Below are 43,670 nucleotides of genomic sequence, written 5' to 3'. Positions count from 1 at the left end.
AAACGACCCGAACGCGGGGAGGAAAAATAGGCCCGCGGCTTTACCACCCATATCAGGCGAAAACGATACGAACACAAGGATAACGACAGGTAGAAACAGCGGCGGCACCCAAAGGTGCCGCCAGAAGGTCAGCCGAGTGAGACAAGCTCGGCGTCGCTGGGGTAATAACCCTGCTCCGGCTCGATACCGGGCGGGTAGAGCGCTAGCAGCTCGGCCACCTTGTTGCGGCTGCCGCCGTTGCGGCTGATGGTGCGCTTGACCAGGATCTCGTCCAGGCGGGCACCACGGTAGAGCTCGCGGGTCAGCTCTATGTCGTGGTTGCTGATGAGCACGGGCACCCCCTTGCGGGCCGCCGTGTGACGGGCCAGCCGCGCCAGTATGGCCTGATCATCCAGCGTGAAGCCACCTGCGGAATAGGTAGTGAAGCTCGCCGTAGTGGAGAGCGGCGCATAGGGGGGATCGCAGTAGATCACCCAGTCCGGTTCGGCGCGCTTGATGGCATCGGCGTAGCTTTCGCAGATGAAGGTCGCCTTCTGCGCCTTCTCGGCAAAAGCCCACAGCTCTTTCTCCGGGAAGTAGGGCTTCTTGTAGGAACCGAATGGCACGTTGAAGCCGCCCTTCTTGTTATAGCGACACAAACCATTGAAACCGTGACGGTTGAGAAACAGGAACAACAGCGCCCGCTCGAAGGTGGTCTCGGTCTGGTTGAACTGGGTACGCAGCCGATAGTAGGCAGCCTTGTGGTTGTGTTCAGCCACAAACAACTTGCGCGCCTCGGCGATGAATCGGTCAGGCGTCAGCTTGAGATGGTTGTAAAGGCAGATCAGATCCGGATTGATGTCGTTGAGCACATAGGCGTCGTAGTCGGTGTTGAGAAAGACAGACCCGGCCCCGACGAAGGGCTCCAGCAACACACGCCCGGCCGGCAAGCGCTCGGCAATATCTTCAACCAGGGAGTATTTTCCCCCGGCCCATTTTAAAAAAGCGCGTGTTTTTTTCATGGAAATCCGGTGTTAAGAAGGCATCGACCAAAAAAGGGGGACGATTCTACCCCCTTACCGGGCGCAATGGCTATTGCTTCAACTCTTTTTGTACCTGAGCAAACGACTTGGGCCAGGGCTGACCCTTGAGCAGGGCGGGCGAGAGCTTGCGAATGGCGGCCTTGGCCTGGGCGGCGTTGGCATAATCCCCTTGCAGTACCACGTACCAGGGGCTGCCACGGAACTGGGTTTTGTAAACCCAGATATTGCCGGCCAGCGCATGCTCGGCTACGAACTTGTCGACGGCCTTGGTGTTGCTCGCCCCCATCAGCTGGACGCTGTAATGATTCCTGGGCTTCTTGTTCAGGGTCGCCGCCGGCGTCAACGCCACCTTGGGTGAGGGTGCCACCACGGGTTCAACCACGGCTGGCTTGGCTGCCGGTGTGGTTGCAACCGAGGAGCTCTGGGTCTTGGGCGCAGTGGTCGGCTTGGCAAGCAGGCCCTGGGTCGATGCATTCTGAGCCTGGGTGACCTGAGTCGAAACGGCCTGGGAACCGGCACCGGTCAGCTCATTCTCCACGGCCGTGGGCAAGGCACCGCTGACGTTGGGCTGCTTCATCAGTTTCTCGACCACTTCATCGGAGATCACCACCCGGCGTCCCTCGTAGTTGGTCGATTCTGTGGTCACAGTCTCGCTCTCGACCGCCTTGGGCAACACCTTGGCATCCGGCTGCCAATCGCGCACCACACCGCCAGGATTGCCAGCGCCACCATCATGGGTTGCGTTCTGATTGCCATTCTGGCTGGTGTTACTGCCGCCTATGGTCAGCGGATCCCCACCCGACACGGGAATGGGCAAGGCCGTTGTTTGCGCAGGTTCCAGAGCGGAACTCTTGCTCTCACCGTTGAACAGGGCTGGCAGCAGATAGCTCAGGGCCAGCAAACCGACGGCAACCAGTGCCAGCACGGTCGCAATCTTCTTGACGGGCAACTCGGCCTGACGCTTCTTGGGCCTTCTGTCGGTCATGATATCCTCCAGTAACTGCATGATGGTGGACGGATGTCCATTTGCCGCTTTCAGGATCTCTTCCACTTTCAGCTTGGGCAAGAGGGCTGTTGGGATCTTGAGCTCTTTGGCTTTCTCATACAAGAAGATACGTTGCTCTGGCGCGCTCAGTGGTGCGACTTCCAGCTCCAGTGCCGGCATGGCACGCCCTTTCAGCAGGACCTTCTGGTTGCGACACCAGACGTCACTGCCGGAGAGCACTATGGCAAGTTGATGCGGCACGGACAGGGTATCGTTGTGACGACAGAGGCTCCACAGCTCACCGACCAGCTCGGCGGGCAATTCGTCGGCGCGCTCGATCAGCAGCAGCAGGGTAGCGGGTTTGCCTTCCAGCATGCGAAAGAAGCTGTCGGCTAGCGCATCCTGTGGATTAAACAGCGGCCTTGCCACCACCTGCGGCAACAGCAACTGGCGCACGTCCGCCATCTTCATGGCAGAGCTGCCAATCAGGCTCACGACCCGTACTTTTTCGGGCAGGGCGCCGAGCAGGGATTCACACAGGGTGCCGCGACCACTGCCATGCTTGCCACAGAGAAAAATAAAGGGGTGATTGAATTCAATCAGGTGCAGCAGCCGGTCAACCAGCTGCCGCTGGGAAGGAAGCTTAAGCAGTTTATTATTACTCACGACCAGACTCGATCACCGCCAACAATTCAGCATCGGAGACATCGGCCACCACCTGTGCATGACCGATACCGACCGGCAGCACCAGTCGCAACTTGCCTTCCATTACCTTCTTGTCACGCCGCATATGGCGAATGAAGGCATCAAAATCCATCTCGGCCGGTGCCTGAATGGGCAAATTGGCCGCCAGCAGCAGATCTCGGATACGGGCGACTTGCCGGTTATCCAGCTCGCCACGAACCTCGGCAGTGAATGCAGCCAGCATCATGCCTGCAGCAACGGCTTCGCCGTGCAGCCAGTTGCCATAGCCTTTTTCGGCCTCGATGGCGTGACCAAAGGTATGGCCCAGGTTCAACAGGGCACGCACACCGTGCTCCGTCTCGTCCTGCCCCACCACATCGGCCTTGATCTCGCAGCAGCGGCGAATGGCATATGCCAGGGCAGCTGGTTCCAGCGCCTGCAGACGGGACATGTTGGTTTCGAGCCAGGAGAAGAATTCGGCGTCCCAGATGATGCCGTACTTGATGACCTCGGCCATGCCGGCGGCAAATTCACGGGCAGGCAGGGTCTTGAGGCATTCGGTGTCGATGACCACATGCTTGGGCTGATAGAAGGCCCCAATCATGTTCTTGCCGAGAGGATGATTGACGGCGGTCTTGCCGCCGACGGAGGAATCAACCTGGGAGAGCAGTGTGGTAGGCACTTGAATAAAAGGAATGCCACGTTGGTAGCTTGCCGCAGCAAAGCCGACAACATCCCCTATCACACCGCCCCCCAGGGCGATCAGTGTAGTGTCCCGACCATGGTTGGTTTCCAGCAAAGCAGACATGATCCGCTCGAAGGTTGCCAGGGTCTTGTAGGCCTCACCGTCCGGCAGGATCAGGTGTTCAACCTGAAAACCGGACAGCAACTGGATAATCCGCTCAAGATACAAGGGTGCGACAACGGTATTGGTCACTATCATGACCCGCTTGCCCTTGATGGTTTGTGTCAGCACCTCTGCATGCTGCAACAGACCCGCCGCTATCTCGATGGGATAACTGCGTTCACCCAGTTCGACCTTCAACCTTTCCATGGACGTCCTCTAGATTACATGCCAATCAACTTAACAATTTGATTGGCAACAACTTTAGCGCTCTGATCATCAGTCTGGATGACAAAGTCAGCCACTTCTTCATACAGCGCATTGCGCTCTTGTGCCAAACGCTCGAGTACTTCGCGCGGCGGCTCTTCGGTTTGCAGCAGTGGGCGGCGCTTGTCTCTTTGTGTGCGCGCCAGCTGCTTCTCAATCGTTGTTTCGAGGTACACCACAATACCGCGAGCAGAGAGCTTGTTCCGTGTTTCACGGCTCTTGATGGCACCGCCACCCGTCGCCAGCACGATACCCTGCTGTTCTGAAAGGTCGCCTATGACCTTCTCTTCGCGGATCCGGAAACCCTCTTCGCCTTCAACATCGAACACCCAGCCGATATCGGCACCACTGCGGCGCTCAATCTCATGATCTGAGTCGAAAAACTCCATATGCAGTTGTTCTGCCAGATGTCTACCTATGGTGCTCTTGCCCGCACCCATGGGACCTATCAGGAAAATATTGCGTTTCTCAGCCATGTCTTTTCATTAGTAATTACAAACTGTACGACCCCGACAAACACTCGATCGGGGTACCTATGAACCTTGTCTTGCGATGGATCAGGAGGGGGATTATCTCAATAGAAATCGGGACTGGCAACCGCAGCCCTTACGCCCCAGCCTCATTGGGGCGTAAGGTTATATGTGTTTTACCCTCACATGTAAAGCATTCAGAAGGCGTCGGTGACTATCTTCGGCGTCACGAAAATCAGCAATTCCCGCTTTTTATTCTCGCTGGTTGTCTTGCGAAACAACACGCCAAGACCCGGGATATCACCGAGCAGAGGCACCTTGCTGACGTCGCTCTTGATGGTCTGTTGATAGATGCCGCCAAGCACCAGGGTCTCGCCATTGTTGACCAGCACCTGGGTGGTGATGGACTGGGCATTGATGGAGACCGCATCTCCAGTACCGGTGGGTACCGTCTCACCCTTGGTATCCTGGGTCACGGTCAGATCCAGGATAACCCGGTTGTCCGGCGTGATTTGCGGTGTGACCTTGAGGCTCAATACTGCCTTCTTGAAGGTGACCGAGGTGGCACCACTGGAGGAGGACTCCACATAGGGGATCTCGGTCCCCTGCTCGATCAACGCGGGTTTCTGGTTGGCTGTGGTGACTCTTGGACTCGCGATAATCTCGGCCTTGCTCTCTTTTTCCAGCGCCGACAGCTCGAGGTCCAGCAGGGTGCCATCCGCCAGGCGGGCTACCTGGAATGCCAGGGTACCAGCGGCATTGGTCACCGGCAGATTGACGTTCAATCTGTCATCCACCCCGGGACGAGTGATCGCCGAACCGCCGTTGTTATTGCCGGATCCGTCGTTGCCTTCGATAGAACCCGATGTGCTGTTGCCGTGACCATCGTTCTTGGTCACCCCCCAACGTACCCCAAGCGCCTCGTCAAAACCGTCATCTATGGTCACCATGCGCGCTTCGATCACCACCTGCTTGACCGGAATATCCAGGATATCCAGCATGCGCTTGATGTTGCTGATGACGTCTGCCGTGTCCTTGACCACCAGCACGTTGGTCCGCTCATCGACGCTCACAGCCCCCTTGGAAGAGAGCAATTTGGTACTCTTGGATGAAAGTAAATTTGCCACCTCGGATGCTTTGGCATAATTGATCTGCAGGTATTCTGTATAGAGCGGCGCCAGATCGGCAACCTGATTGCGACTCTCCAGCTGCTGCTTCTCACGAGTAGCGATCTCTTCTGCCGGCGCCACCAGCAGAATGTTGTTATCCAGCCGTTTATCCAGCCCCCTCACCTTGAGGATGATGTCCAGTGCCTGCTCCCAGGGCACGCCATCGAGCCGCAGCGTGATATTGCCTGATACCGAGTCCGTGGTGACCAGGTTGAGGTTGTTGAAATCGGCGATGAGCTGCAGCACGGTGCGCACCGGGATGTCCTGGAAGTTCAGCGAAATCGGCTTGCCCTGATACTGCTTGCCTGCGGTCACCGCGGTGCGTTTTTTCACCTCGACGATGAACATCTTGTCCGCCTGATCGTAGCGGTAATCAAACTGGCCGTTGACGGAGAGCTCGAACAGGGTGTCATTGCCCTGGCGGAATACCTCCACCTGAGAGACAGGGGTGGCAAAGTCCTGCACATTTATCAGATTGAGCAGGTCGTCCGGTACCCGGGTACCATGGAACTTGGCCAGCACTGTCTGACCACGGCTGCTGACATCGACTGCCGCCGAGCTGTTGTCCAGCGTAACCAGAAACTCACCCTGCCCCTCCTTGCCACGCCTGAAATCCACCCCCTTGACGGAGTTGAAATAGGCACCGCTCGCCCCGGTCTGAGCCGCAGGCAAGACGGGTTTACTGGCTACAGGTGCCGCCACCGGGGCTGACTGGGCAACCAACTGGGTGTTAATCAGGGCAGATTGAGTCACAGGCTGAGGATTAACAAAGGCAGGCGAGGTTGCAGGTGATGAGACCATGCCAGCTGATTGGGTAGAAGCCGGGAGAGGCATGGTTGCCTTCTCTCCCAGAGCGACCAGCAGCTTGTTGCCCTGCTGATGCACCTGATAAGGGGTCAATTGATCGAGTGCTATCTTGATATCGAGCCCGGCTCCCTTGCCCTCAACCTTGAGATTATCGACCCCCTGTTGCTTGATGGGCAGCGGATTGACATTGAGCGCACCAACGGCTCCTGGTACATGCAGCAACAGCTGATTGGGCTCATAGGAGAGCCGGTCGGTAAAGCCGCTGACCGGTTCACTGAAGCTCAACTCCAGCAACAGCTGATCGGCCATCAGCGGATTCACTTTCACCTCTTGCAAAGTGGCCACAGCCCAGGCCTGGCTCCATGCTCCGGCGCAAAACAGCAGGGCAACTCTGGTTACAGTACCTATTGTTGTTCTCATCGCAGTCATCCCTGATTATCGTTTTGCTTCAAGATTGGCCATGCCCAACTGGGTTTCTCTGGTGACCCAGCATCCTTTGCCATCCGGTATAGTCTCAATCAAATCCACGTAGGTATCAGTGATCCTGATCACCCGGCCCTGATCCAGTCCCATATGTTGGTTGAGGCCCACTCGGACGGATTGACCATCTGGCGTCCGTATCAAGGCCCACAATTGGCCCTGCTTGCCGAGCGATCCCTGCATGCTCAGGCTGGCCAGCGAATAACTCTCCAACACTTCTTTCTCTCTGTTGGCGACTATCTGGGCACAATCTGGTTTCACATTAGCATCCACCTTGGCGCTGCTGGCCTCGGGCTGGGGCGCAATGAAGGGGCTGCGCTGATCGCTGAGGTGATAGGCCATGGGCGAAAATGGTTTGATTTCAGGCAACGGCTCGATAGGCACTGGCTGCCTGGCCTTGGTCTGAGCCACATAGTTATCCATGTCATCCTGCCCACCGCAGGCTGTCAGCAGACACACCGGCAACAGTACGCAGATCATTCTCATTTTTTCTGCCCCACTGTCTTGCCGTTGTACTTGTAGGTCTTGGCCAGCATCGACATGCCGATCATCTCGTCCGGCTCCTTGCTCTGACCCAGGGTGAACGACTCCAGAATGACAATCCGCGGCAGCGCCGCCATGTCGGCCGTGAACTTGCCAATCTCATGGTAGGTACCTACCACCTCGATCCGCATGGGCAGTTCAGTGGAAAACTCGTGCTTTATCTCGGGCTCCCAGTTGATACGATTCAATTTGAGACCATTGTCGGTTGCAATGAAGCTGATATCGTCCAGCAAGCCCGCCACCTCGTGAGTATTGGGTAACTGTTTGAGCTGGGTATCGACCAACTGCTCAAGCTGCACCATCTGTATCCTGTATGCCCCCAGATTGGCAGCCAGCATCGCCTTGCTCTCGAACTGCGCTTTCAGTTCAGCTTCCTTGTTGGCTTCCTCAGTCAACAAGGTCAATGAATGCGCAATCACGTAGTAATAGATGGCGCCGCCCAGCAGCGCACAGAAAAACAGGATGAAAATGCCTTTGGCCAACTTGGGCCAGCCGGCAATGTTGTTGAGATCCAGTTCATTGAGCTGTTGTAGGTTCATTCTTGCCCCTTAACCGCATCGACGGTGGCGCCTGCCGCAGCTGCGACCTGGAACATCATGGAGAACTGGCTCAGCGAGACAGGCGCAACGTCGGCCGCAAAAATCGTGCTTATCTGTGATTGCCCAAGCCAGCCGGAACCATCGATACGCCGCATCATGCTGGCAACCCGACCATAGGCTTCGGTCTTGCCGTTGACGTCGATCCGGTTGTCTTGCAAGGCAAGCGTGTTCAGATACACACCGTTGGGTACCAGCGAGGGCAACTGGTTGAACAGCCGAACCGGCAGGTTGCGACGCATCTGCAGATGCTCGATCAGTTGCATGCGATCGATCAGCTCCTTGCGCCTTTCCTTCAGCAAGCGGATCTCGCCGAGCTGTGCGTCGAGTATGGTCATCTCCTGCTGCAAGCGTTGATTGCGCTGCTGTTGATGGCTGATCTGCTGCTCCACCAGCCAGTCGGCGGCAAAGCCGAGGGAAGCGGTGATCGCTAGGAAAATCCCGAGCATGACCCCGAACTGTTTTTTCTGCCGCAGGGCTCTGGCTTCACGCCAGGGAAGGAGGTTTATATTTGACATGGTGTGAAGCTCCTCAATGCCAGACCCAGCGCCGTCATGTACTTGGCACCATGGGCTAGCCCCCCCTCCCCTTTGGGCTTGCCAAACAGGGCAAAGGGATCGGGATGCAATACTTCACAGTTAAGTTCATTGCCGACCTGGGCGACCAGCCCAGGTATCAAACTGCCACCGCCAGTCAGCACCAGCTTGGACAGCTCCCGGTGTCCGGAGGAGCTGCAAAACAGCTGAACGTTACGCCTGACTTGTTGCAACAAGGCGTTGATATGGGGTAATAACACGTCCAGTTCATAGTCGGCAGGCAGAGAGCCCTTAATCTTGGCAAGCTCCGCCTCCTCCAGGCTCATTTGATAGAAAGAAGACAATGCCTGGCTATATTGATCACCGCCAAAGTTCTGAATTCTTGAATAAGTTGTCTGACCTTTGATTAACGCAACAAACGTCATGGCGCTGGCACCGATATCGATCACGCCAACCGGTTTTTCCCAAGCAAGCAAATCAGGTAAACAGGCGAGGACGGCGCGTCCCAAAGCATGAGCTCCCACGTCCACCACCTTGGTGATCATTCCAGCTTCAGCCAAGGCGGTGACTCGACCACTCACGCTCTCGGTGCGGGCCGCACTCAGTAGTACCTCCTGACGATCCTGATCGTTGACCATGCCGATGATCTCAAAGTCCAGGCTCACTTCATCGAGGGGAAAGGGAATTATCTGCTCTGCTTCCTGCTGGACCTGATTTTCCAACTCGTTTTCGCTGAGACGCGTATCGACCTGAATGACCTTGGTGATCACATTGGAGCCAGTGACGGCCGTCGCAGCATATTGGCTGTTACCATTGATAAGACGCTTGAGGGTTTTGAGAGACTGGCTGACTCGTTCAATATCCTGCAACTGATAATCGACCAGCGTACCCTTGGGGGTAGCCACTTCGGCCACTGATTCGAAATGCAGCTTGCCGGGGCGCCCGGCGATAGTGACAGCCTTGATACTCTGGCTCCCAAAATCAATACCCACCAAGGGAAGCAGGGAACCTTTATTGAATAGCCCAAACATATACACATCCATGCGTTATTGGGTTTTAGGATTGATTGTAGGACAGCTAATCAGATGGTGATGACTTGACTCATCCTAAATGCTCTATCTATCAATGTCATAAAGTTTACACCGAAAAGTGATGCATCTCGCTTTCTTGCCGCCCCCGCCTCCCCTTGGTTATTGAGCCGCAGAATGCTAACCTCCCGCCTCTTCTCGAGGAGCCTGACTGCTGACAGGAAAACCTCGAATTCCCGGAGGCAAAAGGGCTATACTCTGCGCCCGTTGGCTAATTTTAAGACGATTGGTAGTTCTTCCATGCTGAAATGGCTCGTACGCCTGTTTATTGTCATGATGCTGGGTGCTGTGCTGGGTGTTGCCAGCCTCATCGGCATCTACTTCTACATCAAGCCCCAGTTGCCCGATGTGACCGCGCTGCGCGACGTCAAGCTGGCCACACCGATGAAGGTGTACAGCCGGGATGGGGAATTGATCTCCCAATTTGGCGAAATTCGTCGCATACCGCTGCGTCTGGATGAAATTCCCCAGTCCATGATAGATGCCGTACTCGCGACCGAGGATGCCCGCTTCTATGAGCACCCGGGCATAGATCCGATAGGTATCATTCGAGCTGCCACCGTCTGGGCCGTCTCTGGCCATGCCCGTCAGGGCGCCAGTACCATCACCCAGCAGGTCGCCCGCAACTTCTTCCTGAGCAATGAGAAGACCATAGTGCGCAAGGTCAAGGAAGTGTTCCTAGCCTGGCGTATCGAGCAGAATCTCTCCAAGGACGAGATACTGCAGCTCTACCTCAACAAGATACCGCTCGGTTACCGCGCGTTTGGGATAGGCGCAGCCGCTCAGGTCTACTTTGGCAAGGAGGTCAAGGATCTGACCCTGGACGAGATCGCCATCATAGCCGGCCTGCCCAAGGCACCATCCATGTTGAACCCGATCCGTTCACCGGAGCGTGCCTTCGCCCGCCGTAACGTGGTGCTGGGTCGCATGCTGGAAACCGGCAAGATCACCCAGACCCAGTATGACGAGGCCTCCAAGATGCCGATCAAGGCCCGCTATCACGGCGCCGAGATCACCCTCAATGCCCCTTACCTGGGGGAGATGGTGCGCCAGAAGATGGTGGAACAGTTTGGTGAAGATGCCTACACCATGGGCCTGCACGTCTACACCACAGTCACTGCCAAGCGCCAGCGTGCCGCACGCCAGGCCCTGCTGGATGGCGTGTTCGACTACGACACCCGTCATGGCTACCGTGGCACGACAGCCCAGCTGTGGAAAGCGGGAGAAGCCGACTGGGATTACGACCAGATCATGGCTCACCTGGCCAAGCAGCCCACTTACGAGCCCCTGATGGCCGCCGTGGTCACCAAGCTGGGTGACAAGAGTGCGACCCTGGTGCTGAAAAATGGCAAACAGGCAGAGCTCGGCTGGAACGGCATCAAATGGGCTCGGGCCTTCATCACCGATGATCGCCAGGGCTTCGCCCCCCGCTCCGCCCACGATATGCTGAAAGTCGGCGCCCAAATCTGGGTGCGGGAGAAGGGGGAAGAGTTGCTGCTCTCCCAGATCCCCGAGGTCAACGCCGCCCTGGTGGCCATGAACCCGCAAGACGGTGCCATCGAGGCCCTGGTCGGCGGCTTCAGCTTCGAACTGTCCAAGTTCAACCGGGTCGATCAGGCGCGCCGTCAGATTGGCTCCAATATCAAGCCATTCCTCTATGCTACCGCGCTGGAGCAGGGCTATACCCTGGCCTCCCTCATCAATGATGCGCCAATCAACCAGTGGGACCCCTCCAAGGGCCCCATGTGGCAGCCCAAGAACTCCCCGGCCATCTACGAAGGCCCCACCTCGCTGCGGCTCGGTCTTGCCAAGTCCAAGAACGTGATGTCGGTGCGACTGATGCGCGCCATCGGTCTGGACACCTATATCGACGGCCTGACCCGCTTCGGGTTTGCGCGCGATACCATCTCCCGCAATGAATCTCTGGCGCTGGGCGCCGCCGAATTCACCCCGCTGGAAGTGGTGCGCGGTTATTCCGTCATGGCCAACGGCGGCTTCCAGGTCACCCCCTATTTCATCACGGACGTGACCGACAGCTTCGGGGAGCCCCTGTATCAAGCCAACCCCGCCGCCGCCTGTCGTGACTGCGGCGTGCTGGCCGCAGCAGGTCTCGACAGTGCAGATACCTACGCCAATACCAGCGGCGACTGGAAGGCCCAGTGCCCAATCGATCCTGTCGTACCCAACAACATGGCACCACAGACCATCAGTGCCCAGAGCACCTTCCTGGTCACGGATACCCTGACCACCGCCATCTGGGGTGGCAATGGCTGGCGCGGTACCGGCTGGCGGGCGGCTCGCGACCTCAAGCGTCACGACATCTCCGGCAAGACGGGGACCACCAACGAATCCCGTGATGCCTGGTTCTCCGGTTACACGCCGAACCTGGTCGCCACCTCATGGATAGGTTTTGACAACCACCAGCGTGGTCTTGGCCGCGCCGAATTCGGCGGCGGCGCCGCCCAACCTATCTGGATCGACTTCATGAAGAAGGCGCTCAAACAGGTGCCTGAGCGCAAGATGCCGGTACCCGAGGGGATCATCACGGTACGAATCGATCGCGAAACCGGTCTGCTGACCAATCGCACCGATGGCAGCAGCACGGAGGAGTTCTTCAAGGAAGGCACTGAGCCGACCCGCTATGCGACCCAGAGCTCGGACGGCAATCAGGTGTATGGCGGCGACGGCTCGCCCACTGACGGGCCCGTCTCTACCGACGACATCTTCTAAGCGACAGCTCAAGATAAAAAAACCGGCGCCAAGGCGCCGGTTTTCTTTTTGTGCTTCGGAAATGTCAGCCGAGCAGGCTCTTCATCAGGCTGGAGATACGGGCTGCCAGCTCGTTGAAACAGGGCCTGCGTACCGAGTAGTGGCGATAGAGCAACGAGATGGCACGGCCCGGCACGGGGTCAATCACGGGGCGATAGCTGACGCCCCTCTCCTCCGCATTGGCAGGCACGGCCAGTTTTGGCACCAGCGTCATGCCGCTGCCCGCGGCGACCATATTGCGCAGCGTCTCCAGGCTGGTGCCCTTGAAGCGCTGATCCTCACCGATACCGGCGGCGAAGCAGAATCCCATCGCCTGATCCCGCAGACAGTGGCCATCGGCCAGCATCAGCAGCTTCTTGCCCTTGAGATTGCTAAGCGGCACCGACTTGGCCCTGGCTTCCGGGTGATGCTGCGGTACCGCCAGCCACATGGGTTCCTGATAGAGGGGAATCGAGCCAAACCCTTCCATACCCTCAAGTTCGGCGAGGATGAGACAATCCAGCTCCCCTTCTTCCAGTCGCTTGAGCAGCACCTGGGTCTGCTCCTCATAAAGATAAAACTCCAGCTTGGGAAAATGCTCGCGCAGATCCTGGATGATGTGGGGCAGCAGATAGGGACCGACGGTGGGAATGAAACCGATATGGATCTCTCCAGACATGGGTTCGGCAAAGTGCTGGCCTATGCTTTTGAGCTCACGCACCTCTTTTAGCACCTTGCGGGCCTGATGGGCCATGGCGTCACCGGCCGGGGTAAACAGCACCTTGCGCGAGGTGCGCTCGATCAGGATCACCCCCAGCTCATCCTCCAGCTTGCGCAGCTGGCCACTCAGGGTCGGCTGGCTGACGAAGCAGCGCTCCGCCGCTTTGCGAAAGTGCTTCTCCTCTTCCAATGCCACCAAATACTCGAGATCGCGAAGGTTCATACATCCAGAATCCTGCCAACTAATTGGGCCATTAGCATGCCCAAGAAAGACAGGAGCGACAAGGGATGGCGACTGAATGTAAAAAGAGGGGCGGATGAAAAAACAAAACGGGCCCGGATCCAGGATCCGGGCCCGCTCAAGCGGCGGGTGTCAAACCGTCATTACACCCGGAAGCGACGTACCATCTCCTGCAGCTGAGTCGCCAGGTGGTTGAGGTCGTTGCAGGCCTGTGCCATCTGGGTTGCACCAGCCGCCACCTCTTCGGAGGCATGGCTGATGTTGACCACGTTGCGGTTAAGCTCTTCGCTCACCGCCCCCTGCTCTTCGGTCGCGGTCGCGATCTGTATGTTCATGTGGGAGATGCTCTCCACAGAGCCGCTGATCTCGGAAATGGACGCCCCCGCCTCCCGCGCCGTGCTCACGGTAGAGTTCATCATCTCCTGACTCTGCTGCATGGTGGTGCCGGCCTGTTCGGCCCGCTGCTGCAGTTCGGCAATGATGGTGTTGATCTGGGAGGTGGAATCCTGCGTCCGTTTCGCCAAGGTACGCACTTCATCGGCCACCACGGCAAAACCACGGCCCTGTTCACCGGCCCGAGCCGCCTCGATGGCGGCGTTCAACGCCAGCAGGTTGGTCTGTTCGGCGATCCCGCGGATCACTTCCAGCACCATGCCGATGTTGCGACTGTCATCACCGAGCTGACGGATCACCACGGCTGTGCTCTCGATGGCACCAGCCACCTGCTCAATCCGTTTGATGGAGTCGTTGACGGTGCGAGCCCCCAGCTCGGCCGTGCTGCTAGCGGCACTGGCGGCACTGGCGGCATCACTGGTGTTGCGGGACACCTCCTGTACCGTGGCCTGCATCTCGTTCATGGCGGTGGCCAGCTGGTTCAGCTCATGCTGCTGATTGTTCATGTTGGTGGCAGACTGGCGGGCCACGGCACTGATTTCCTCGGCCGCCGAGCTGAGCTGTACCACTGAACCGGACACCTCGCTAACCAGGTTGCGCAGACTACCCTGCATCTCGCCAAATCCCTTGGCCAGTTGCCCCAATTCGTCGTTGTTGAACTGATTCATGTCGAGGTGAGCCGCCAGATCACCGGCAGAGACCTTGCGAGTCTGCTCCAGCAGGGCCATCACGGGGTTACGGATCTGGCCGGTCAGCAACCAGGCCACAACGACAACGAACGCCAGCGTCGCTGCCCCCACCAGGATGCTCATGTTGCGCGAGCTGCTGTAAAGCTCGGCGACTGATTTCACCATGCCATCAGCAATCTCGTTGTTGATCTCGCGCAGACGATAGGATTTGGAACCCACCTCTTCCAAGGCAACACGGGTCTCATTTTTACGCAGGCTTTTGACCCGTTCGAGATCACCATTGGAAAAGGCTGTCACCAGCTCCTCATGCACGGAGAAATATTTGGCACCGGCAGCAATCAACTGCTCGTAGGTCTGCCGCTCTTCATCCGTGCTGAAGGGCAGCGAGCCATATTTTTGCGCCGCCGCATCAAACTCCTGCTTGGCCTTGTTGAAGGTGGCGGTGCGGTCACTGACCTCCTGGGCATCCTTGTTCAGGCCGCCGATGACCTGAGCCAGCTCGGAGCGACGGGCATCGAGAATCGCCACATGCATCTGGCTGGCATAGCGGGTCGATGGCAACAAATTCCCGGAGATGGTTTCAGTATCACCGTAGAGGCGTGACAGCTGAGCGATGGAAAACCACGCCAACCCCAGAACCAGCAAGGCCAATACGGCAAAGCCGGCACTCAACTTCTGACCTATAGACATATTTTTGAACATGATTGGTATCCTTGGCGGCTAGACGCAAACCCGTGGAGCCGAACTCCCGAGCTATCCCCATAGAGCATAGCGTGATGATCGCAAGCGGATGATTTTCAAACTATCCGCTAGTCAATATATCGTCACTTTCACGGATAGCATGAGGACGAAGCGGTTAGGAGAAATCGTACTCTCTCAGCCAGGGTTCACTTTTCATCCCGCTCGCCAATCGACGGGCGCGGATTCAGCGTCCCATCACTGCCTGGATCTGACGGGCAAAGGCCACCGGCTCACCCAGGAAGGAAGAAGCGGACAGCTGCGTCACCTTGTCCCCTTGCACCAGACCCAGCGTGGGGTAGCCCTGTCCACCGAGGCGGCGCATCCAGCCCTGGCTGTCTGCCAGATGGCCGGCCAGATCCACATTCTGATAAGCATCCGCAAATGCCGCAGCATCAATGCCCTGCTCTGCCGCCAGGCTGCTCAGGTGCTCAAGGGAACCTATCCAGATACCATCGCGGTAGTGGGACTGCTGGATGCGATGCAGCAGGGTCAGACCATTGCCGCCCAACACCGACATCGCCAGGATGGCGCGGATGGGTTGCTCTGAGTCGAGCAGCAGGCCATCGCGCAGCAGCAAGTCGTTGAAATAACCCTCGCCGAAAGACTGGCCAGTCAGGGCCTGGATCCGCTCGTCATGAGGGCGGACGTAGTCACGCAGGGCCTGACCCATGGGCTGACGACGCTCGCCCAGCCAGAGGCCGCCGGCATGCAGTTCGATGTGAAGACCAGGGAGCCCGGCCGCTGCTTGCAGCAAGGGGGCAGCGCCATAGCACCAGCCGCAGAGGGGATCATATACGTAATGCAGGCTTGTCTCGTTCATGTGATTCATTCTCGATTGTTTGGCTAAAAAAACCGGGCCCAAGGGCCCGGTAAAAAACACAGGGAAGCAGGCGTCAGGCAATTACCACTTCATTTCACCGGTGTTGACCTTGGCACCTATGGCCAGACCATCGTCGACCGGCAGGGACGGGAAGGCTTTCTTCAGGCCTTCAATCAACTCGCCGGAGTTTTTGGACTTGGCCAGCTCCTGCTCGAAGCGCTGGACATAGTCACGGGTGAAGGTCACGGCTTCGGTGCCCTTGGGCGCAGTACCCAGGAAGTGACCTGGTATGACACGCTCGGGTTTCATGGCCAGCAGCTCGTTGAGAGTCTTCACCCAGTGAGCGCGGGCTTCCTTGGTCTGGCTGTCCGCCATCCAGACGTGCACGCCGCTGTAAACGGGCACACCACCCAACGCTGTCTTGATGGACGGCGCCCACAGGTAAGCGGTCGGCGTGTTCATCTCCTTGATCTCGATCTTCTCGCCTTCGAGGGTCAGGTAAGAGGCAGTCATCACTTCCGGTACCGTCAGGGTTTTGGGTGAACCTGCACCCAGGATAGGTCCCCAATAGGTCAGCTTGTCATCCTTGGTCTTGTTGATGTGGTCAACCACATGCTGGTCAGCCAGGACTTTGACTTTAGGAAACGCCTTCATGATGGGCTCCAGACCGAAGTAGAAGTCAGGATCACCCGCGCTGATATAGACGGTGGTCAGTTGCTTGCCGCTTTGCTTGATCATGTCGACCAGCGCCTGGCCATTTTTCACATCAAACTGGGCATCGATCAGAATGGCCTCTTTGTCACCGGCCACCAGAGAAGAGGAGACAGGGAAGATGGCCTTCTCGCCCGGGTTATAGACAGTCACTGTCAGGGGGGCTGCCATGGCGGCGCCACTCAGCAGGGTGGTGGCCAGGGTCAGGTTGCGGATCAGGGTGTTGTTCATCGGGTATTCCTCATCAAGTCATCAGGGGTTCATCAGATGGACACAGTTTATTGGATCATTAACGGTACAAATACAGCATAATAAGCGCATCACTGTTGCATTAATCGAGCATATAGAGAGCCTGCATATGGATCGACTGACCGCATTACGGGTCTTTGTCAGCGTAGTCGAACAGGGCAGCCTGAGCGGCGCCGGGGAGAAGCTGGAGATGTCGCGCGCCATGGTGACGCGCTACCTCGCGGAACTGGAGCAGTGGATGGGGGCCCGTCTGCTGCATCGCACCACCCGCCGTTTGAGCCTGACAGGCCCGGGGGAAGAGGCATTGAACCGCGCCAGGGCCATGCTGGCACTGGGGGAAGAGATGGAACAGATCGCCATCCGCGGCGATGAGGCGCCCAAGGGACAACTGCGCATCACCAGCAGTTACTCCCTCTCCGAAGCTCTGTTGGTGGGGGCCGCCAACGACTATCTGGCCCAGTATGCCGGCACCGCCATCGACATCCTGCTGCTGGATCGTACCGTCAATCTGGTGGAGGAGCGGATCGATCTGGCCATTCGCATCACCAATGATCTGGATCCCAACCTGGTGGCCCGCCGGCTCGGCACCTGCCACTCCGTGGTCTGTGCCAGCCCGGCCTACCTGGCCAGACACCCGACCCCGCACAAGGTGCAGGATCTCGCCCTGCACAACTGCCTCACCTACACCTATTTCGGCAAGAGCCTGTGGGAGTTTCAGGGACCCGCCGGGCCTGAATCCGTGCCGGTCAGCGGCAATCTCAGTGCCAACATATCCAACCTGCTGCTGGAGGCGACCCTGGGTGGTGCCGGCATCAGCATGCAGCCCCGCTACTCGGTACAATCCCAGCTGGAGAGTGGCGCTCTGGTACCGCTGCTAGAGGCGTGGCAACCCAAGCGCCTCGGGGTCTACGGTGTCTATGGTACCCGCAAGCAGATGTCGCCCCTGTTGCGCAGCTTCCTCGATTTCCTGATAGTACGCATGGCGGCCGATCCCATGTGGCAGGAGTAACGGCACCATGCAAAAGGGGCCCGCAGGCCCCTTGTTCATGACATCCCGGTCATGGCATCCGGCTCAGGCTTCGAAGCCGGTCAGCGGAGCCTCTGACTCTGCCTCCTGCGATACATCCAGATAGATGTCCCGATACGCCACGTAGATGGAGTAGTTGAGGGCCGGTATCACCACCAGCAGGCCGATCAACATCAGGGCAGCACCAAACAGCATCAGCCCGGCGGCGATCAGTCCCCACCAGAAGAAGGGCCACATGTTGGTCAGGCAACCTTTGAAGCTGAGCTTGGCGGCCTGCAATATGCCGACATCGTGGAAATAGATGAGGGCGGGCGCGAAGGTAATAGCCATCAACACCGGGATCAGCAGTGCCAGCCCCAGCAACAGGCAGAACAACAGCCCCTGCACCTGCGCCACGCTCACCACCATGGACTCGGGATCCTGAGTCAGCAGGGAGGTCAACCCCCACATGGAGAGCAACCCCAGGCAGATGAGTCCGATCAGGGTAAACAGAGCCAGCACCAGCAGGCCACCCAGCATCAAGGGGGTCAGCTTGTTGCGAAACCCGGCGAAGAAGTCTGCAAACTTGAGCTGATTGCCCTCGTAGCCGCGCTGGGCCACCACCACCCAGCCCGCGCCCCACACCATGTAGAGCAACTGGGAGATGAGGCCACCCGCCGGCAGACGCTCCAGCAGCAGGCCGACCACGAACCAGATCAGGACCATGGCGACACTGACGCCCATGCCCTTGTTGAAAATATCGAAGCCGGATCGCACCCAGACCCAGCCACGCCCGATAGGGTGACGGGCGGGCTCGACGCGCAAGGGGGACAATCCATTCATAACGTTTCCTCAGATGATGACGGGCTGGCTGCCGATTCTAGAGCCATGGGCCGGCTGACTCAATGGCGGACGATCGCCGGTTGGCGCTTCGCACGTCAGGGCTGCTTGTATCAGACGTTACGGTTATCATAAGAGACCCCCGCACCAGGGGCATTCACTTATTCAAGAGAATCCAAGATGCGTACACTTCATCTGGCGCCGATCCTGCTGGCCTCCCTGCTGCTCAACCTCTGGCAATGGCAGGCTCAATCCGCCACCTCAGCCCCCCAGCCGCAACCCGACGCCACTGAAAGCCCTGCCGTGGCCCAGTGTGACACAGCGGCCAGCCAGAGCCAGAACGCCAATCAGAACCTGATGGCCAAACTACCCGGCAAGGGAGCACAGGGTGAGCCCGCCCCCGCGCAGGAGGCCATGACCCCCAATCCGGAGCTGGAGGCTGCCATCAGCCAGTGGAGCCAGTCCAGCGACGGCTCTGTGCTGATAGAGCGACTCTACGATGCCGAGCAGGGCAGCCAGCTCACCACAGTGTTCGATCGGCTGGACGTGGTGGAGGACGTGCGCGGTCAGGTACAGGAGCAGCTGCGCGAACTCTATCGCCTCGGCTTCGATCACCCCGATGCCTACGAGCAGGAGAGCCAGCGCATCTGGAGCAACATCAGCAACCTGCTGGGTGACGACACCCGCACCCGGCTGGAACAGGAGCTCTACTCGGGCGACATCAACCGCCTGCTGGAGATCCAGGGCCGACTGGCGGAGCGCGGCGAGCTGCTGGCCCCGACCCAGCGCCAATCCCTGACGCGTCTGCTGAGCGACGCCAACCAGCAACTGGCCCAGCAGGAGAGTGGCGATGCCGGCACCTATCTGGAGAACCAGAAGGCCTATACCCAGCGGGTGCTGGAGAGCAGTCGCTCCTTCCTCAACCCGAGCCAGCTGAAAGTCGTGCAGGACATGCTGGAGCTGGACCTGGTACGCCAGGAGGTGTCGGTCCAGATGGAAGCCATCTATCAGCGCTTCCAGCCAGCTTCCTGATGCCCTTGCCCTTGTTCATTTTCCCCAGCCTATAGCGTGGAACCGTCATGAGAGTCGTTTGTTGTATCTTGTTGCTGCTGGCCAGCCAGTGCGCCCTCGCAGAGGGATTTATCAGCCGTCTGCTCAACCATCCGGTGCCGGGCGGCGTTGCCGTGTTACCGCTTGGCAATGAAGCGCAGGCCCCGGCCGCCCGTTATCAAGGCAAGCCCGTGCTGGTGGTGCGGGAAGAGGATCGCCGCTGGATCGCCATCGTCGGCATTCCCCTCAAAAGCCAGCCGGGGGCTCATACGCTGACGGTGAATGATGGCCGCACCCTCAGCTTCACGGTCGGCAACAAGCACTACCGCGAGCAGCACATCAAATTGAAGAACGGCCGCCAGGTCAACCCGCTGGCCGAGGACATGGTGCGCATCAACCGCGAACTGGCGGAGCAGACCCTGGCCTATCAAACCTTCAGCCCTGTCCTGCCCAGCAACTTGCTGTTCGACAAGCCGGTGCAGGGCCCGCTCTCCAGCCCGTTCGGCCTGCGCCGCTTCTTCAACGGCGAAGAGCGCAATCCCCACTCAGGCCTCGACTTCGCGGTCGGTGCCGGCACCCCCATCAAGGCCCCGGCCGCCGGCAAGGTGATCCTGATCGGCAACTACTTCTTCAATGGCAACACCGTCTTTGTCGACCACGGCCAGGGGCTGATCAGCATGTTCTGCCACATGTCGAAGATCGACGTGAAACTGGGTCAGAGTTTGCCCCGTGGTGGCATAGTCGGCCGAGTTGGCGCTACCGGTCGCGCCACCGGTCCCCACATGCACTGGAACGTCAGCCTCAACGATGCCCGCGTCGATCCCGCCATCTTTATCGGGGCCTTCAAGCCCTGACTCGAGACAGCCAATCCAGTCCATCTGCTGTGATGAGCAGGCGGATAAAACGAAAAAGGCAGCCTGGGCTGCCTTTTTTATGGACGGATGACGGCATATCAAACTGCGGCGTGCAGGCCGGCCTCCTTGCGCATGGCCCACCACATCACCAGCACCAGCACAGTGCTGCAAGTCGGCAACGCCAGCCAGACCCCGGCCACCCCCCACAGGGAGGAGAAGCCCCACAAGAAACCGCCGATCAGCACCAGCTTGCCGCCGGTGAGCAGGGAGGCGATGCGGGCCCGGTTGATCGCCTGGAAGTAGGTGGCGCCCACCAGCAACAGTCCTTCCATCGGCAGGCCCCAGAAGTAGAGCCAGATGCCGAGGCTCGCCACCGGCAAGAGGGCCGCGTTGTCGCCGGCAAACAGATAGACGACCCCTTCCGGCCACAGATAGAGCGGGATCATGCCGCACAGCGCCACCAGCAGGGTGACCCCCAGCGCCAGGTTGCGCACCCGCAACACCCGTTGCCAGTTGCCCGCCCCCGCGTTGAAGCTGGCGATGGGCTGTATACCCATGGCGATCCCCTCGAAGATGAGATAGAAGAAGGCCTCGCTGTAGCTGATGACGCCATAGGCGGCCACGTGCAGCGAGGTACCCACCGCCAGCAACGCCTTGTTGTGCAGCGCCAGCACCACCGACAGGTAGAGGTACATCAGAAAGCTCGATACCCCGAGCCGCAGCGTCTCGCGCATCAGTCGCCAGTCCGGTACCAGCGTATCCCAGCGAATGCGCAACTGGCTGCGCGGGGTGAAGAAGTGCCACAGACAGAGGCCGCCGGTCACCGCCTGGGAGAGCATGGTGGCGATGGCCGCCCCCGCGAGGCCCCAGGGGACGACCGCCATCAGCAGATAGTCGAGCAGCACGTTGAGCACGCCGCCGCCGACCAGGATCCAGGTGGCGAGACCGGGTCGACCGTCATTGCGCAGCAGGGCGGTAAATGCCATGGAGAGCACGGCAAACACCCCGAGCCAGGCGTACCACTGCAGATAGGCGAGTCCTGCGTCGAATATGAGCCCCTCGGCCCCCATCCAGGCCAGCATCTCATCCCCATAATTGATGCCGATAAAGGCAAGCACGGCCGAAGCGAGCAGCACCATCACCAGCGCATTGCCGACTATGTGCCGCGCCTTCGCCTGCTCCCCCTTGCCGAGGTAGAAGGAGGCGAGCGACGAGGATCCCATGCCGATCAGCGCCCCCACCGCATAGAGCACGGCGCAGATGGGATACGCCAGCATCATGCCCGCCAGCCCGTCCTGGCCCAGGATATGGCCGACGAAGATGCCGTCTATGGTGACATAGATACCGGTGACCAGCATGGCGGCCACGGTCGGCGTGACGTAGCGCCAAAACAGGCGGGAAAGGGGGGCCGTGCCCAGATCGACTGCTGACATAAGATGCTCTAAGGAGGGGAAAACGGCCGGAATAATAGCCAAACAAGGTCCGAAGCGCCCGTTATTTATGTTACAAATCATTAATATGGAAAACTTTACCCGCCTCGGCCCCTGCTTTAGGCTAGGGCGACCTCTCATGAACGGAAACGTGCGCCATGTTGCAACGCCTGCTCTCCCTGCTGCTGCTCTCCCTCTGTCTCTTCCCCGCATTCGCTCAGGCCAATGACGCCATCACCCAAGTGGAGGAGCTGCTGCAAAGCGTGCCCAAGACCGACACCCCGGAAAACCAGAAGTTGCGGGAAAGTTATCAGCAGGCGCTGCAATTTGCCCGGGAGGCCCAGCGCTATCGCGAGCAGGGCAAGGCCTATCAGCAGATCCTCATCGACTACCCCAAGGAGTCGGCCCGCCTCAAGGAGAGCCTGCACAACTATCAGCCCCAGTCTCGCCTGCCGCTCTCCTCTCTGAAGGAGGAGGCGCTGCGCCAGGCCATAGGCCTGAGCAGCAACCGCCAGCTCAACCTGCGCAAGGAGCGCCAGGCTGTGATGGACAGCCTCAACCAGCTCGAGAGCACGGGCCAGGAGTATCATCTGCGGGTCGACGAGCTGCGCAAGCAGTTGCAGCAGACCCGTACCCTGCTCGACCGGCTCAGCTTCAGCAGCGAATCAGACCGCCAGCAGGAGGCCCAGCAGCTGGTCACCCGCCTCAAGGAGCAGAGCCTCTCCGACCGGATCCAGATGCTGGAGCTGGAGCAGCTCTCCTCCCAGCAGCGCAACGATCTCGGCAAGCTGAAGTTGCAGGAGCTCAACCTCGCCATCACGGACGAGGACGAGTGGCAGACCAGCCTGCTCAACCAGCAAAACCAGCTGCGACGGGAGAAGACGGAGCTGGCGCTGGCGGAGAGCGAACGGCTGCGCAAGCAACTCACCTCCGACATGCCGCTGCTGCTGGAACAGCAACAGCAGAACCAGGCGCTCTCCATCCAGCTCGGCGCGCTGGAGGATCAGATAGAGCGGGTGCAGGACGATCAGAGGGCCATCGACAAGAACCTCTCGGCCCTGAACGATCTGGTCAACTCGGTGCGGGAGCAATTGGAATGGCTGCAGATCAGCAATGCCTACGGCGAGAACCTGCGCAGCAAACTCTCCGATCTGCCGGCCTACTTCCCGCTCGACAAGCTGGAATCCGCCATCGTCAACGCGCGCATGGCCAAGTACCAGTACGAGACGGAGCAGGACGCGCTCAAGGATCCGCGCCAGATGCGCGAGCAGCTGATGGCCACCGACGAGGTGGCCCTCGACCGCTCCCAGCAGGCGGTGCTCGACAACCTGCTCAAGGCCAGGCGGCAGCTGCTGACCCGCCTCAACGACGCCTCCGACAGCCTGATCCAGGAACAGACCCGGCTCAAGCTGCTCTACAGCCGCCAGAACAGCAAGATCGACGAGATCCGCGATCTCAGCGCCAGCCACCTGTTCTGGATGCCGGACGTGCGTCCACTCACCCCGGCCGTGCTGCTCGGGGTGCCAGCAGCCCTCGGTCTCGCCCTCAACCCGATCAACTGGCTGCAACTGCCCCAGGCCATCGCCGAAAACAACCCCATCACCCTCACCTTCGCCGGTATCGGCATCCTGGTGCTGGCCTGGTGCTGGTTCAAGCTCGCTCGCCATCTGACTCAATACAGCCAGCACATAGCGCCCCGCATCGGCAAGGTGACCCAGGACAAGTTCAGCCTCACCAGCCGGCTGCTGATGCGCTCCCTGCTCGCCTCCCTGCCCTTGCCCGCCATGGTGCTGATGGTGCGCGGCCTGCTCGACGGCGCTTGGCAATATCCGTTCGCGGTGGCGGTGGCCCGCGGCCTCGGCGAGATCTGGTTCCTGCTGCTGGCACTCTTGATGGCGCGTCACCTGACCCTGGAGAAAGGGATCCTGATCCTGCATTTTCGCTGGCAGAAGGAGCGGGTACAGAAGGTGTGGAGCCAGTTTCGCACCCTGCTGCTGGTGATCATCCCGAGCTTCTTCGTGCAGGGGATGGCCAACAGCTATCAGGAGCACGCCTTCTACGACTCCCTCGGCCGGATGGCCTTCATCGTCGGCGCCCTCTGGCTGCTGCTGTTCTTTGCCCGCCTCAACCGGGAGCGGCTGCCGCTCACCTGGGGTCAGGCCGACATGAGCAAGCCCCATTTGCTGCACCACTTCATCTGGAACAGCCTGATGCTGGCACCCCTGCTGGCGGTGATCGGCTCCCTGCTCGGCTACTTCTACACGTCCCGCATCCTGCTGCGCCAGCTGGAGCTCAGCCTGCTGATGGGGCTGGGCTGCCTGCTCATCTACTATCTGGCCCATCGCTGGATGCTGATCCAGCGCCGCCGTCTCGCCTTCGATCGGGCCAAGAGCAAACGGGCCGAGATACTGGCCCAACGCGGCCGGGAAGAGGGCAACGACGAGCTCAGCTCGGAGATACCGGACGTGGTGGAAGATACCGAGCTGGATCTGGATACCATCAGCGCCCAGTCGCTGGGGCTGGTGCGCACCCTGCTGATGCTGGGCTTCACCATGCTGGTGGTGGTGCAGTGGTCCGAACTCAACTCGGCGTTCAGCTTCCTGCGCAGTATCGAGGTGTGGCAGGTCACCAGCAAGATTGGCGGCATAGAGCAGCTCTCCGCCATTACCTTGCAGGATCTGATGCTGACGGCCTTTGCCTTCATCCTGACCGTGGTCACCGCCCGCAACCTGCCGGGCCTGATGGAGCTGACCCTGCTCCAGCACCTGAGCCTCTCCCCCGGCACCGGCTTTGCCATCACCACGGTCACCAAATACATAGTGCTGGTGGTGGGGGCGCTGAGCGGTTTCTCCATCCTCGGCATCGACTGGTCCAAGGCGCAGTGGATGGTGGCGGCGCTCTCTCTCGGCCTGGGTTTCGGCCTGCAGGAGATCTTCGCCAACTTCGTCTCGGGTCTCATCATATTGTTCGAAAAACCGATCCGGCTCGGCGATACCGTCACCATCCGCGAGCTGACCGGCACGGTGACCAAGATCAAGACCCGCGCCACCACCATAGTGGATTGGGATCGCAAGGAGATCATCGTCCCCAACAAGGCCTTCATCACCGAGCAGTTCATCAACTGGTCGTTGTCCGATGCCATCACCCGGGTACGGCTGCGCATCCGCATCGGCCTGACCCAGGAGCCCAGAAAAATACAGACCATTCTGGAAGAGTCGATCAGAGCCTCCACCCTGGTACTGGAGACCCCCTCCCCCGAGGTATTCCTGATCGAATTTACCGACTCTGCGCTGATCTACGAGATCCGGCTCTATGTGAACAGCATGGATCACCGCATGCCCATCACCCACGAGGTGCACTCGCTGGTGCTGGAGAAGCTGCAACAACAAGGGCTGGGGCTGCCGCACCAGCAGATCGACATTCGACTGAGCCGCGCCTGATCGCGGCGCAACAGGAGCCATATCATGCAGATCATCGCCCATCGCGGAGCCAGCGGGCTGGCGCCGGAAAATACCCTCAAGGCCATCCGGCTGGCGCTGGCACTGGGGGCCCAAGCCATAGAGATAGACGTACAGCAAGCTGACGGCGAATTGTGGGTATTCCACGACCGGCGACTGGAGCGTTGCACGAACGGCGGCGGCGTACTGACGACGCAATCCCGTGCCTATCTGGCGGGACTTGATGCGGGGGAAGGAGAACCCATCCCAACCCTGTGGCAGGTGATGGAAGCTATCGCTGGCAAGGCCGAGCTGCATATCGAGCTGAAAGGGGCACACACAGCCGACGAGGTGGCCCGGCTGACCCGGCGCGCCGAGGCACAGCTCGGCTTCGCGCCAGCGCACTGGGTCGTCTCCTCCTTCCACCATCCTGAGCTGGCCCGCTTTGCCGCATTGCGACCCGAGATCCGGCTGGGAGCCTTGACCGCCACCATACCGTTCACCTTGGCCGCGTTTGCGGCCGAGCTAGGAGCCTGGTCGCTCAACTGCGACGTGGACTTTGTCGACGCAGCGCTGGTCATGGATGCCCACCGACGGGGATTGAAGGTACTGGTCTATACGGTCGATCACACGGCCGACCTGACGGCACTGGTCGCCATAGGGGTGGACGGGATATTTACCAACCGGCCGGACCGCTTCCTTCCTCCGGCCTGATCGGACTCACTATTTCGGCAGGAGATCGATAAACGCTGATTTAGGCTATAAATTTAAGTGCGCACCGGGATACAAAAAGTTCTACTTTGGCCGATAACAGTTGGCTCATAACAATAAAACGACACATCGCAGACTGACGCTCACAAGGATGTAAATATGAACTTATCCATCAAGAACAAGCTTGTCCTCGCCATCGGGGTCATTATCCTGGTCATCACAGGCATGCAGGTCTGGTACAACACCTCCCAACTGAGAAGCGAAACCCAACGCCTGATCTGGAGTTTCATCGACGACAGCTCGGTTGCCAATGTGAAGGGCATCTCCCGCTGGCTGGACGCCCGGATCAGCATGGTCACCTCCACCAAGGAGGCCTTCACCAAGGAGGATGAACCCATCAGCCATCTGGCCCAGGCCATGAACGCCGGCAACTTCGATCTGGTCTATGTGGGCACGAAAGATGGCAAGATGATCCAGAGCAAGCCGACCGATCTGCCGGCCGGTTATGACCCCCGTCAGCGTCCCTGGTACAAGGATGCCAGTGCGGCAGGCAAGATGGTGGTGACGGCACCCTATGCCGACATCACCACGGGTCAGCTCATCATCACCATCGCCGAGCCGTTCACCCGCGGCAATACTCAGGGGGTGATCGCCGGTGACGTCTCCATCGATGCGCTGGTAAGCGATGTGCTGGCCATTAACTCGGAGGGCACCTACGCCATCCTGGTGGACAGCAATGGCACCATCATAGCCCACCCGGACAAGGGGCTGACCCTCAAACAAGCCACCGCCATCTCCCCGGATCTGACCGCCGCCAAGGTCAACGAACTGGCCCATGACAACACCATCTCCGAGATGGAGATCAGCGGCAAACTCAGCGTGTTCGACCTGACTGAAATCCCCAATACCAACTGGTATTTCGGCATAGTGGTGGATCAAGCGGTTGCCTATCAGTCCGTGTCGCGCATGGTCACCTCCGCCCTGCTGCAGGGCCTGCTGACCATTCTCATCGTGGCCGGCTTCTCCTATGTGGCCATCAACGGCTCCCTGGCCCCGCTGAAAACTCTGGGGGAGGCCATCGCCGACCTCTCTCGCGGCAACGGTGACCTGACTCGCCGCGTCAAGATCGAGCGTGAAGACGAGGTGGGGGTCGTGGCCAAGCACGTCAACACCTTCATCGATCGCATCCATGTGATGGTGCAGGATATCTCCAACTCTTCCGGCCAGCTGAACCAGCAGGCCAAGTCCTCCCACAACATGGCGGAGAAATCCAGCCAGGGTCTGGCGCGTCAACAGAACGAGATCTCCCAGATCGCCACCGCAGTGCACGAGATGTCCGCCACCGCAGTGGAAGTGGCCAGCAACGCCGAACAGACCGCTGATGCGGCCCGCAGCTCCTCCAGCAGCTGTGATCATGGCAAGCAGGTCATAGCCCGCAACCAGCGCTCCATCACGGATCTCGCCACCCAGGTCAAACAGGCCTCCGGCATCATTCAGGAGCTGGAGAAGAATGCGCAGGAGATCAACACCATACTCTCCACCATCCAGGGCATAGCCGAGCAAACCAACCTGCTGGCACTGAACGCCGCCATCGAGGCGGCGCGGGCCGGTGAGCAGGGTCGTGGCTTTGCCGTGGTGGCCGACGAGGTGCGGGTACTGTCACAACGTACCCACAGCTCCACCGTCGAGATCCGCAGCATGATAGAGACACTGCAACGCAACACCCAGGGCGCCGTCAGCACCATGCACGAAGGCCAGCTGCTGGCCCAGAACAGCGTGGAAGATGCAAACGATGCCACACAGGCGCTGGAGCAGATCACCGCCTCCATCAACCAGATCTCCGACATGGCCACCCAGATCTCCAGCGCAGCCGAGGAGCAGCGCGCCGTGACCGACGAGGTCAGCCGCAACATCCAGGCGGTCAAGGATGTGTCGGACGAACTGGCGGTGGATGCCGACAGTTCTCGCCATCTGTCTGAACAACTTAAAAATATTTCAGGTGAACTGAGCACTCAGGTCGGCATGTTCCGCATCTGAACGACGCAAATCAAAGGGGCCACACAGGCCCCTTTTTTTATGAAAAAATGCTTTTGTTTCAATAGTTATTACCACATCAACGATCGGGACTATGGGGATGGAAATTCTCATACGAAGCGGTATCTCGTCATAAAGCAACGCATCAAGACCGACATTCGGATTAGTTTTTTGAACCTACCAGCGCCATTAGCCAATCCGTGAATAATTCTTATTAAATATTTTTGATAAAAAACTTAAAAACTTTATGGGTAATACCTAAAAAGAGAGGTGTTTCTCATTTTTTTGAAAGAAAACTACGTATAATCCTGAGCTTAAAATAACCATAGCAATGACAGCGGCTGATACCGATAACTGAAGGATGGCGATAATTACGGCGTTTTCATCCAGGGAATGGGGTGATTTTGATAAAAGTCACCATTGCCAAGCACTAAAACAAACCAGTTTGACTTGCATCAAGCCTGAATTTTTTTCATAGAGCAAAATCGTGCCCAGCAAATCTATCCCTAAGGAGGCAGATGTGGATATTATCAAGACCGATGTCGCCATCATCGGTGCCGGTGGTGGTGGCCTGCGTGCCGCAATCGCCATAGCAGAAGCACACCCGGATCTGGACATCGCCCTGATCTCCAAAGTCTACCCGATGCGCAGCCACACAGTGGCCGCAGAAGGCGGTGCCGCCGGTGTTGTCCGTGATGATGACTCCCTCGAAAACCACTTCAACGACACCGTATCCGGTGGCGACTGGTTGTGTGAGCAGGACGTGGTCGACTACTTCGTCAACAATGCCACCAACGAGATGATCCAGCTGGAGCACTGGGGTTGCCCCTGGAGCCGCAAGCCGGACGGCAAGGCCAACGTGCGTCGTTTCGGCGGGATGAAGATCCCGCGGACCTGGTTCGCGGCAGACAAGTCCGGTTTCCACATTCTGCACACCCTGTTCCAGACCTCCATCAAATATCCGACCATCAAGCGCTTCGATGAGCACTTCTGCATGGACTTGATCGTGGACGACGGTCGCGTGCAGGGCGTGCTGACCTTCGATATCCAGAACGGTGTTTCCCGCTTCATCCAGGCCAAGTCCGTCATTCTGGCCACAGGTGGCGCCGGTCGCGTTTACCGCTACAACACCAACGGTGGCATAGTCACAGGTGACGGCATGGCACTGGCCTACCGCCACGGCGTGCCGCTGCGCGACATGGAGTTCGTTCAGTATCACCCGACCGGCCTGCCGGGCACCGGCATACTGATGACCGAAGGTTGTCGTGGTGAAGGCGGTATCCTGGTCAACAAGGATGGTTACCGCTACCTGCAAGACTATGGCCTGGGCCCGGAAACACCGGTCGGCCAGCCAAAGAACAAGCACATGGAGCTGGGTCCCCGTGACCGTCTCTCCCAGGCATTCTGGCAAGAGCAGCAGAAAGGCCGCGTGATCCAGGGCCCGATGGGCGACGTGGTTCACCTCGACCTGCGCCACCTCGGCGAGAAGTACCTGAAAGAGCGTCTGCCCTTCATCTGCGAACTGGCCAAGGCCTACGTGGGTGTGGATCCGGTCAAGGAACCGATCCCGGTACGTCCGACCGCCCACTACACCATGGGTGGTATCGAGACCAACGGTCAGTGCGCGACCCGCATGCCTGGCCTCTACGCCCTGGGCGAGTGTGCCTCCGTCGGTCTGCACGGTGCCAACCGTCTGGGCTCCAACTCCCTGTCCGAGATAGTGGTATTCGGCAAGGTAGCGGGCGAGCACGCCGGTGAATTCGCCAAGACCCAGGCACACGGCGACACCCAAGCACTGGCCGCCAAGGCCGAGCAGTTGATCAAGCAACACCTCTCGCTGATGGACATAGACGGTACTGAAAACCCGGCCGACATCCGCAACGAGTTGGGCATGTCCATGGAAGCCGGTGTCGGTATCTACCGTACCGAAGAGCTGATGCAAGGCACCATCGACAAGATCAATGAGCTGAAGGCCCGTTACAAGAAGGTCAAGATCAACGACAAGTCCTCTGTCTTCAACACGGATCTGCTGTACGCCATCGAACTGGGCTACATGCTGGACGTAGCCGAAGCCATGGCGCATTCCGCCATCAACCGGAAAGAGTCCCGCGGTTCCCACCAGCGTCTGGACGGTTATGAAGAGCGGGATGACGTGAACTACCTCAAGCACTCCCTCTCCTTCTACAACCAGGAAGGCGCCCCGACCATCGATTACTCCGATGTGAAGATCACTAAATCCCAACCGGCAAAACGCGTATACGGTTCCGAGGGTGAGAAACAAGACGAGGCTAAGAAGAATGGCTGAGATGATCGAAATTGAAATCCTGCGTTATCGCCCTGAGCAGGACAACGAGCCCTGGATGCAGACCTTTCAGGTGCCTTATCTGAAAGAGATGTCCCTGCTGGATGCGCTGCAATACATCAAGGATCAGCTCGACTCCACCCTGAGCTTCCGCTGGTCCTGCCGTATGGCGATCTGCGGCTCCTGCGGCATGATGGTCAACGGTATTCCGAAGCTGGGTTGCAAGACCTTCCTGCGTGACTATCTGCCAGGCAAGATGAAAATCGAGCCGCTCAACAACTTCCCGATCGAGCGCGATCTGGTGGTCGACATGTCCGATTTCATCGAGAAGCTGGAGAGCATCAAGCCCTACATCATCCCGAGCGAACCGCGCAGCCTGTGCGAGGGCGAGTACACCCAGACCCCGGCCGACATGGCGAAGTATCACCAGTTCTCCATGTGCATCAACTGTGGTCTGTGCTACGCGGCCTGCCCGCAGTATGGCATCAACAAGAAGTTCACCGGTCCGGCGGCACTGGCACTGGCCTATCGCTACAACGCCGACAACCGCGACAGCGCGTCCAAAGAGCGGATGAAGATCATCAGCCAGGACGAGGGTGTCTGGGGTTGTACCTTCGTGGGTTATTGCTCCGATGTCTGCCCCAAGGGTGTAGATCCGGCCGCAGCCATCCAGCTTGGCAAGGTCGAGAGCGCCAAGGACTACATGATCGCCATGTTCAAGCCAGATTGAGATCAGGAATGAGACCATGAACAACACCAATAGCAAACGTAAGCCTTACGTCCGCGAAATGAAGAAAGACTGGTGGCTGAAGAATGCCTTCTACACCGGTTACATGATCCGTGAAGGCACCAGCATCTTCGTCTCCATCTATGCCGTCGTGCTGATGTGGGGTCTGCTGCGTCTGGTTCAGGGTCAGGAAGCGTTCAACGGCTGGCTGGAATCCCTGCAAAGCCCGATCGCCATCCTGTTCCACGTCATCGCGCTGGCGGCCTGCCTGTTCCACGCCAAGACCTGGTTCGCCCTGGCGCCTAAGGCCATGCGCATCTTCCGTGGTGAAGACCTGGTGCCGGAGAAGCCGATCGTCATCGCCCAGTATGTGGCGCTGGCAGTGGTATCCCTGCTGATCCTGATCATCGTGGCTTGAGGAGAAAATTAATGAGACGTTCTGACGAACCCATCTATTGGGGTCTGTTTGGTGCCGGTGGCATGGTGGTTGCCATGCTGCTGCCGGTGATTGTCCTCATCACAGGTCTGCTGGTGCCCATGGGCATCATGGACGTGGAGACCATGAGCTACGAACGCGCACTCGAGTTCGCCAGCTCCTGGTGGGGTGCCTGCATCCTGCTGGTCATCATAGCGCTGCCCATCTGGCACGGCATGCACCGTATCTACCACGGCCTGCATGATCTGGGGATCCATACCACCAAGCTGCACCACTATGTGTTCTATGGCTTCGCCTTCCTGGTGTCTGCCATTACCGTCGGTCTGCTGATGGTGCTGGTCTTCCAGTAAGCGCATCCTGACTGAATGACAAACCGGGCCAAGTGCCCGGTTTTTTTATTATCCCTCTCGACGGCTCACACTGCAGTCCGATAGCTGACCGGGTCCCTTTATGGAACAAGGCACTCAGCAACAACTTTCCGCATCCCTTCACCAGAGCCGCGGCGCGGGTTCACGGCCGTTTTCCGCGTAATAGAGAGACGGCAGAAACTGCGCCAGATAGCTGAACTCGCTGTAGCAGTGGCGCATCAGATTGAAGCCGATCTCGTCCGGCACCTCATCAAGTGGATTGGCGCAGGCCTTGCCCAGCAGGAAGCGGCTGCGCAGCACGCAGCCATAAGGGGTATCGCGCGCCAGGTGCAGCATCTCGCCATCCAGCGGTGCACCCTGCTCATCCAGCGCCACCTGATCGCCAAAGCCGATGCGAGCGCAAATGGCGGCAGACAGTGCCTGCGTCTCCCACGCCTCGTGTAGCGATTGTGCAGCGAACACCTCTTCAGCGCCGTGAAACTTGAGTCGAGCCGCAACCGGCGGCAGCTCGGCAAGCCACTCCACCGCATCTATGCTGGCCCCCACATAGCGCTCCCCTTTTTTCCAGTGATGGTCCCAGCCCCGGTGCTCGACGTGGTCATGCGGGTGCCACCACTTGATGTGCTGGGTCGTCTCGAAAAACGTGAACCACCAATCCAGCATGCGTCCCTTGCAGCCGTGCAGATCGGTGCGAATGGCGACCGTCATCAAGCCGTCGGTACTGCGGGTCAGGCCCATTTCCAGGCGCAGCGGCTGCAGCCTTAGCAACTCATTGATGTCATTGACGCCCCAGGGGGCAAGCAAAGCGGAAGGATTCATGATGTGACTCCGATTTAATTTGGAAACGAATTGCGTTTCTCAATTTACGCTATGCCTGTATGATGTGTCTGTCAATGCTTTCCAGGAGCCACACATGTCGAACCAATCCAATGACGTAATACGTTCACGCGGCCGGCCGGCCACCCCGGAATCCGACCTGCGCGCCGCCCTGATCGAGGCGACGCTGACCTTGCTGCTGAAGGGGGGGTACGCCACCGCGACCGTGGATGCGGTAGCCAAACAGGCGGGAGTCGCCAAGAAGACGCTGTACCGCTTCGCCGCCAACCGCGACGAGCTGGTGGCACAGGCGGTACGCAGCTGGACCGATGCTTTTCAACCGGCATTCGAGCTGGATGCCGATAGCTCCGATGCCCTGGGGGAGATGCTGGAGCAGGGGTTGCAGGCCATTGCGAGCCAGGTGCTGAGCGCGCCGGCGGTAGGCATGTTCCGGCTGCTGCAACATGAGTTTGTAGGGCGTGATGCCCTGCTGGCGGCCTATCAGGACAACGGCATTGTGCGCGGCAGGGCGACGCTGGCCAACTGGTTGCAGCGCCAGCAGCAACTGGGTTGGCTGCGCGCGCAGGACGTCGCCCAAACCAGTGACCTGCTGCTGGCAATGACCATGGCGGAGCCGCTGCGCCAGATGGCACTCGGCTTGTTGGACCCAGGCAGCGACATCCGCGAGCGCATCGCCGCGGCCGTTGCGCTGGTGCTGCCCGGCTTGGTGCGAGGGTAGGCACACACTATCAACAAGGATTCGACGTCACGGCAAAGGCGCTTAGGCCTGCCCAAGCAGGCAAAGGGCTGGGCGACATCTGACAGCGGCGACCTGCCGAGGGTACCCCGCTTCCAGCCGGTCCCATCCCGGTCATTAATAAACCGGGCCTGATGCCCGGCGTGTGGACGGCTCTCACTCCATCGGCGGCAAGAATTTGCGCATCACCTCGTCGCTGTAACCGCTGTCCTGAAAATCGATGAGCACCTGATTGAGACGGGTCACCAGCTCATAGGCGCGTGGCGAGCCCTTGCTCACCAGCAGATAGAAACCCTTGCGACTGGGCAGGGAGAGGTTGAGCAGACCGCTCTCGCTCCGGTAGATACCAAGGCCGATCCCGCTCGTCAGCGGCTCGATTTCACTTGGCAGAAAGTCGCAGCGATCCCGCCCCAGCATGTCCAGCGCCTGCTGCAACTGCTTGACCCGGCGCGGCTCCAGCACCAGCCCATAGGGTGTGTAGTTGTAGCCAATCACCCCACAGACCCGGGAGCGGTTGACCGTCTGCAGATCGGGCGTCTCGGGGAAGCGGCGCTTGAGGTAGAAAAAACCCAAGTGGGTGTAATAGAGCGGCACGCTATAGAAGGCATACTCGGCCCGCTCGGGCTTGTAGCTGGCATCCCAGGTCAGCTCGCACAGTCCGTTCTGGCGATAATCCGCAAGTTCCTGCTGCACCCGAGCCCAGGGCAGGTAGCGGATCTGGTGTGACAGTCCCAGTTTGTTCAGGGCATCGAGCACCAGAGTAGTGGCCGAGCCGGTGAGCCGGCTTGTGTCGGGCACACCATCCTTGCGCTCCCAATAGGTGAAGGGGGCCCACTCATTGCCCTCCCCCAGGCAGATCTGCACCTGAGGTTCACTCGCCTGTGCCAAGCCGGCCATTCCCCACCCCAGCAGCAACAACATGGATCGCGTCATCATCTCCCTCCTTCGCTACCCTTGCAGCTTAGTTCAGAGGGCCGAGCCGCTCATCCATCAGGCGCCGTCGAGATCGCGCCACAGGGCCAGCAGGGGCACGGGAATGGCGCCGTACTGCAGGCTCGGGGTCTGATGCCAGTCCGCCAGCCGTTGCAGCGCCCTGGCCAGGTCTTGTGCCAGGGTGCGGGTGACCCTGACCCCCGCCTCCAGATAGAGGCTCTTTATCTCGAACACGCCCTGCTGACGATGGGCCTTGGCATCCATACGCCCCACCAGCTTGCCGCGGTGCAGCAGCGGCAGCACGAAGTAGCCATACTGGCGTTTGGGCGCCGGGGTATAGCACTCGATGCGATAGTCAAAGTTGAACAGTTCGCTGGCTCGCTTGCGATCCCACACCAGGGGATCAAACGGCGACAGCACCGTGGTGTGGGTCGCCTTGAGCGTACCGGCTTGCGCCTTTGCCAACTCATCGGCAAGGGAGGCGTGCACGAAGGCACCGTGCTGCCATCCTTCCACTCGCACCGGCAACAGCTCCCCTTCGTCCGCCAGCTGGTGGAGCTGAGCGTCGTACTTGCCGCGGCGCAACCTGTAGTAATCAGCAACCCAGCCAGTCTTGACCAGACCCAGCGCCCGGCAACTGGCTCGCACCATGTCCCTTTGAGCTTGTTCTGGGCTCGGCAGATCCCGCGCGTCACACCAGTCGGGCATCACCCGCTCGGCCAGATCATAAACTCGCTGGAAATTGCGCCGCTCGCGCACCATCAGCTGGCCTGCGGTAAAGAGCACCTCCAGATGGCGCTTCTCCGGCTTCCAGTCCCACCAGCCGTTGCCCTTCCCGGTTGTACGCTCAAAGTCAGCCGCCCGCACCGGGCCATGCTGGCGAATGCGCTCGAGGATCTCGCCAATCTCCTGCTGATGAGTGGCGAGCCAGTTGGCCGAAAACTTCCAGCCCATGGCGGCGGGATCCAGCATGCGATGGCGCAGCAGCCGGTAATCCTCGCGGGGAACGAAACAGGCCTCGTGGGCCCAGTATTCGAAAAGATCGCCGTTGGCCAGCAGCTGCTCCAGCCAGCGCGGCTCGTACTGCCCTAGCCGGCTGAACAGCACCAGATAGGGGCTGCGAGCCACCACAGAGATGGTGTCTATCTGCAGCAACGCCATGCGGCGAATGGTCGCCAGCAGATCGGCCGGGGTCGCTTTGCTGCGACGGGGGGTCAACAGGCCCTGGGCCGCCAGTTGCAGATGACGGGCGTCCTGCAGCGAGAGATGGGGGATCGACATGAAAAACCACTCCTTGGTTTCAGGGGGCCGCGCTTGCCACCTTGTCGCGGCTCACCGCGCCAGTGCGATGATAAACGGGGAAAATAAGGCCCTGCGGTCAGGCCATCAGCATGCCCAACTCGTCGGCAAATGAAAACGCCCCGCTCAGGGTTTGGTGATGACGGCCACATCGGCATGGGGAAAGAGAAGGTCGGCCTGCCAGCGGGCCGCCAGGGCGCGAAACGAGGCCTCGGCAAAGAAGACGATGTGGGTCGGATCATGGCGGTAGCGCCAGCTCTTGAAGCGCTCGTCACCCAGTACCCGCTGGGTCTGCAGCACCAGGATGCCACCGGGCTTGAGGCAGTCCCAGAGCCCGTCCAGCGCGGCGCGCGGCGCGGCGATGTGCTCTATCACCTCTGTGCTGGTGATGAAGTCGTACTGCCGCGTCAGCAGCTCGGGGAAGTCGGCGTAGAACTTGTCGTAACCCGCCATCTGGTAGCCCGCTTCCCGCCCCATGGCAATGAGCGCGGGGCCCGGGCCGCAGCCGAAGTCGAGACCGCTGGCCGGTGGCGGCACCCGGCTCAGCACCTCGCCGAAGGCCCGCATCAGAAAGCGGCGGTAATGGAGATCGTCCACCCGGTTGTCGTGTCCGTCATAAACCGCCTTCTCCGCCGCTGGCGCCAGATGATCGCCGGCATCCAGCCAGACCAGCTCGCAGGCCCGGCAACGATGGTACTGCTTGCCGGCCACCGGCAGCACATAGGAGTCGACTGCACCGCACAGCGGGCAAGGGGACGGACACATGGGGTTTCCTCGCGAGAGTGGCTGGCCCAATCCGGGATGGGCTCGAAATGGGCGCCAGCTTGCCTGCCCTGACCGCCGCTGACAAGAGGTTTATCCCATGGGAGCAGGGCCTGCCACTTTGCTGACAACCACGGTTTTCACTGCCTTCCACTACAAATCGACACTGATTTTTCCCCTCTTAAATATTTCTTAAGTTTGCCCCTTTAGTCTGACAACAACAGACCAGAAGGAGCCATCCATGACCACAGACATTCAAGCCCCCTACCGTTTGGTGCTGGCCGATACCCCGCAACAGGTCATGGCATTGCAGGCCTACATACAGACGGCCTACAGCCACGAGTTCGATGCCCGCATTCCCCATTTTCTGCCCTGCCTGCTCGGGCTCTATCGAGCGGATGGCATCCTGGTTGGCGCTTGCGGCCTCAAGTTGGCCAGCACCGAGCGTCTCTATCTGGAACAGTATCTGGACCACCCCATTGAGGCCGCCATCGAGACCCGACTCGGGGTACGCGCCCGGCGGGATCGCATCGTCGAGGTCGGCAATCTGGCCTGCAGCGAACCGGGCAACGCCCGCCTGATGTTTGCAGCGCTGTGCCGCCTGCTGTGTGACAACGCCCTCGACTACGTGGTCTTCACCGGCACTGCCAAGCTGCGCAACAGCTTCCATCGCCTGCACCTCACCCCGGTCGAGCTGGCTCCTGCCCAGGCTGACAAGGTGGGTGACGATGCCAGCGCCTGGGGTGCCTATTATCACTGCCAGCCCAAGGTGATGGTCGGCGACCTCGGCCTCGGGCGGCAGGCCCTGGCCCAGGGCAGCCTGCTACTCTCCCTGCTTGCACCCATGCCATCCCTGTTCGACTGCACGCACCGGAGCGCCTTATGATGCTGTTCAACCAGATAGCCCACTTCGCCCGCCATGCACCCCATAGCCCGGCCCTGAGCGGCAGCAATCATCGAATCAGCTACGAACAGTTGTGGCTGCAGATCTCCGCCCTGGCCGAGCGCCTGCAACAGGCCGGTATTGCCCGGCTGGCGCTGCAACTGGACAACGGCCTGCCTTGGGCACTGATCGACTTGGCCTGCGCCAAGGCCGACATAGTGGTGATCCCGGTGCCCCATTTCTTCAGCCCGGAGCAACAGGAGTGGCTGCTGGAGAGCAGCGGGGCCGACGCCCTGATCGGCCCCCATCACCCAGGCTGGCAGACAAGCGAACCGCTGCTTCTCTCGATTGGTGAGCTGCCGCTGTGGCGCAAAGAGCCATCACAAATGTCCCCTCTACCCGCTGGCACCGCCAAGATCACCTATACCTCCGGCAGCACGGGACAACCCAAGGGGGTCTGCCTCTCCCTTGAGCATATGATGGCGGTCTGCGAGTCGCTGGCGCAGCGGGTCGCCCCGGCCCGGGTCGAAAAGCACCTGACCCTGCTGCCGCTGACCACACTGCTGGAGAACCTGACCGGCCTCTATGTACCGCTGCTCACTGGCGCCTGTAGCCGTATCCCCTCGCTGGGGGAGCTGGGTTTTTCCGGCTCCAGCAAGCTGGACCCCGCCACTCTGGCCCAGGCCCTGCTGCGCTGGCCCACCCACAGCCTGGTGCTGGTGCCAGAATTGCTGCGTCTGCTGCTGGCCCTGTGCAGCGCCAATCCGACGCTGGCCAAACAGCTGGCGGCGCTGCGTTTCGTCGCCGTGGGCGGGGGCAAGGTATCGCCCGAGCTCATCAGTCGTGCTCGCAAGCTGGGGCTGCCTGTCTATGAAGGTTATGGGCTGTCGGAGTGCGGCTCAGTCGTGGCGCTCAACGGACCTGACGGCCACAGCCTAGGCAGCGTCGGCCAGCCACTGCCCCACTGCCGGGTATCGATCGCCGCCGACGGTGAAATTTTGGTGGAAGGGGCTGCCATGCTCGGTTATCTGGGCAGCAATGAACCGGCCCCCGCTCTGGTTGCCACCGGCGATTTGGGTCACCTGGATGATGAGGGCTATCTGCACATCACGGGGCGCAAGAAGAACGTGCAGATCACAGCCTTCGGTCGCAACTTCTCCCCCGAGTGGATCGAAGCGGAAGCCCAGCTCTGCCCGGCCATCGCCCGCATCGTGATCTTCGGCGACGGCCAGCCCGCCAACGTGGCACTGATCCAGGCACTACCCGGTGCCGACGCCCAGCTGGCACAACAGATAGCGCAACTCAACCACCGTCTGCCCGATTACGCCCGTATCCACCACTGGCTGCCGGTGGCACTGGATCAGCATCCCGACCTGCTGACCGCCAACGGTCGCCCCCGCCGCGAGCGGATCTATCACCACTTTTCTCAGCAAATCAGCCAATGCCTTACAGGAGAGACCTCATGAGCTTCTATCACCTGCTGCAACAAGCCACAGCCCCGGCCCGGGAGCATCTATTCAAGGCGCCCATCATAGAGGCGTGCCGCAAGGGAGATATTTCTCGCGACACCTATCTGCGCTTCCTCTCCCAGGCCTTCTATCACGTGCGCCACACTGTGCCACTCTTGATGGCCACCGGCGGCAAGCTGGGTCAGGAGTACGAATGGGTACGCGGTGCCATTGCCGAGTACATCGACGAGGAGTATGGCCATCAGGAGTGGATCCTGAGCGACATCCGCGCCTGTGGCGGCGATGCCGAGGCCGTGCGGCACGGTCAGCCCGAGCTGCCCATAGAGCTGATGGTGGCCTTCCTCTATGACCAGATACAACGCGGCAACCCCATGGGCTTCTTCGGCATGGTACAGGTGCTGGAAGGCACCAGCGTCGCCATCGCCCTGACAGTGGCCGATCAGCTGAAAGCGGGCCTCGGCCTGCCGCCACAGACCATGAGCTACCTGAGCTCCCATGGCGCGCTGGATCAGGAGCACCTCAAGTTTTTCGAATCCCTGATGAACCGGGTGGAAGACCCGGCCGATCAGGCCGCCATCATTCACTCGGCCAAGGTGGTTTACCGCCTCTACGCCGACATGCTCTATCAACTCACGGAAACGCAAACATCATGAAGCTTGAAGGAAAAAAGGTGTTGCTCACGGGCGCGAGCGGCGGGATCGGCGAAGCGCTGGCCCAAGCGCTGGCGGCCCAGGGGGCGCACCTGTTGCTGCATGGACGCAGAGCCAGCGCGCTGGAGCGCCTCTGCAAGGAGCTGCCGCACCCGGAACGCCATCAGATAGCGATCGCCGATCTGGGATCTCCTCAGGAGCGGGCCAGGCTGCTGCAACATCCGGCATTGGAGGAGGGGCTGGATGTGCTGATCAACAACGCCGGCTGCAACCAGTTTGCCTGGCTGGAGGACCAGAGTGCCGAACAGGTAGAGCGCCAGCTGTTGCTCAACATAGAGGTGCCGATCCAGCTCACTCGCGCCCTGCTGCCCCGGCTGCGCAAGCCCGCCGTGGTGATGAACATAGGCTCCAGCTTCGGTGCCATCGGCTATGCGGGTTACAGCGTCTATTGCGCCAGCAAGTTCGCCCTGCGCGGCTTCAGCGAGGCGCTCGGCCGCGAGCTGGAGGGGACCGGCATCAAGGTGCTGCACTTCGCCCCTCGCGCCACCCGCACCCGCCTCAACTCGGAGGCAGCCTACGAGATGAACGCCGAGCTTGGTACCCAAACCGACAGCCCGCAGGACGTGGCCGAGGCTGCCGTCATCGCCCTGTGCAACGAGACTCGCCGCAGCTGGCTCGGCTGGCCGGAGAAGCTGTTCGTGCGCCTCAACGCCCTGCTGCCCGGCCTGGTCGACAGGGCGCTGGCCAAACAAAAACCCATCATAGAGCGCTACGCCCGCCACTCGCCTCCGCCAGCCGCGGGCACAGGCAACCCCACCGCCGTCATGACAGAGAAGGAACGTTAAGATGAAGCAAGCCACTTTCCGCCCCCGTTTGGGCCACTGCGCTCTCCTGCTCCTCACGCTGGGCTCTGGCTTGGCGCAGGCCGCCGACGCCCTGCCCGTCATCCAGCAGCAGTGGGCCGTCTGCCAGTATCAGCAGACCGGCAAGGCCAAGGAGGGCTGCCTGGAGAAATTGAGCAGCCAGGCCGATGAGGCAAGTGCCAAGGAGGCCTTTCGCACCGATCTGTTGATCTGGTCGGCCATCGTCAAGAGCACCTGGGCTGGCGCCAAGGGCGGGCTGGGGGCACTGGGCCTGGTCAAGGAGGCCAAGGCCAAGCTGGAGATAGCCCTCAAGCAGGATCCCAAGGCGCTGGAGGGCTCCGCCTACACCAGTCTGGGCTCGCTCTACTATCAGGTGCCGGGCTGGCCGGTGGGCTTTGGCGATGACGAGAAGGCCGAGCAGCTGCTCAAGCAGGCGCTGGCCATCAACCCGACCGGCATAGATCCCAACTTCTTCTACGGCGACTTCCTGCTCGATCAGGGTCGCAAGGACGAAGCCAAAACCTATCTGGACAAGGCACTGGCGGCACCGGACCGTCCCGGTCGCGAGCTGGCGGACCAGGGCCGTCGCATCGAGATCCGGGACCGCCTCGCCAAGCTATAAAAACAAGCCGGATCAAACAGCTATTTAAACTCTGCCCGCCCGCTTGCATACTGGTGGGCAGCGTCGTTTAAGGGGGAGTGACTATGCGGATCCTGTTGGTCGAAGATGATGTGATGCTGGGCGATGGCATGGTGGATGCCCTGCGCAGCAGTGGCTATACCGTTGACTGGTTGCAGCAGGGGCTGCCCGCCCTGTCGGTGCTCAAGAGCGAAGAGTTTGCGGCCCTCATTCTGGATCTCAACCTGCCGGATATCGACGGCATCAGCCTGCTGCGCAAGTTGCGCCGGGAGGGGCAGGTGCTGCCCGTGCTGATCCTCACCGCCCGCGATGCCCTGGACGACCGGGTGCTGGGGCTGGATGCGGGCTCCGACGACTACATGGTCAAGCCCTTCGCCCTGCAGGAGCTCAACGCCCGTCTGCGCGCCCTGGTGCGGCGCAGCAAGGGCCAGGCTCAGGCAATCCTGGAATATGGCGAGCTGCTGCTCTATCCCGAGTCACAGCAGGTCACCTACCGGGGCGAGCCGGTCAAACTGACTCCTCATGAATACAAACTGCTGCAGGAGCTCATCACCCAGAGCGGACGGGTGCTGAGCAAGGATCAGCTGCAACAGAGCCTCTACGGCTGGGACGAGGGCGCCGAAAGCAACGCGGTGGAGGTCCATATCCACCACCTGCGCAAGAAGTTCTACAGCGACCTCATCCGCAACATTCGCGGGGTCGGCTACATCATTCCCCAGCTTGAGCTGCCACAACGCCAGGATAACCGGGCATGACTCGTCCCCGCTCCATCCGCCGTTTTCTGCTCTCCGGCATACTGGCGCTGGTCAGTGCCAGCCTGGCCATCAGCGCCCTCATCGGCTATCTCGAGGCCAACCATGAGATGGAGGAGCTGTTCGATGCTCGCCTCGCCCAGTCTTCCCGCATCACCAATCAGCTGCTCAGCCGCTATCTGGAGCAAAATGGCGAGCTGCCCGCCAACGGCACCGTCTACGAAGATTGGGAGCAGCACAACCCGGATCAGTGGCAGAAGGACACCAGCCTCAATCTGAGCGGCGAAGACAGGGAGCTGACCCCCTTCGGCCACGAGTTCGAGCGCAACCTCTATTTCCAGCTGCTGAATGAACAGGGCAGCATACTGCTGCGCTCCCCCAGCGCCCCGAGTCAGCCGCTGGTCGAACTGGCGCCCGGCTTCAACACGGTCGAAAAAGACCGGCATCAGTGGCGCACCTTCACCCTCTACAACCGGGACGAACATACCTGGCTGGTGGTGGCGGAACGGGACGACGAGCGCAGCGAACTGGCCAGCAAGATGGCCACCCTGACCATGCTGCCGCTGCTCATCACCTTGCCCTTCCTGCTCGGCCTGCTGTGGTGGCTCATCTCCCGCGGCTTGGCGCCGTTGCGACTGCTGGCCCAGGCCATAGGCGAACGCCACCCCGCCAACCTGAGCCCGCTCAACCTGAAGATCCGCGCCCAGGAACTGACCCCGCTCACCAACGAGATCAACCGGCTGATGCACGCCCTGGCCGATACCATAGAGCGGGAGAAGCAGTTCACCAACGAAGCGGCCCACGAGCTGCGCACCCCGCTGGCCGTGCTGCGCATTCACAGTGAAAATGCGCTGGCCGCCGAGGATGACGCCAGCCGCGAGCAGTCGTTGCAAAAGATGCTGCTGGCGCTCGATCGCAGCGACCGCCTGCTGCGCCAGCTGCTGACTCAGGCCCGCATCGACAGCCAGCAGGGACTGGATATGACCGAGCTCAACCTGAACCAGCTGCTGCAAGGCACGCTGGCAACCCTGGCCCCCATAGCCCTGAAAAAGGATCAGCAGCTGTCGCTGGAGGGGGCGGAGCAACTGACCGTGATGGGCCAGGCCACCCTGCTGGATCTGATGTTCAGCAACCTCATCGACAATGCGCTGCGCTACACCCCGGCCCGGGGCGAGATAGCGGTCGAGGTGCAGCACGAAGGCAACAGGGTCAGGGTCGATATCCGCGACAACGGCCCCGGCATCCCCACCGCGGCCCTGTCACGCCTGTGCGAGCGCTTCTTTCGGGTCAATCCCCAGCAGGGAGACGGCGTTGGCCTCGGCATGGCCATCGTCTCGCGCATCGCCCAGCTGCACGGCGCGGATCTGGACATCCACAACCGGCCAGAGGGAGGGCTGGAGGTGAGCGTGCTGCTGCCAACCAACAAACCAATCCTATAGTCCGGAAACAACAACGCCCCCCGCAGGAGGCGTTGTTCACTGATGCTGGCTGCGTGACTTGTCGCCACGCCATCACCGGCTAATCAGGCAAGCAGCGCATCCAGACCCGCCGTCACTGCCTCCATGCGATGCCCGCCAGAGTGCTCAATCACATAACGCTTGCCCACTTGGGAAGAAGCATCCAGCCCGAGCACACCGTGCTCCACCTTCTGGCTTAATGGATCCCCGCTGGTGTTGATGTGGGTAACATTGGCATCGTCCAGCTTGTGGGCAAGGCGATCCCGCAACCCGACATGCAACCCCATGCTGTTAAAGGCCGTGACCTTGAGTCCGTGCTTGATGCCTGCATACTGCGCCAGACCGCCCCCCAGAGAATGGCCCAACACCTCGACCTTGCCACCATGCTGCT

General features: G+C 60.1%; 39 protein-coding genes (1 of these 39 cut by a window edge). 19 read left to right on the top strand and 20 right to left on the bottom strand.

Annotated features, from left to right (window positions below):
* Positions 1-128 precede the first annotated feature (128 nt).
* The 9 genes from BN1128_RS08660 to tapM all read right to left on the bottom strand — a co-directional run bounded on the left by BN1128_RS08660 (position 129) and on the right by tapM (position 9,446).
* Positions 129-1,001 (bottom strand): Dam family site-specific DNA-(adenine-N6)-methyltransferase, encoded by an 873-nt coding sequence (locus tag BN1128_RS08660; RefSeq protein ID WP_042867706.1) that lies wholly within the window; start codon positions 999-1,001, stop codon positions 129-131.
* A gap of 70 nt (positions 1,002-1,071) precedes the next feature.
* The gene (locus BN1128_RS08655; protein ID WP_042867704.1) at positions 1,072-2,673 is read right to left on the bottom strand and encodes an SPOR domain-containing protein; all 1,602 of its coding nucleotides are present in this window, start codon (positions 2,671-2,673) and stop codon (positions 1,072-1,074) included.
* Complete coding sequence (gene aroB / locus BN1128_RS08650) at positions 2,666-3,745, bottom strand: 3-dehydroquinate synthase (protein WP_042867703.1); 1,080 nt, start codon at positions 3,743-3,745, stop codon at positions 2,666-2,668. The genes BN1128_RS08655 and aroB overlap by 8 nt, the downstream gene beginning before the upstream one ends.
* A gap of 14 nt (positions 3,746-3,759) precedes the next feature.
* Positions 3,760-4,278: a shikimate kinase AroK gene (aroK, locus tag BN1128_RS08645; RefSeq protein ID WP_005298388.1), complete on the bottom strand. Its 519-nt coding sequence runs from the start codon at positions 4,276-4,278 to the stop codon at positions 3,760-3,762.
* 191 nt (positions 4,279-4,469) lie between these two features.
* Positions 4,470-6,668: a type IV pilus secretin PilQ family protein gene (locus tag BN1128_RS08640; RefSeq protein ID WP_042867701.1), complete on the bottom strand. Its 2,199-nt coding sequence runs from the start codon at positions 6,666-6,668 to the stop codon at positions 4,470-4,472.
* A gap of 15 nt (positions 6,669-6,683) precedes the next feature.
* Positions 6,684-7,214: a pilus assembly protein PilP gene (locus BN1128_RS08635; protein WP_042867699.1), complete on the bottom strand. Its 531-nt coding sequence runs from the start codon at positions 7,212-7,214 to the stop codon at positions 6,684-6,686.
* On the bottom strand, positions 7,211-7,810 hold the full coding sequence (tapO, locus tag BN1128_RS08630) for a PilO family type IV pilus biogenesis protein TapO (RefSeq protein ID WP_042867697.1): 600 nt from the start codon (positions 7,808-7,810) through the stop codon (positions 7,211-7,213). The genes BN1128_RS08635 and tapO overlap by 4 nt, the downstream gene beginning before the upstream one ends.
* Positions 7,807-8,385, bottom strand: a complete 579-nt coding sequence (tapN, locus tag BN1128_RS08625) for a PilN family type IV pilus biogenesis protein TapN (protein WP_042867695.1) — start codon at positions 8,383-8,385, stop codon at positions 7,807-7,809. The genes tapO and tapN overlap by 4 nt, the downstream gene beginning before the upstream one ends.
* Positions 8,373-9,446: a PilM family type IVa pilus assembly protein TapM gene (tapM, locus tag BN1128_RS08620; RefSeq protein ID WP_156140159.1), complete on the bottom strand. Its 1,074-nt coding sequence runs from the start codon at positions 9,444-9,446 to the stop codon at positions 8,373-8,375. The genes tapN and tapM overlap by 13 nt, the downstream gene beginning before the upstream one ends.
* Positions 9,447-9,731: 285 nt before the next feature.
* Here tapM and BN1128_RS08615 point away from each other — a divergent pair, with 285 nt between their 5' ends.
* Positions 9,732-12,221 (top strand): penicillin-binding protein 1A, encoded by a 2,490-nt coding sequence (locus BN1128_RS08615; protein WP_042867691.1) that lies wholly within the window; start codon positions 9,732-9,734, stop codon positions 12,219-12,221.
* Between the two features lie 64 nt (positions 12,222-12,285).
* Here BN1128_RS08615 and oxyR read toward each other — a convergent pair whose 3' ends face one another.
* The 4 genes from oxyR to BN1128_RS08595 all read right to left on the bottom strand — a co-directional run bounded on the left by oxyR (position 12,286) and on the right by BN1128_RS08595 (position 16,785).
* Positions 12,286-13,182, bottom strand: coding sequence for a DNA-binding transcriptional regulator OxyR (gene oxyR / locus BN1128_RS08610; RefSeq protein WP_042867689.1), 897 nt, complete (start codon positions 13,180-13,182; stop codon positions 12,286-12,288).
* A 161-nt stretch (positions 13,183-13,343) separates the two neighbouring features.
* Positions 13,344-14,984 (bottom strand): methyl-accepting chemotaxis protein, encoded by a 1,641-nt coding sequence (locus BN1128_RS08605; protein WP_042867687.1) that lies wholly within the window; start codon positions 14,982-14,984, stop codon positions 13,344-13,346.
* A gap of 223 nt (positions 14,985-15,207) precedes the next feature.
* Positions 15,208-15,843: a DsbA family protein gene (locus BN1128_RS08600; protein ID WP_042867685.1), complete on the bottom strand. Its 636-nt coding sequence runs from the start codon at positions 15,841-15,843 to the stop codon at positions 15,208-15,210.
* An 81-nt stretch (positions 15,844-15,924) separates the two neighbouring features.
* Positions 15,925-16,785: a Vmh family MBL fold metallo-hydrolase gene (locus BN1128_RS08595; protein WP_042867683.1), complete on the bottom strand. Its 861-nt coding sequence runs from the start codon at positions 16,783-16,785 to the stop codon at positions 15,925-15,927.
* Between the two features lie 127 nt (positions 16,786-16,912).
* Here BN1128_RS08595 and BN1128_RS08590 point away from each other — a divergent pair, with 127 nt between their 5' ends.
* Positions 16,913-17,812, top strand: coding sequence for a LysR family transcriptional regulator (locus tag BN1128_RS08590; RefSeq protein WP_042867681.1), 900 nt, complete (start codon positions 16,913-16,915; stop codon positions 17,810-17,812).
* A 63-nt stretch (positions 17,813-17,875) separates the two neighbouring features.
* Here the strand turns inward: BN1128_RS08590 and BN1128_RS08585 are convergent, their stop codons facing one another.
* Positions 17,876-18,652: a BPSS1780 family membrane protein gene (locus BN1128_RS08585; protein WP_042867679.1), complete on the bottom strand. Its 777-nt coding sequence runs from the start codon at positions 18,650-18,652 to the stop codon at positions 17,876-17,878.
* A gap of 177 nt (positions 18,653-18,829) precedes the next feature.
* Here BN1128_RS08585 and BN1128_RS08580 point away from each other — a divergent pair, with 177 nt between their 5' ends.
* Positions 18,830-19,681 carry a hypothetical protein gene (locus tag BN1128_RS08580; protein WP_042867678.1) on the top strand — a complete coding sequence of 284 codons (852 nt, stop codon included), beginning with the start codon at positions 18,830-18,832 and terminating at the stop codon, positions 19,679-19,681.
* Between the two features lie 47 nt (positions 19,682-19,728).
* Positions 19,729-20,553: a M23 family metallopeptidase gene (locus tag BN1128_RS08575; RefSeq protein ID WP_042867676.1), complete on the top strand. Its 825-nt coding sequence runs from the start codon at positions 19,729-19,731 to the stop codon at positions 20,551-20,553.
* A 98-nt stretch (positions 20,554-20,651) separates the two neighbouring features.
* Here BN1128_RS08575 and BN1128_RS08570 read toward each other — a convergent pair whose 3' ends face one another.
* Entirely contained in the window at positions 20,652-21,986 is a 1,335-nt protein-coding gene (locus tag BN1128_RS08570; protein ID WP_042867674.1) for an MATE family efflux transporter, read from the bottom strand.
* A 155-nt stretch (positions 21,987-22,141) separates the two neighbouring features.
* On the opposite strand from BN1128_RS08570, the gene mscM reads away from it, so the two are divergent.
* The 7 genes from mscM to frdD all read left to right on the top strand — a co-directional run bounded on the left by mscM (position 22,142) and on the right by frdD (position 31,980).
* Positions 22,142-25,423 carry a miniconductance mechanosensitive channel MscM gene (mscM, locus tag BN1128_RS08565; protein ID WP_042867672.1) on the top strand — a complete coding sequence of 1,094 codons (3,282 nt, stop codon included), beginning with the start codon at positions 22,142-22,144 and terminating at the stop codon, positions 25,421-25,423.
* Positions 25,424-25,447: 24 nt separating this feature from the next.
* Positions 25,448-26,134, top strand: coding sequence for a glycerophosphodiester phosphodiesterase (locus BN1128_RS08560; protein ID WP_042867670.1), 687 nt, complete (start codon positions 25,448-25,450; stop codon positions 26,132-26,134).
* A 156-nt stretch (positions 26,135-26,290) separates the two neighbouring features.
* Positions 26,291-28,168, top strand: a complete 1,878-nt coding sequence (locus tag BN1128_RS08555) for a methyl-accepting chemotaxis protein (protein WP_042867668.1) — start codon at positions 26,291-26,293, stop codon at positions 28,166-28,168.
* A gap of 517 nt (positions 28,169-28,685) precedes the next feature.
* On the top strand, positions 28,686-30,470 hold the full coding sequence (gene frdA, locus BN1128_RS08550; protein WP_042867666.1) for a fumarate reductase (quinol) flavoprotein subunit: 1,785 nt from the start codon (positions 28,686-28,688) through the stop codon (positions 30,468-30,470).
* Positions 30,463-31,197 carry a succinate dehydrogenase/fumarate reductase iron-sulfur subunit gene (locus BN1128_RS08545; protein ID WP_042867664.1) on the top strand — a complete coding sequence of 245 codons (735 nt, stop codon included), beginning with the start codon at positions 30,463-30,465 and terminating at the stop codon, positions 31,195-31,197. The genes frdA and BN1128_RS08545 overlap by 8 nt, the downstream gene beginning before the upstream one ends.
* Before the next feature lie 16 nt (positions 31,198-31,213).
* Entirely contained in the window at positions 31,214-31,612 is a 399-nt protein-coding gene (locus BN1128_RS08540) for a fumarate reductase subunit C (RefSeq protein WP_021138209.1), read from the top strand.
* Between the two features lie 11 nt (positions 31,613-31,623).
* Positions 31,624-31,980, top strand: coding sequence for a fumarate reductase subunit FrdD (gene frdD / locus BN1128_RS08535; protein ID WP_042867662.1), 357 nt, complete (start codon positions 31,624-31,626; stop codon positions 31,978-31,980).
* Between the two features lie 138 nt (positions 31,981-32,118).
* Here frdD and BN1128_RS08530 read toward each other — a convergent pair whose 3' ends face one another.
* Positions 32,119-32,817, bottom strand: coding sequence for a DAPG hydrolase family protein (locus tag BN1128_RS08530; protein WP_042867659.1), 699 nt, complete (start codon positions 32,815-32,817; stop codon positions 32,119-32,121).
* A gap of 94 nt (positions 32,818-32,911) precedes the next feature.
* On the opposite strand from BN1128_RS08530, the gene BN1128_RS08525 reads away from it, so the two are divergent.
* Positions 32,912-33,553 (top strand): TetR/AcrR family transcriptional regulator, encoded by a 642-nt coding sequence (locus tag BN1128_RS08525; protein WP_042867658.1) that lies wholly within the window; start codon positions 32,912-32,914, stop codon positions 33,551-33,553.
* A 174-nt stretch (positions 33,554-33,727) separates the two neighbouring features.
* Here the strand turns inward: BN1128_RS08525 and BN1128_RS08520 are convergent, their stop codons facing one another.
* The 3 genes from BN1128_RS08520 to BN1128_RS08510 all read right to left on the bottom strand — a co-directional run bounded on the left by BN1128_RS08520 (position 33,728) and on the right by BN1128_RS08510 (position 36,568).
* Positions 33,728-34,504 carry a substrate-binding periplasmic protein gene (locus BN1128_RS08520; RefSeq protein ID WP_042867786.1) on the bottom strand — a complete coding sequence of 259 codons (777 nt, stop codon included), beginning with the start codon at positions 34,502-34,504 and terminating at the stop codon, positions 33,728-33,730.
* Between the two features lie 57 nt (positions 34,505-34,561).
* A complete protein-coding gene (locus BN1128_RS08515) occupies positions 34,562-35,785 on the bottom strand; it encodes a winged helix-turn-helix domain-containing protein (RefSeq protein ID WP_042867656.1) in 1,224 nt (407 codons plus the stop codon).
* Positions 35,786-35,929: 144 nt separating this feature from the next.
* Positions 35,930-36,568, bottom strand: coding sequence for a class I SAM-dependent methyltransferase (locus tag BN1128_RS08510; protein ID WP_042867653.1), 639 nt, complete (start codon positions 36,566-36,568; stop codon positions 35,930-35,932).
* A gap of 238 nt (positions 36,569-36,806) precedes the next feature.
* Here BN1128_RS08510 and BN1128_RS08505 point away from each other — a divergent pair, with 238 nt between their 5' ends.
* The 7 genes from BN1128_RS08505 (at position 36,807) to BN1128_RS08475 (ending at position 43,261) form a co-directional block, all read left to right on the top strand.
* Complete coding sequence (locus BN1128_RS08505; RefSeq protein ID WP_042867651.1) at positions 36,807-37,451, top strand: thermostable hemolysin; 645 nt, start codon at positions 36,807-36,809, stop codon at positions 37,449-37,451.
* Positions 37,448-38,914, top strand: a complete 1,467-nt coding sequence (locus BN1128_RS08500) for an AMP-dependent synthetase/ligase (RefSeq protein WP_042867649.1) — start codon at positions 37,448-37,450, stop codon at positions 38,912-38,914. The genes BN1128_RS08505 and BN1128_RS08500 overlap by 4 nt, the downstream gene beginning before the upstream one ends.
* A complete protein-coding gene (locus tag BN1128_RS08495) occupies positions 38,911-39,570 on the top strand; it encodes an iron-containing redox enzyme family protein (protein ID WP_042867647.1) in 660 nt (219 codons plus the stop codon). Before BN1128_RS08500 ends, BN1128_RS08495 begins: the two co-directional genes overlap by 4 nt.
* A complete protein-coding gene (locus tag BN1128_RS08490) occupies positions 39,567-40,412 on the top strand; it encodes an SDR family oxidoreductase (RefSeq protein WP_042867645.1) in 846 nt (281 codons plus the stop codon). Before BN1128_RS08495 ends, BN1128_RS08490 begins: the two co-directional genes overlap by 4 nt.
* A 1-nt stretch (position 40,413) precedes the next feature.
* Entirely contained in the window at positions 40,414-41,052 is a 639-nt protein-coding gene (locus BN1128_RS08485) for a tetratricopeptide repeat protein (protein ID WP_042867644.1), read from the top strand.
* Positions 41,053-41,135: 83 nt separating this feature from the next.
* Positions 41,136-41,825, top strand: coding sequence for a response regulator (locus BN1128_RS08480; protein ID WP_042867642.1), 690 nt, complete (start codon positions 41,136-41,138; stop codon positions 41,823-41,825).
* Positions 41,822-43,261, top strand: a complete 1,440-nt coding sequence (locus BN1128_RS08475) for an ATP-binding protein (protein WP_042867640.1) — start codon at positions 41,822-41,824, stop codon at positions 43,259-43,261. Before BN1128_RS08480 ends, BN1128_RS08475 begins: the two co-directional genes overlap by 4 nt.
* Before the next feature lie 83 nt (positions 43,262-43,344).
* Here the strand turns inward: BN1128_RS08475 and BN1128_RS08470 are convergent, their stop codons facing one another.
* Positions 43,345-43,670, bottom strand: the 3' end of a protein-coding gene (locus tag BN1128_RS08470; RefSeq protein ID WP_042867638.1) for a Tle-like phospholipase domain-containing protein. 967 nt of this gene lie beyond the right edge of the window; 326 of the gene's 1,293 nt are visible here — the last part of the coding sequence; its start codon lies off the right edge, out of view; the stop codon is at positions 43,345-43,347.

This window comes from Aeromonas piscicola, from assembly GCF_000820005.1.
Taxonomy (GTDB): Bacteria; Pseudomonadota; Gammaproteobacteria; order Enterobacterales; family Aeromonadaceae; genus Aeromonas; species Aeromonas piscicola.
This window is presented reverse-complemented; position numbering and strand designations above follow the sequence as displayed.

What these genes read in the sequence shown, in the direction of transcription:
- BN1128_RS08660 (WP_042867706.1), bottom strand. Translation starts at nt 1,001, where the DNA reads ATGAAAAAAACACGCGCTTTTTTAAAATGGGCCGGGGGAAAATACTCC.
- aroB (WP_042867703.1), bottom strand. Translation starts at nt 3,745, where the DNA reads ATGGAAAGGTTGAAGGTCGAACTGGGTGAACGCAGTTATCCCATCGAG.
- aroK (WP_005298388.1), bottom strand. Translation starts at nt 4,278, where the DNA reads ATGGCTGAGAAACGCAATATTTTCCTGATAGGTCCCATGGGTGCGGGC.
- BN1128_RS08640 (WP_042867701.1), bottom strand. Translation starts at nt 6,668, where the DNA reads ATGAGAACAACAATAGGTACTGTAACCAGAGTTGCCCTGCTGTTTTGC.
- BN1128_RS08635 (WP_042867699.1), bottom strand. Translation starts at nt 7,214, where the DNA reads ATGAGAATGATCTGCGTACTGTTGCCGGTGTGTCTGCTGACAGCCTGC.
- tapO (WP_042867697.1), bottom strand. Translation starts at nt 7,810, where the DNA reads ATGAACCTACAACAGCTCAATGAACTGGATCTCAACAACATTGCCGGC.
- tapN (WP_042867695.1), bottom strand. Translation starts at nt 8,385, where the DNA reads ATGTCAAATATAAACCTCCTTCCCTGGCGTGAAGCCAGAGCCCTGCGG.
- tapM (WP_156140159.1), bottom strand. Translation starts at nt 9,446, where the DNA reads ATGGATGTGTATATGTTTGGGCTATTCAATAAAGGTTCCCTGCTTCCC.
- BN1128_RS08615 (WP_042867691.1), top strand. Translation starts at nt 9,732, where the DNA reads ATGCTGAAATGGCTCGTACGCCTGTTTATTGTCATGATGCTGGGTGCT.
- oxyR (WP_042867689.1), bottom strand. Translation starts at nt 13,182, where the DNA reads ATGAACCTTCGCGATCTCGAGTATTTGGTGGCATTGGAAGAGGAGAAG.
- BN1128_RS08605 (WP_042867687.1), bottom strand. Translation starts at nt 14,984, where the DNA reads ATGTTCAAAAATATGTCTATAGGTCAGAAGTTGAGTGCCGGCTTTGCC.
- BN1128_RS08600 (WP_042867685.1), bottom strand. Translation starts at nt 15,843, where the DNA reads ATGAACGAGACAAGCCTGCATTACGTATATGATCCCCTCTGCGGCTGG.
- BN1128_RS08595 (WP_042867683.1), bottom strand. Translation starts at nt 16,785, where the DNA reads ATGAACAACACCCTGATCCGCAACCTGACCCTGGCCACCACCCTGCTG.
- BN1128_RS08590 (WP_042867681.1), top strand. Translation starts at nt 16,913, where the DNA reads ATGGATCGACTGACCGCATTACGGGTCTTTGTCAGCGTAGTCGAACAG.
- BN1128_RS08585 (WP_042867679.1), bottom strand. Translation starts at nt 18,652, where the DNA reads ATGAATGGATTGTCCCCCTTGCGCGTCGAGCCCGCCCGTCACCCTATC.
- BN1128_RS08580 (WP_042867678.1), top strand. Translation starts at nt 18,830, where the DNA reads ATGCGTACACTTCATCTGGCGCCGATCCTGCTGGCCTCCCTGCTGCTC.
- BN1128_RS08575 (WP_042867676.1), top strand. Translation starts at nt 19,729, where the DNA reads ATGAGAGTCGTTTGTTGTATCTTGTTGCTGCTGGCCAGCCAGTGCGCC.
- BN1128_RS08570 (WP_042867674.1), bottom strand. Translation starts at nt 21,986, where the DNA reads ATGTCAGCAGTCGATCTGGGCACGGCCCCCCTTTCCCGCCTGTTTTGG.
- mscM (WP_042867672.1), top strand. Translation starts at nt 22,142, where the DNA reads ATGTTGCAACGCCTGCTCTCCCTGCTGCTGCTCTCCCTCTGTCTCTTC.
- BN1128_RS08560 (WP_042867670.1), top strand. Translation starts at nt 25,448, where the DNA reads ATGCAGATCATCGCCCATCGCGGAGCCAGCGGGCTGGCGCCGGAAAAT.
- BN1128_RS08555 (WP_042867668.1), top strand. Translation starts at nt 26,291, where the DNA reads ATGAACTTATCCATCAAGAACAAGCTTGTCCTCGCCATCGGGGTCATT.
- BN1128_RS08545 (WP_042867664.1), top strand. Translation starts at nt 30,463, where the DNA reads ATGGCTGAGATGATCGAAATTGAAATCCTGCGTTATCGCCCTGAGCAG.
- BN1128_RS08540 (WP_021138209.1), top strand. Translation starts at nt 31,214, where the DNA reads ATGAACAACACCAATAGCAAACGTAAGCCTTACGTCCGCGAAATGAAG.
- frdD (WP_042867662.1), top strand. Translation starts at nt 31,624, where the DNA reads ATGAGACGTTCTGACGAACCCATCTATTGGGGTCTGTTTGGTGCCGGT.
- BN1128_RS08530 (WP_042867659.1), bottom strand. Translation starts at nt 32,817, where the DNA reads ATGAATCCTTCCGCTTTGCTTGCCCCCTGGGGCGTCAATGACATCAAT.
- BN1128_RS08525 (WP_042867658.1), top strand. Translation starts at nt 32,912, where the DNA reads ATGTCGAACCAATCCAATGACGTAATACGTTCACGCGGCCGGCCGGCC.
- BN1128_RS08520 (WP_042867786.1), bottom strand. Translation starts at nt 34,504, where the DNA reads ATGACGCGATCCATGTTGTTGCTGCTGGGGTGGGGAATGGCCGGCTTG.
- BN1128_RS08515 (WP_042867656.1), bottom strand. Translation starts at nt 35,785, where the DNA reads ATGTCGATCCCCCATCTCTCGCTGCAGGACGCCCGTCATCTGCAACTG.
- BN1128_RS08510 (WP_042867653.1), bottom strand. Translation starts at nt 36,568, where the DNA reads ATGTGTCCGTCCCCTTGCCCGCTGTGCGGTGCAGTCGACTCCTATGTG.
- BN1128_RS08505 (WP_042867651.1), top strand. Translation starts at nt 36,807, where the DNA reads ATGACCACAGACATTCAAGCCCCCTACCGTTTGGTGCTGGCCGATACC.
- BN1128_RS08500 (WP_042867649.1), top strand. Translation starts at nt 37,448, where the DNA reads ATGATGCTGTTCAACCAGATAGCCCACTTCGCCCGCCATGCACCCCAT.
- BN1128_RS08495 (WP_042867647.1), top strand. Translation starts at nt 38,911, where the DNA reads ATGAGCTTCTATCACCTGCTGCAACAAGCCACAGCCCCGGCCCGGGAG.
- BN1128_RS08490 (WP_042867645.1), top strand. Translation starts at nt 39,567, where the DNA reads ATGAAGCTTGAAGGAAAAAAGGTGTTGCTCACGGGCGCGAGCGGCGGG.
- BN1128_RS08485 (WP_042867644.1), top strand. Translation starts at nt 40,414, where the DNA reads ATGAAGCAAGCCACTTTCCGCCCCCGTTTGGGCCACTGCGCTCTCCTG.
- BN1128_RS08480 (WP_042867642.1), top strand. Translation starts at nt 41,136, where the DNA reads ATGCGGATCCTGTTGGTCGAAGATGATGTGATGCTGGGCGATGGCATG.
- BN1128_RS08475 (WP_042867640.1), top strand. Translation starts at nt 41,822, where the DNA reads ATGACTCGTCCCCGCTCCATCCGCCGTTTTCTGCTCTCCGGCATACTG.